Annotated in this window: 52 protein-coding genes, 1 tRNA gene and 1 pseudogene (1 of these 54 only partly in view); 34 read left to right on the top strand and 20 right to left on the bottom strand. The window is 62.6% G+C overall.

What is annotated here, in order from left to right:
* Positions 1–83 precede the first annotated feature (83 nt).
* Positions 84–860, bottom strand: a complete 777-nt coding sequence (locus tag OGV19_RS19650) for a TatD family hydrolase (protein WP_264310267.1) — start codon at positions 858–860, stop codon at positions 84–86.
* A gap of 2 nt (positions 861–862) precedes the next feature.
* Entirely contained in the window at positions 863–1858 is a 996-nt protein-coding gene (gene cra, locus OGV19_RS19645; protein ID WP_264310266.1) for a catabolite repressor/activator, read from the bottom strand.
* A 285-nt stretch (positions 1859–2143) separates the two neighbouring features.
* Here cra and ptsP point away from each other — a divergent pair, with 285 nt between their 5' ends.
* From ptsP to OGV19_RS19630, 3 genes are read left to right on the top strand one after another with little or no spacing between them, the layout of a single operon-like run.
* The gene (ptsP, locus tag OGV19_RS19640) at positions 2144–4996 is read left to right on the top strand and encodes a phosphoenolpyruvate--protein phosphotransferase (RefSeq protein WP_264310265.1); all 2853 of its coding nucleotides are present in this window, start codon (positions 2144–2146) and stop codon (positions 4994–4996) included.
* Positions 4996–5943, top strand: coding sequence for a 1-phosphofructokinase (pfkB, locus tag OGV19_RS19635; RefSeq protein WP_264310264.1), 948 nt, complete (start codon positions 4996–4998; stop codon positions 5941–5943). The genes ptsP and pfkB overlap by 1 nt, the downstream gene beginning before the upstream one ends.
* On the top strand, positions 5940–7679 hold the full coding sequence (locus OGV19_RS19630; protein WP_264310263.1) for a PTS fructose-like transporter subunit IIB: 1740 nt from the start codon (positions 5940–5942) through the stop codon (positions 7677–7679). The genes pfkB and OGV19_RS19630 overlap by 4 nt, the downstream gene beginning before the upstream one ends.
* 26 nt (positions 7680–7705) lie before the next feature.
* Here the strand turns inward: OGV19_RS19630 and OGV19_RS19625 are convergent, their stop codons facing one another.
* Positions 7706–7927: a DUF3820 family protein gene (locus tag OGV19_RS19625; protein WP_027595485.1), complete on the bottom strand. Its 222-nt coding sequence runs from the start codon at positions 7925–7927 to the stop codon at positions 7706–7708.
* Positions 7928–8126: 199 nt separating this feature from the next.
* Here OGV19_RS19625 and OGV19_RS19620 point away from each other — a divergent pair, with 199 nt between their 5' ends.
* Positions 8127–8603, top strand: coding sequence for a ferritin-like domain-containing protein (locus tag OGV19_RS19620; RefSeq protein ID WP_264310262.1), 477 nt, complete (start codon positions 8127–8129; stop codon positions 8601–8603).
* On the opposite strand, the gene OGV19_RS19615 is transcribed toward OGV19_RS19620, so the two are convergent.
* The 11 genes from OGV19_RS19615 to norR all read right to left on the bottom strand — a co-directional run bounded on the left by OGV19_RS19615 (position 8600) and on the right by norR (position 22807).
* Positions 8600–10096, bottom strand: coding sequence for a sensor domain-containing diguanylate cyclase (locus OGV19_RS19615; RefSeq protein ID WP_264310261.1), 1497 nt, complete (start codon positions 10094–10096; stop codon positions 8600–8602). The two genes, OGV19_RS19620 and OGV19_RS19615, sit on opposite strands and share 4 nt — an antisense overlap.
* A 253-nt stretch (positions 10097–10349) precedes the next feature.
* Positions 10350–11684 (bottom strand): OprD family porin, encoded by a 1335-nt coding sequence (locus tag OGV19_RS19610; protein WP_264310260.1) that lies wholly within the window; start codon positions 11682–11684, stop codon positions 10350–10352.
* Between the two features lie 204 nt (positions 11685–11888).
* Positions 11889–12113 (bottom strand): hypothetical protein, encoded by a 225-nt coding sequence (locus OGV19_RS19605; RefSeq protein ID WP_264310259.1) that lies wholly within the window; start codon positions 12111–12113, stop codon positions 11889–11891.
* 130 nt (positions 12114–12243) lie between these two features.
* Entirely contained in the window at positions 12244–13656 is a 1413-nt protein-coding gene (locus tag OGV19_RS19600) for a heavy metal sensor histidine kinase (protein WP_264310258.1), read from the bottom strand.
* A complete protein-coding gene (locus tag OGV19_RS19595) occupies positions 13631–14305 on the bottom strand; it encodes a heavy metal response regulator transcription factor (protein WP_264310257.1) in 675 nt (224 codons plus the stop codon). The genes OGV19_RS19600 and OGV19_RS19595 overlap by 26 nt, the downstream gene beginning before the upstream one ends.
* 9 nt (positions 14306–14314) lie before the next feature.
* On the bottom strand, positions 14315–17407 hold the full coding sequence (locus OGV19_RS19590) for a multidrug efflux RND transporter permease subunit (protein ID WP_264310256.1): 3093 nt from the start codon (positions 17405–17407) through the stop codon (positions 14315–14317).
* Positions 17404–18567, bottom strand: a complete 1164-nt coding sequence (locus OGV19_RS19585; RefSeq protein ID WP_264310255.1) for an efflux RND transporter periplasmic adaptor subunit — start codon at positions 18565–18567, stop codon at positions 17404–17406. Before OGV19_RS19585 ends, OGV19_RS19590 begins: the two co-directional genes overlap by 4 nt.
* A gap of 427 nt (positions 18568–18994) precedes the next feature.
* Positions 18995–19729 carry a YkgJ family cysteine cluster protein gene (locus OGV19_RS19580; protein ID WP_264310254.1) on the bottom strand — a complete coding sequence of 245 codons (735 nt, stop codon included), beginning with the start codon at positions 19727–19729 and terminating at the stop codon, positions 18995–18997.
* Complete coding sequence (locus tag OGV19_RS19575) at positions 19726–20037, bottom strand: hypothetical protein (protein ID WP_264310253.1); 312 nt, start codon at positions 20035–20037, stop codon at positions 19726–19728. The genes OGV19_RS19580 and OGV19_RS19575 overlap by 4 nt, the downstream gene beginning before the upstream one ends.
* A gap of 88 nt (positions 20038–20125) precedes the next feature.
* Complete coding sequence (locus OGV19_RS19570; RefSeq protein WP_264310252.1) at positions 20126–21025, bottom strand: chemotaxis protein; 900 nt, start codon at positions 21023–21025, stop codon at positions 20126–20128.
* Between the two features lie 231 nt (positions 21026–21256).
* Positions 21257–22807 carry a nitric oxide reductase transcriptional regulator NorR gene (norR, locus tag OGV19_RS19565; protein WP_264310251.1) on the bottom strand — a complete coding sequence of 517 codons (1551 nt, stop codon included), beginning with the start codon at positions 22805–22807 and terminating at the stop codon, positions 21257–21259.
* 154 nt (positions 22808–22961) lie between these two features.
* Between norR and hmpA the strand changes: the two genes are divergently transcribed.
* The 15 genes from hmpA (at position 22962) to OGV19_RS19490 (ending at position 36693) form a co-directional block, all read left to right on the top strand.
* The gene (gene hmpA, locus OGV19_RS19560; protein ID WP_264310250.1) at positions 22962–24140 is read left to right on the top strand and encodes an NO-inducible flavohemoprotein; all 1179 of its coding nucleotides are present in this window, start codon (positions 22962–22964) and stop codon (positions 24138–24140) included.
* Between the two features lie 354 nt (positions 24141–24494).
* A complete protein-coding gene (locus tag OGV19_RS19555) occupies positions 24495–25001 on the top strand; it encodes a disulfide bond formation protein B (RefSeq protein WP_264310249.1) in 507 nt (168 codons plus the stop codon).
* A gap of 558 nt (positions 25002–25559) precedes the next feature.
* On the top strand, positions 25560–26504 hold the full coding sequence (gene cyoA / locus OGV19_RS19550; protein WP_264310248.1) for a ubiquinol oxidase subunit II: 945 nt from the start codon (positions 25560–25562) through the stop codon (positions 26502–26504).
* Positions 26505–26507: 3 nt separating this feature from the next.
* The gene (cyoB, locus tag OGV19_RS19545; protein WP_264310247.1) at positions 26508–28529 is read left to right on the top strand and encodes a cytochrome o ubiquinol oxidase subunit I; all 2022 of its coding nucleotides are present in this window, start codon (positions 26508–26510) and stop codon (positions 28527–28529) included.
* Positions 28530–28532: 3 nt separating this feature from the next.
* Positions 28533–29156 carry a cytochrome o ubiquinol oxidase subunit III gene (gene cyoC, locus OGV19_RS19540; RefSeq protein ID WP_264310246.1) on the top strand — a complete coding sequence of 208 codons (624 nt, stop codon included), beginning with the start codon at positions 28533–28535 and terminating at the stop codon, positions 29154–29156.
* Positions 29156–29488, top strand: coding sequence for a cytochrome o ubiquinol oxidase subunit IV (gene cyoD / locus OGV19_RS19535; RefSeq protein ID WP_264310245.1), 333 nt, complete (start codon positions 29156–29158; stop codon positions 29486–29488). The genes cyoC and cyoD overlap by 1 nt, the downstream gene beginning before the upstream one ends.
* 11 nt (positions 29489–29499) lie before the next feature.
* On the top strand, positions 29500–30387 hold the full coding sequence (cyoE, locus tag OGV19_RS19530) for a heme o synthase (RefSeq protein ID WP_264310244.1): 888 nt from the start codon (positions 29500–29502) through the stop codon (positions 30385–30387).
* A 313-nt stretch (positions 30388–30700) separates the two neighbouring features.
* Positions 30701–31909 (top strand): alanine transaminase, encoded by a 1209-nt coding sequence (gene alaC, locus OGV19_RS19525; RefSeq protein WP_264310243.1) that lies wholly within the window; start codon positions 30701–30703, stop codon positions 31907–31909.
* A gap of 115 nt (positions 31910–32024) precedes the next feature.
* Positions 32025–33152, top strand: a complete 1128-nt coding sequence (locus OGV19_RS19520; RefSeq protein WP_264310242.1) for a hypothetical protein — start codon at positions 32025–32027, stop codon at positions 33150–33152.
* A 171-nt stretch (positions 33153–33323) separates the two neighbouring features.
* Positions 33324–33710, top strand: coding sequence for a YkgJ family cysteine cluster protein (locus OGV19_RS19515; protein WP_085272629.1), 387 nt, complete (start codon positions 33324–33326; stop codon positions 33708–33710).
* A gap of 437 nt (positions 33711–34147) precedes the next feature.
* Positions 34148–34396, top strand: a complete 249-nt coding sequence (locus tag OGV19_RS19510; RefSeq protein ID WP_264310241.1) for a phospholipase D-like domain-containing protein — start codon at positions 34148–34150, stop codon at positions 34394–34396.
* On the top strand, positions 34393–34644 hold the full coding sequence (locus OGV19_RS19505) for a DUF3077 domain-containing protein (RefSeq protein WP_238210492.1): 252 nt from the start codon (positions 34393–34395) through the stop codon (positions 34642–34644). The genes OGV19_RS19510 and OGV19_RS19505 overlap by 4 nt, the downstream gene beginning before the upstream one ends.
* Positions 34645–35090: 446 nt before the next feature.
* On the top strand, positions 35091–35654 hold the full coding sequence (locus OGV19_RS19500; protein ID WP_264310240.1) for a GNAT family N-acetyltransferase: 564 nt from the start codon (positions 35091–35093) through the stop codon (positions 35652–35654).
* Between the two features lie 92 nt (positions 35655–35746).
* Positions 35747–36286 carry a hypothetical protein gene (locus OGV19_RS19495; RefSeq protein WP_264310239.1) on the top strand — a complete coding sequence of 180 codons (540 nt, stop codon included), beginning with the start codon at positions 35747–35749 and terminating at the stop codon, positions 36284–36286.
* A 20-nt stretch (positions 36287–36306) separates the two neighbouring features.
* The gene (locus tag OGV19_RS19490; RefSeq protein ID WP_264310238.1) at positions 36307–36693 is read left to right on the top strand and encodes a lysozyme inhibitor LprI family protein; all 387 of its coding nucleotides are present in this window, start codon (positions 36307–36309) and stop codon (positions 36691–36693) included.
* Positions 36694–36744: 51 nt separating this feature from the next.
* On the opposite strand, the gene mnmH is transcribed toward OGV19_RS19490, so the two are convergent.
* Both mnmH and selD read right to left on the bottom strand, forming a co-directional pair.
* Entirely contained in the window at positions 36745–37854 is a 1110-nt protein-coding gene (gene mnmH / locus OGV19_RS19485) for a tRNA 2-selenouridine(34) synthase MnmH (protein WP_264310237.1), read from the bottom strand.
* On the bottom strand, positions 37854–38888 hold the full coding sequence (selD, locus tag OGV19_RS19480) for a selenide, water dikinase SelD (protein WP_264310236.1): 1035 nt from the start codon (positions 38886–38888) through the stop codon (positions 37854–37856). Before selD ends, mnmH begins: the two co-directional genes overlap by 1 nt.
* A 127-nt stretch (positions 38889–39015) precedes the next feature.
* Between selD and OGV19_RS19475 the strand changes: the two genes are divergently transcribed.
* Genes OGV19_RS19475 through phnE form a run of 4 tightly spaced genes read left to right on the top strand, consistent with a single transcriptional unit; the run spans position 39016 to position 42261 of the window.
* The gene (locus tag OGV19_RS19475; protein ID WP_264310235.1) at positions 39016–39870 is read left to right on the top strand and encodes a putative selenate ABC transporter substrate-binding protein; all 855 of its coding nucleotides are present in this window, start codon (positions 39016–39018) and stop codon (positions 39868–39870) included.
* Positions 39871–39881: 11 nt separating this feature from the next.
* Complete coding sequence (locus OGV19_RS19470; RefSeq protein WP_264313977.1) at positions 39882–40682, top strand: phosphonate ABC transporter ATP-binding protein; 801 nt, start codon at positions 39882–39884, stop codon at positions 40680–40682.
* The gene (locus OGV19_RS19465) at positions 40676–41497 is read left to right on the top strand and encodes a PhnE/PtxC family ABC transporter permease (protein WP_264310234.1); all 822 of its coding nucleotides are present in this window, start codon (positions 40676–40678) and stop codon (positions 41495–41497) included. The genes OGV19_RS19470 and OGV19_RS19465 overlap by 7 nt, the downstream gene beginning before the upstream one ends.
* The gene (gene phnE, locus OGV19_RS19460) at positions 41494–42261 is read left to right on the top strand and encodes a phosphonate ABC transporter, permease protein PhnE (protein ID WP_264310233.1); all 768 of its coding nucleotides are present in this window, start codon (positions 41494–41496) and stop codon (positions 42259–42261) included. The genes OGV19_RS19465 and phnE overlap by 4 nt, the downstream gene beginning before the upstream one ends.
* 29 nt (positions 42262–42290) lie before the next feature.
* Here phnE and OGV19_RS19455 read toward each other — a convergent pair whose 3' ends face one another.
* Positions 42291–43181: a bestrophin family protein gene (locus OGV19_RS19455; protein WP_264310232.1), complete on the bottom strand. Its 891-nt coding sequence runs from the start codon at positions 43179–43181 to the stop codon at positions 42291–42293.
* Positions 43182–43339: 158 nt separating this feature from the next.
* Between OGV19_RS19455 and OGV19_RS27880 the strand changes: the two are divergent.
* Positions 43340–43456 (top strand): annotated as a pseudogene (locus OGV19_RS27880) (DNA-binding protein); the annotation flags it as partial.
* Between the two features lie 185 nt (positions 43457–43641).
* On the opposite strand, the gene OGV19_RS19445 reads toward OGV19_RS27880, so the two are convergent.
* Positions 43642–44121: a GNAT family N-acetyltransferase gene (locus OGV19_RS19445; RefSeq protein ID WP_264310231.1), complete on the bottom strand. Its 480-nt coding sequence runs from the start codon at positions 44119–44121 to the stop codon at positions 43642–43644.
* 333 nt (positions 44122–44454) lie between these two features.
* On the opposite strand from OGV19_RS19445, the gene OGV19_RS19440 reads away from it, so the two are divergent.
* The 4 genes from OGV19_RS19440 (at position 44455) to OGV19_RS19425 (ending at position 48978) form a co-directional block, all read left to right on the top strand.
* Positions 44455–44877 (top strand): bleomycin resistance protein, encoded by a 423-nt coding sequence (locus OGV19_RS19440; protein ID WP_264310230.1) that lies wholly within the window; start codon positions 44455–44457, stop codon positions 44875–44877.
* An 89-nt stretch (positions 44878–44966) separates the two neighbouring features.
* Complete coding sequence (locus tag OGV19_RS19435) at positions 44967–45470, top strand: sigma-70 family RNA polymerase sigma factor (protein ID WP_264310229.1); 504 nt, start codon at positions 44967–44969, stop codon at positions 45468–45470.
* Positions 45470–46411 (top strand): FecR domain-containing protein, encoded by a 942-nt coding sequence (locus tag OGV19_RS19430; protein WP_264310228.1) that lies wholly within the window; start codon positions 45470–45472, stop codon positions 46409–46411. Before OGV19_RS19435 ends, OGV19_RS19430 begins: the two co-directional genes overlap by 1 nt.
* 116 nt (positions 46412–46527) lie before the next feature.
* The gene (locus OGV19_RS19425; protein ID WP_264310227.1) at positions 46528–48978 is read left to right on the top strand and encodes a TonB-dependent siderophore receptor; all 2451 of its coding nucleotides are present in this window, start codon (positions 46528–46530) and stop codon (positions 48976–48978) included.
* Between the two features lie 322 nt (positions 48979–49300).
* Here OGV19_RS19425 and OGV19_RS19420 read toward each other — a convergent pair.
* Positions 49301–49385 (bottom strand) — tRNA-Leu (locus tag OGV19_RS19420).
* A 106-nt stretch (positions 49386–49491) separates the two neighbouring features.
* Between OGV19_RS19420 and queA the strand changes: the two genes are divergently transcribed.
* The 6 genes from queA to OGV19_RS19390 all read left to right on the top strand — a co-directional run bounded on the left by queA (position 49492) and on the right by OGV19_RS19390 (position 55564).
* Positions 49492–50541 (top strand): tRNA preQ1(34) S-adenosylmethionine ribosyltransferase-isomerase QueA, encoded by a 1050-nt coding sequence (gene queA / locus OGV19_RS19415; RefSeq protein ID WP_264310226.1) that lies wholly within the window; start codon positions 49492–49494, stop codon positions 50539–50541.
* A 14-nt stretch (positions 50542–50555) separates the two neighbouring features.
* Positions 50556–51671, top strand: a complete 1116-nt coding sequence (gene tgt, locus OGV19_RS19410; protein WP_077068621.1) for a tRNA guanosine(34) transglycosylase Tgt — start codon at positions 50556–50558, stop codon at positions 51669–51671.
* A 42-nt stretch (positions 51672–51713) separates the two neighbouring features.
* Positions 51714–52049: a preprotein translocase subunit YajC gene (yajC, locus tag OGV19_RS19405; RefSeq protein WP_027595530.1), complete on the top strand. Its 336-nt coding sequence runs from the start codon at positions 51714–51716 to the stop codon at positions 52047–52049.
* 64 nt (positions 52050–52113) lie between these two features.
* A complete protein-coding gene (gene secD / locus OGV19_RS19400; protein WP_264310225.1) occupies positions 52114–53976 on the top strand; it encodes a protein translocase subunit SecD in 1863 nt (620 codons plus the stop codon).
* A gap of 10 nt (positions 53977–53986) precedes the next feature.
* Complete coding sequence (gene secF / locus OGV19_RS19395; RefSeq protein WP_264310224.1) at positions 53987–54895, top strand: protein translocase subunit SecF; 909 nt, start codon at positions 53987–53989, stop codon at positions 54893–54895.
* Positions 54896–55015: 120 nt separating this feature from the next.
* Positions 55016–55564 (top strand): glycine zipper 2TM domain-containing protein, encoded by a 549-nt coding sequence (locus tag OGV19_RS19390; RefSeq protein ID WP_264310223.1) that lies wholly within the window; start codon positions 55016–55018, stop codon positions 55562–55564.
* 37 nt (positions 55565–55601) lie between these two features.
* Here OGV19_RS19390 and OGV19_RS19385 read toward each other — a convergent pair whose 3' ends face one another.
* Positions 55602–56631, bottom strand: partial view of a class I adenylate-forming enzyme family protein gene (locus tag OGV19_RS19385; RefSeq protein WP_264310222.1) — the 3' portion only. 395 nt of this gene lie beyond the right edge of the window; 1030 of the gene's 1425 nt are visible here — the last part of the coding sequence; the start codon falls outside the window, past its right edge; its stop codon occupies positions 55602–55604.

Genomic DNA, 56631 nt, shown 5'->3' with positions numbered 1-56631 from the left:
GTGTTCGCGGGGCAAGCCCGCTCCCACAGCGTCGGTGCTAAATCAATGAGTCAAGTTTTGTTCCATGGGCGAAAGGGCCTGCACTACCAGCCAAATAACTCACAGGCATTCTTGCTGCTGGCGTTAGCCAACAGGTCCACCTCTATGCCAATCACCTCAGCCAACGCCACGGCAATCTCCGGCAGGTGCTCCGGGCTGTTGCGCTGCCCGGGGTACATCACCGGGGCCATGTCCGGCGCATCGGTCTCCAGCACGACACTGTCCAGCGGCAGCCGTGCCAGTGTCTTGCGCAACCGCAACGCCTGCGGCCAGGTAGCCGCCCCGCCAAGACCAAGGCGGAAACCGAGCTTGATGTATTCGCGCGCCTCTTCGTAGCTGCCCGCGAATGCATGGATGACCCCGGCCCGGGCCGGCTTGTAGCGCTTGAGCGTGGCGATCACCTGGGCATGGCTGCGGCGTACGTGCAGCAGCGCGGGCAGCTCGAAGTCGCAGGCGAGCTGCAACTGGGCCTCGAACAGGTCCTGTTGGCGGCCCTTGTCCAGCGTTTCCAGGTAGTAGTCCAGCCCGAACTCGCCCACGGCGCACAGGCGTGGGTCGCCGCGCAGGCGCTCCAGCCAGTCGCGCAGTTGGGCAAGGTGTTCCGGGCGATGCTGGTCAAGATAAACCGGATGCAGCCCAAGGGCTGCAAACACGTGCGTTTCGGCGCAGGCCAGGTCCCATACCCGCTGGAAATTCGCCTGATACACCCCCAGCACCACCATGCGTTCCACTCCTCGCGCCGCCGCGTTGGCCAGCAGGCGCGAGCGGTCGGCGTCGAAGTCGGGGAAGTCGAGGTGGGTGTGGGTGTCGATCAGGCGCATGCTCAGCCCGCTGTAATGCGTTGCTTGAAGGTTCGACCGATGGCGTGCACGCCGGGTTCGTAACGCTCCTCCTCGATGGCTGCCAGGGCCAGCTCCAGCGCCGTAGCAGCAATCAGCCCGTGCTGCTGGGCCATGGCGTTGACCGGAAGTGGCAGGAAGTCGAGCAACTGGTTGTCACCGAAGGTGCCCAGCTGCAGCTGGCGCGAGTCGGCGGGGCGCGCCTGCAGGGTGTCGAACACGCCTTGCAGCAGCACGTAGGAGGTGGTCACCAGGGCATCTGGCAAACCACCCTGTTCGTCGATCAGTTGCTGCATCAGGCGCTGACCGCATTCGCGGCTGAACGCCTCGCCCTGGTAGCGACGTACCTCACCGGCATAGCCTTGCAGGGCCTCGTCGAACCCGCCGGCACGGGCCTGGCTGACCGAAAGCTCCGGGCGCGCGCCGATCAGCGCGATGCTGCGCGGGGCCGCGCTCAGCAGGCTGGCGGCCAACTGGCGGCTGGCGTCGCGATCATCGCTGATGACCGAGCAGAAGTGCGCGGGGTCCAGGCGGCGGTCGATGGCGATCACCGGCAGGCCCTTGTCCTGCAGTTCACGGTAGCTGTCGTCTTCGGCTGGCAGGCAGCTGGCGACAAACAGTGCATCGCAACGACGGGCGCGGAACAACTGCTGCAATTGGCGCTCGCTGTCCGGTTGGTCATCGCTGCTGGCAATCAGCAACTGGTAGCCGCGGGCGCGGGCGCCTTGTTCGAGCTGTTTGGCAATGCGCGCGTAGCTGGGGTTCTCCAGATCCGGGAGAATGAAGCCCAACGTACGGGTATGCCGGCTGCGCAGGCCAGCGGCTTGCGGGTTGGGCGTAAAGCCATGGGCCTCGACCACTGCGCGCACGCGCTCGACAGTGCTGCTGCTGATGCGCTGCTGTTCGGCCTTGCCATTGATGACGTAGCTGGCAGTGGTCACGGACACACCGGCCAGACGGGCGATATCGCTGAGTTTCACCGAATTTTCCTTGTTATTACCGGGGCTGGCTGCGAGGCCAGACCGGATAGTTTGACCCGGAGCTGCGCTCACGCGCAGACGACCATTGTCGCAATTGTCCGACAGGATGGGGCTTTTTCCTCGGGAGATTATCGAGTAACGTGGCCGCCTGGTCAGATTAAACGATTCAGCTGCCAAATTTTCTGCCTCGGCGGCTATCTGTGCAAGGCGGTTGAACTGGCCGTTTTCGTGAATTTCACAACAATACCTCAGTACCCGACCTGGGCACTGCAAAAGGAGAAGGTCATGCTCGAGCTCGCCACAGGGCAAATAGCCATGGGCCAGAAGGCCGCGGACAAGGCCGAGGCATTGCGCCTGCTGGCGGATCAGCTGGTTGCCGACGGCCTGGTCGCCGAGGGCTACCTGCAAGGCCTGCAGGCCCGCGAGGCGCAAGGCTCGACGTTCCTCGGCCAGGGCATTGCCATCCCCCACGGCACACCGCAGACCCGGGACCTGGTCCACACCACTGGTGTGCGCCTGCTGCAGTTCCCCGAAGGCGTGGACTGGGGTGATGGCCAAAGGGTCTACCTGGCCATCGGCATTGCCGCCCGCTCCGATGAACACCTGCGCTTGCTGCAATTGCTGACCCGCGCCCTGGGCGAGACGGACCTTGCCGAAGCGCTGCGTCGGGCCAGCTCGGCCGAGGCCTTGCTCAAACTGTTGCAAGGCGCGCCGCAGGCGTTGGCGCTGGATGCGCAACTGGTCGGTCTGAACCTGCCAGCTGAAGATTTCGATGAGTTGGCCTGGCGCGGTGCGCGCCTGCTGCAGCGCGCCGGTTGCGTCGACAGTGGCTTTGCTGCCGTGCTGCAGCAGGCCGAGCCGTTGCCATTGGGCGAGGGCCTGTGGTGGCTGCACAGCGAACGCCAGGTGCGCCAGCCTGGCCTGGCGTTCATTACCCCGCAGCAACCCCTGCGCTATCGCGATCAGCCGCTTAACGGCCTGTTCTGCCTGGCCAGCCTTGGCGCCGCTCATCAGGCCTTGCTTGAGCGCTTGTGCGAGGTGCTGATCGAAGGGCGCGGGCAGATGCTCTACCAGGCCACCAACAGCCGTGCGGTCCTGCAGGTGCTGGGCGGCGAGGCGCCGGTGGATTGGCCGAGTGCGCGCATCGTGCTGGCCAACCCGCATGGTTTGCATGCCCGCCCGGCCAAGGTGCTGGCGCAGTTGGCCAAGGGCTTCGAGGGTGAAGTCCGGGTGCGGCTTACCGACAGCGCGCAGCCGGCGGTGTCGGTCAAAAGCCTGAGCAAGCTGCTCAGCCTCGGCGCCCGGCGTGGCCAGGAACTGGAGCTGATAGCCGAACCCGGCATCGCCGCTGATGCGTTGCCGGTGCTACTGGCGGCCATCGAAGCAGGCCTGGGCGAGGACGTCGAGCCGCTGCCGCAAAGCCCTGCACCGCTTGCCTGCACGCCGCTGGAAGTGCTTCAGGCACCTGCTGCGGGCAGCCGGATCCAGGGTGTTGGCGCGGCGCCGGGCATCGCCCATGGGCCGGCCCACGTCTGCGTCGAGCGCGCCATCGATTACCCCCTGCGCGGTGAATCCCTCGCCCAGGAACGGGTCAAGCTGCGCGATGCCTTGGCAACGGTGAACAGCGAGCTGCACACCTTGGTGCAGCGCAGCGACAAGGCCATTGGCGAGATCTTTGTCACTCACCAGGAAATGCTCGCCGACCCGGCGTTGGCCGACGATGTCGAGCAGCGCCTGGCCCAGGGCGAAAGCGCCCCGGCGGCGTGGATGGCAGTGATTGAGGCGGCCGCGAGGCAGCAGGAGTCGCTGCACGACGCTTTGCTCGCCGAACGTGCCGCCGACCTGCGCGACATCGGCCGCCGCGTGCTGGCCCAATTGTGCGGCGTGCAGGCGCACGTTGAACCTGAGCAGCCTTATGTGCTGGTGATGACCGAGGTCGGCCCTTCCGATGTGGCCCGGCTGGACCCGAGCCGGGTTGCCGGTATCGTCACCGCTCAGGGCGGCGCGACGGCCCATAGCGCCATCGTCGCCCGCGCCCTTGGCATCCCCGCTGTAGTCGGCGCCGGTGCGGCGATTTTGCTGCTCGATGCCGGCACGCCATTGCTGCTCGATGGGCAACGCGGCGTGGTCAGTGTTGCCCCAGCGGCCGCTGAACTGCAACGCGCCCTGGCCGAGCGCGACCAGCGCGAGCAGCGCCTGCAGGCGGCCTGGGCCGACCGGCATGAGCCGGCAGTCACCCGCGATGGCCATGCCGTCGAGGTGTTCGCCAACATCGGCGAGAGCAGCGGTATCGACAAGGTCGTGGAGCAGGGCGCCGAAGGCGTCGGCTTGCTGCGCACCGAACTGATTTTCATGGCCCACCCCCAGGCGCCGGACGTGGCCACCCAGGAAGCCGAATACCGCCGCGTGCTCGATGGCCTCGGTGGGCGGCCCCTGGTGGTGCGCACCCTGGATGTGGGCGGTGACAAACCGCTGCCTTACTGGCCGATCGCTGCCGAAGACAACCCCTTCCTCGGCGTGCGCGGTGTGCGCCTGACCTTGCAGCAACCGCAGATCATGGAAGACCAGTTGCGCGCACTGCTGCGCGCAGCCGACCAGCGCCCGCTGCGGATCATGTTCCCGATGGTCGGCCAGGTGCACGAATGGCGCGAAGCGCGGGCCATGGTCGAGCGCTTGCGTGAGGAAATCCCGGTGGCAGACCTGCAACTGGGCATCATGGTCGAAGTGCCCTCGGCAGCCTTGCTGGCGCCGCAGTTGGCCCGCGAAGTGGACTTCTTCAGCATCGGCACCAACGACCTGACCCAATACACCCTGGCCATCGACCGTGGCCACCCGAGCCTTTCGGCCCAGGCCGACGGCCTGCACCCGGCGGTGTTGAGCCTGATCGACATGACCGTGCGCGCTGCCCATGCCGAAGGCAAGTGGGTGGGCGTGTGCGGCGAGCTGGCCGCCGACCCGCAGGCGGTGGCCGTGTTGCTTGGCCTGGATGTGGACGAATTGAGCGTCGCCGCCCGCAGCATTGCCGAAGTCAAAGCCCTGGTCCGCCAGGCCGATCACCAGACGGCCCGCGCCCTGGCGCGCGAAGCCTTGCAACAGGACAGCGCCGCGGCGGTTCGCGCGCTGGTGGAGCGTTACTGATGGCCAAGATCCTCACCCTTACCCTGAACCCGGCGCTGGATATCACCATCGGCCTCGATACCTTGCGCCCCGGGCACGTCAACCGCAGCCAGGCCCAACACAGCCATGCGGCGGGCAAAGGGCTGAACGTTGCCCAGGTACTGGCCGACCTTGGCCACAGCGTCACTGTTGGTGGCTTTCTCGGGCAGGACAACCTGCAGCCGTTCGAGGCCTTGATCGACTGGCGTGGCTTTGCCGATTGTTTTGTCCGCGTACCGGGCGAGACGCGCAGCAACATCAAGCTGGTCGAAGCCGATGGCCGCGTGACCGATATCAATGGCGAGGGGCCAGAGGTCGATGAGGCCGCCCGCTCTGCGTTGTTGCGGCGCCTGGAACAGATCGCCCCAGGGCATGATGCAGTGGTGGTGGCGGGCAGCCTGCCCCGGGGTATCAGCCCCGAGTGGTTCCGCCAGTTGCTCGAACAACTGAAGGCGCAAGGCCTCAAGGTCGCCCTCGACAGCAGCGGCGAAGCCCTGCGTGCCGGCCTGCAAAGCGCGCCGTGGCTGGTCAAACCCAATACCGAGGAACTGGGCGAGGTGCTTGGCCTGGACGTGCAAAGCCCAGCGCAGCAACGCGCTGCGGCCGAGCGGCTGTTGGCCAGCGGTGTCGAGCATGTGGTGGTGTCCGCCGGCGAGCAGGGCGTCAGCTGGTTTGCCCGCGACCTCGCCCTGCAGGCCCAGCCACCTAAGGTGCAGGTTGCCAGCACCGTGGGGGCGGGGGACTCGCTGGTGGCGGGCATGGTCCATGGCCTGTTGCTGGGCGAGACGCCTGCCCAGACCTTGTGCCGGGCTACTGCCATCGCAGCCCAGGCCGTGACCCAGGTCGGCTTTGGCATTCGTGACCGCGAGCAACTGATACGCCTTGAAGCCGGTGTGCAACTGACAGAACAACAAGAGGGTTGCCGATGAACATTGCCATTGTCACCGCCTGCCCCAACGGCCAGGTGTCCAGTGTGTTGAGCGCGCGCTTGCTGGCCGCAGCTGCCCAGCGTCGCGGCTGGAGCACCAGCGTCGAGGTGCAGGATGCCGAGCACCCTGAGCGGCAGCTGACGCCGGCGCAGATCAGCGAAGCCGATTGGGTGTTGGTGGTCAGCACCGGGCCGGTGGACCTGGCCCGTTTCGTTGGCAAGCGCGTGTACCAGAGCACACCGTCCCAGGCGCTGGCCGACCGCGAGGGTTTCCTCGACGAGGCGGCGGCCAAGGCTCAGCTGTTGGTGGATGTGCCCAACAGCCCTGTAGCGGCAACGGCCGCTGGCGCACGGATCGTGGCGGTCACGGCCTGCCCGACCGGTGTCGCGCACACCTTCATGGCCGCGGAGGCCTTGCAGCAGGCCGCGCAGCAGAAGGGCTACCAACTCACCGTGGAAACTCAAGGTTCGGTGGGGGCACGCAACCCATTGTCCGCCCAAGCCATCGCCGAGGCCGACGTGGTGCTGCTGGCCGCCGACATCGAAGTCCCCACGGCGCGTTTTGCCGGCAAGCGCATCTACCGCTGCGGCACCGGCATTGCCCTCAAGCAGGCGCACGCCACCTTGGACAAGGCCCTGGCCGAAGCCAAGGTGGAAAACGCTGCTGATGCCGCTGCGGCTTCCAGCACAGGCAAGGGCGAGAAGACCGGCGTGTACAAGCACCTGCTCACCGGGGTGTCGTTCATGCTGCCGATGGTGGTGGCGGGCGGTCTGCTGATCGCCTTGTCGTTCGTGTTCGGTATCGAGGCCTACAAAGAGCCAGGCACCTTGCCGGCGGCGTTGATGCAAATTGGCGGCGAAGCGGCGTTCAAGCTGATGGTGCCGTTGTTGGCCGGCTATATCGCCTGGTCGATCGCCGACCGCCCGGGCCTGGCGCCCGGCATGATCGGCGGGCTGCTGGCCAGCACCCTGGGCGCGGGCTTCATCGGTGGCATCATCGCCGGGTTTCTGGCCGGCTACAGCGCTAAGGCCATTGCCCGTTGGGCACGGCTGCCGAGCAGCCTGGAAGCGCTCAAGCCGATCCTGATCATTCCACTGCTGGCCAGCCTGTTCACCGGCCTGGTGATGATCTACGTGGTCGGCCAGCCGGTGGCGGCCATGCTCGAAGGGCTGACGCACTTCCTCGACAGCATGGGCACCACCAACGCCATCCTGTTGGGGCTGGTGCTCGGCGGCATGATGTGCGTCGATCTGGGCGGCCCGATCAACAAGGCGGCCTATGCCTTCTCGGTGGGCCTGCTGGCTTCGTCGAGCTACGCGCCCATGGCGGCGACCATGGCCGCTGGCATGGTGCCGCCGATCGGCCTGGGCATTGCCAGCTTCCTTGCCCGGCGCAAGTTCGCCCAGAGTGAACGCGAGGCGGGCAAGGCCGCGCTGGCTCTCGGGCTGTGCTTTATCTCTGAAGGTGCGATCCCGTTTGCCGCCAAGGACCCGCTGCGGGTGATCCCGGCGAGCGTGGCCGGGGGGGCCTTGACCGGTGCACTGTCGATGTACTTCGGCTGCAAGCTGATGGCGCCGCACGGTGGCCTGTTCGTGCTGCTGATCCCTAATGCCATCAACCATGCGTTGCTGTACTTGCTGGCGATCGTGGCGGGGAGCCTGCTGACGGCTGTGGTGTATGCGGTGATCAAGAAGAGCGAGCAAGTGGAGCTGGCAGTGGCGCCGGTGAAGGGGTGAGGTAGAGGGGCGCCAAGCGCCCCTGGCTAGCGCCGATGCTTCTGGCGCAAAGGCTCCAGCAAGTCCATCAAGCCGTTGTGATCGACTTCATGCATCAGCGCCAGCAACCCGCCCAGCTCCCCGGCCGGGAAGCCCTTGCGCGCGAACCAGGCCAGGTAGTCACCTGGCAGGTCGGCAATGATCCGGCCTTGGTATTTGCCAAAGGGCATGGTCCGGGTGACCAGCAGTTCGAGGGTTTCCGGTTTCATCGGCGCACCTGGCTGTGGGAAAGCGCCGACCATACTGCAATCTGCACGAAGGCCAAAGCGCCAATCATGCAGAACGCCGCTTTGGTCGCTGTTAATAGAAAATTAACTAATTGATTTTAAAGGATTTATTTTTACTGAAAGGGTTGGCACGAACACTGCTCCATTACAGATGACTATCACCTGCCAAGGAGTTCGTGACATGAGCAACCCCAACAAAGACGTAATTGATGTGCTCAACGACCTGATCGAATACAGCAAGGATGGCGAAAAAGGTTTCAAGGCCTCGGCCGATGATGTGAAAAACCCAGAGCTCAAAGCCTTCTTCGTCCAGCGTGCTGGTGAGTGCGCCAATGCCGCCGGTGAGCTGCAAAGTGAAGTGCGCCGCCTGGGGGGGGACCCGGAGACCTCCACCAGCATCAGCGGCGACCTGCACCGTGGCTGGGTCAACCTCAAGGCAATGGTCACCGGCAAGGATGAGGAGGCCGTGCTCAATGAGGTTGAGCGAGGCGAGGACCATGCCCTGAAAGCCTACAAGGAAGCGCGCGAAAAACTGGTCAAGCTTGGCCGCACCGCCAGTGATCAGACCTACACCCTGGTAGAAAAACAACTGCAAGGTGTGCAGCGTAACCACGACCAGGTCAAGGCCCTGCGTAACGCAGCCCGCGCCCGCTCCTAAAGGGTAGGCCCCTCTACCCGGTTACGGCCATTGGCCTTGGCCCGGTAGAGCGCCTCGTCCGCAGCCCCCAGTACGCTCGCCAGATCGTGCTGAGGGCCTGCTTCGTACAGGCCGATGCCGATGCTTACCGTGACTGCACGGGTGTCATTGGCAAAGGGCGCCAGCGCCGCGACACTGGCCCGAATGCGCTCGGCCAGAAGCCGTGCGCCGGCCAGGTCGGTCTCCGGCAATATCACCTGAAACTCCTCGCCGCCATAGCGTGCCGCCAGGTCCGCCGGGCGCCTGATACACCCCTCGATGCACTTAGCCACTTCCCGTAAGGCATGGTCGCCACCCGCATGGCCATGGCGCTGGTTGAACGCCTTGAAATGGTCCACATCCACCATCAGCACCGCCAACGGTTTGTGGTTGCGTTGGGCGCGTGCCCACTCCTGGCGCAGCACCTGATCCAGCCGGCGGCGGTTGGCCAGGCCGGTCAGGCTGTCGGTGGCGGCCAGCGTGGCCAGGCCCTGTTCGGCCTCGTGGCGACGACGCAGTTCGCGGCCCAGCAGCAAGGACAGCCAAAGGATACCGATGCACAGCACACCGGTGGCAACGCCCACCAGAATCACGGTACGCCGCCATGACTGGAACACTTCATCGGCCGAATGCACCACCAACACGATCAGCGGCAGGTCAGCCACTCGGGCGAAGGTGTACATGCGTGGGGTGCCATGTGTGGCTGAGCGGGCGGTGAAGCTGCCACTGCGCTCGCCCAGGATGCGTTTGAAATTGGCGCGTTCGGCATAGTTGGTGCCAATCGGCGGGTCTTGCTGGCGGGTAGGCTGGCGGGCCAGCAGCTGGCCGTCGGTATTGAACAAGTTGATGCTGCTGTCATCGCCGATGTCCAGGCGCTTGAACAGTTCGCTGAAGTAAGAGAGGCGCAGGGCACCCACGGCCAGGCCGGCGAACTGGCCGTCGGGGCCGGCGATGCGCCGGCTGAAACTGATGCACCAGTCCAGGTCGCCCAGCCTGGCCTTGAAGGGCGGGCCTACCAGCAAACCGAGGTTGGCGTCGCGTACATGCGCCCTGAACACCCCGGTGTCGGCGAAGTTGGCCTTGCGTGGAATAGCGCTGGTGGAATCGCCCACCACGTTACCTTGCTTGTCGAGCCAGAGCACGTCACCGCGTTTACGGTCGACGAACGCTTCATTGAACAACAGGCGCTGGCGCAACGCGCCGGGCACTTCTGGCAACTCCTTGCGCCCGACCGCCCAAATCAGCCCTTGCAACGACTGATCGTAGAGTTCGGCGTTGCGCACGATGTCGCTTTCGATCAACTGGACGATGTTGTTGGAGGAGCGGATGGCGGACACCTCGACGCTGTCGCGCTCACGGGCCAGCAGGTAGCTGACGATGGCCACGATGGCGAGCACGGCGAGGCAACTGCCCAGGTTGAGGATCAGCTCGGGGTGCGACCTGTAGAGTGCAAAACGCGGTGATCGGGTGAGCATGCTCGCTACTGCTGAGGCAGGGCCATTCGCGGCGGCGACATTCTAGGGAAGTGGTGATTGTCGGACAAGATTTGTCCGACGGAATCACGCGGTGGTGCAGAGAACAGTGGTCGCAAGCCTGCCTTCAATCCGGTGGGAGCGGGCTTGCCCCGCGAATGGCCTCATGCGGTGCCTGGCACCGGCTGCGCCGGTGTTCGCGGGGCAAGCCCGCTCCCACTGGGTCTGCGTTAAGTCAATGAAATCTAGGAGCGGGTCAGAACACGTTCAACGGATAATCAACGATCACGCGCAGTTCATCGTTGTCACTGTTGCTGTCGATCGACGCATAACCCTGGCTGCCACGGTGTGCGGCATAACGCACCAGCACCGAAAGGTCCTTGAAGTCGCCTTCCTGGAACACGTATTTCACGTCCAGGTCACGTTCCCAGTGCTTGGCATTCTTGCCGTCGGCGCGGTAGTAGTCGTAGTGCGTGTTGCCCTGGTCAGCCTTGGTCAGGTCTGCCTCACCACGCGAATACGACAGTGTCGTGCTCAGGCCAGGGATGCCCAGGCCTGCGAAATCATAGCCGTACTGCAGCTTCCACGAGCGCTCATTGGGCGCGTTGAAGTCCGAGTACATGCGCGAGTTGTCCAGGTACACGCTGTCGCCCAGGTTGATGTAGTCGAACGGCGTATCGCCATTGACCCGCTGGTAGGCGGCCGTGACGCTGTGGAACCCGGCGTTGACGGTGAAGTGCACGCTGTAGGTGTTGTTGTCGATCTTGCCCAGCAGGGCCTGGCCGGTGTCCTGGGTGTGGTAGAAGTGCACGCCCGGGTTGAGGCTGACCAGGTCGTTGACCACATAGGTGTAGTCGAAGTCGGCGTAGTACTGGTTCCAGATGTCCTTCAGCTCGGCGGCGTAAAGGTTGGCGGTGATGTTCTCGGTACCGCTCCACGATGCGCCGGCCCAGTTCAGGTGCTTGCTCTTGTCGTGTTCGTCCAGCGAGCCGTAGTAGGTGTCGATGCGGCGGTGGCCGCTCTGGTTGTACGGCTTGGTGAAGCTGACCTGGCCGCCTTCGAGCAGCAGGCCGTCGATGCTGGTGTTGGTCAGGCTCACACCGCGGAAGGTCTGCGGCAGCATGCGGCTTTCGCCGCCCGCGATCACCGGGTTGGTGAGGAACAGGTCACCCGCCTTGAGCACGGTGTCAAAGGCCTTGAGCTTGACCGCCGCGCCAGCGGTAGAGAACGAATGCGGGGCCGCGCCCAACTCGCCATCGTCCTTGACATGCGCCGGCAGAATGCTGGTGCCGGCATGGCCGCCACCGCCGTCGAGCTTGAGGCCCAGCATGGCATGGGCGTCCACGCCAACGCCGATCACGCCAGGGGTATAGCCGGACTCGAAGCGCGCAACCGCGCCCTGGCCCCACTCGCGGGTGTCGCGCGCGCCGGCGTTGTGGTTGTCGCGGTTGAAATAGGCATTACGAAAATGCAGCTTGAAAGAAGAACCTTCGATGAAGCCATCAGCCTTGTCTTCATCTGCCTGAGCGGCGATAGGCATCATTGCAGTCAATGCAATGAACATCGGGGTAAAACGAAACGCGGAAGGCACCGGTACTAGCTCCTTTGGTCTGACGGTGGGGCAGTTTTTATTTTTGAATGTGCAACTTTTTTATTGGGGAAATTACAGCGGGGCTGAGAGTTAAAGCACATAAAAAAAGCCGCTGATCGGCAGCGGCTTTAAAAGGCTAACATATCGGCACCGGCGGTGCCCATGGCGTAGCCAAGGGAAATCGGGAGCAGGTACAGCGGCTGATCAGCTGTCAGCGTTAGCGTCGATGTTTACCTTGGAAGCTGTCTGCTTCGCATCTTTTACGGCGTCGGCCTGGTGTGCGGCTACAGCGTCGCGGGCCTCTTGATGGACGGCGGCGAGCTCTGCATTACGGGCGACGAAAGCCTGGGATTCTTCGGCCATGGCCAGGGGCGACAACAACAGGGAAGACAGAACGAAGACGCTGGCAATACCCATACTGTTGGACATTTGAAACTACCTTCTTGCGATGCAAGTGCTAATGAGGACAGGGCTAAAGTTAGTCCCTTGAAGGCACTTGAAACAGAGCGAAGTACGATAAGCACTATTGCGCAAAAGGTAACGATCGTGCGGCGATTGCTCAGGTTTTTGCTGGAAACCCGCGTAGTTGAGCGCTTGGCAGGCGAATGCCAAAGGTGTTGGCGCCGGCCTCACTGTGCACAAAAACCTCTCCGCCATGCATCAATGCAATCGCCTTGACGATCGCCAAGCCCAACCCATGGTTGCCACCGCCACTGTTGCTGCGCGCCGCATCCACCCGATAGAAGCGTTCGAACAGCAGTGGCAGGTGCGCATCATCGATCGCCGGCCCCGGGTTGCTCACGGCGATGCTGACCTGCTCCGGCCCGCTGTCGATCCGCACCTGGATCTGCTGGTTGGGCGCGGTGTGCTGCACCGCGTTGTTCAGTAGGTTGATCAGCGCGCGGCGCAGCTGGGCTTTCTCGATCGGCGCCTGGGCATCGCCACTGACCGTCACGCTGACGTGCGCGTCTTCGAGGATGTAGTCCAGGTAGTCCAGCGTGGTCGCCACTTCCTCGGCCAGCGAGGCCTGGGTCAGTGCGGTGGCCTTGCTGCCTTGGTCGGCGCTGGCCAGGAACAGCATGTCGTTGATGATGCTGCGCAAGCGCTCGAGCTCTTCGAGGTTCGATTGCAGCACTTCGAAGTAGTGCTCGGCGCTGCGGCCGCGGGTCAGTGCCACCTGGGTCTGGCCGATCAGGTTGGTCAGCGGCGAGCGCAGCTCGTGGGCGACGTCGGCGTTGAACGCCTCCAGCCGCGAGTAGGCCTGGCTGACCCGGTCGAGTGCGGCGTTGAAGGCCCCGGCGAACTGCGCCAGCTCCGGGGCCAGGTCGTGGGTCTGCAGGCGCCCGTTCAGGCGTGGCGGTGCCAGCGCCTGGGCTTCATTGGACAGCGCCAGTAACGGGCGCAGGCCGATGCGGGCTACCCAGTAACCGAGCACAGACGCCAGCAGCACACCGAGCACCGCCAGGCCGACAATGGCCACCAGCAGGCTGTGCTGCGCCTGCCAGAAGGTTTCGGTGTCGATACCGATCAGAAAGCGCAGCGGCGGGCGGTCGGCCAGGGCCGGCAGCTCGCTGACCAGCACCTTGTAGGGGTAGGGCTGGTCGGGCAGACGCAGGTCGCGCATGCCCTGCGGGCCTTCGGCAAACGCACGGACCCGCTCGCTGGGGTGGCCATACTCGTATGCCGGGTCGCTGCTGACCACCCAGAAGCGGATGCGTTTGTCCTCTTCGCTGAGCAGGTTGAGCTTGTTGCTGACCTTGGCCCAGTGATCGGCCGTGCCGAAGCGGTTGAGGGTGGATTCGAGCACACTGAAGCGCGCATCCAGCTCGGCGGCCGGCAGCAGGTCGAGGCTGTGGTCGACCTGGCGATACAACGCCGAGCCGATCAGCAGGAACACCCCCACCGCCACCAGGATGAACAGCGCCGACAGGCGCAGCGCGATGGAGTTAGCCCGCACGGCTTTCCAGGACATAGCCCATGCCTCGGATGGTGTGCAGCAGCTTGTTGTCGAAGGGCCCATCGAGCTTGGCCCGCAGGCGCTTGATGGCCACCTCGACGACATTGGCGTCACTGTCGAAGTTGATGTCCCAGACCAGCTCGGCAATCGCCGTCTTGGACAGGATTTCGCCTTGGCGGCGCGCCAGTACGCTGAGCAGCGAGAACTCCTTGGCGGTCAGGTCCAGGCGCTGGCCGGCCCGGCTGGCTTTGCGCGCCATCAGGTCGATCCACAGGTCGGCAACCTGGATCTGCAGCGGTTCGTGGCTGCTGCTGCGACGGGTCAGGGCCTGCAGGCGGGCGACCAGTTCGAGGAACGAAAAGGGCTTGCCCAGGTAGTCGTCGGCGCCCTCGCGCAGGCCATGGATGCGGTCTTCGACCCGCTCACGGGCGGTCAGCATGATCACTGGCGTCTGCTTGCGTGCGCGCAAGGCGCGCAGCACGCCATAGCCGTCCAGGCCCGGCAGCATCACATCGAGCACGATCACCGCGTAGTCACCTTCCAGGGCCAGGTGCAGGCCGTCGATACCGTCACGCGCCAGGTCCACGGTAAAGCCTTGCTCGCTCAGCCCACGGTGCAGGTAGTCGGCGGTTTTTTCTTCGTCTTCGATGATCAGCACACGCATGGTCTTGTCTCAACTGGCACTTGGCGCGGCCGCATTGGCGGCTCGGCGGCGGTGGAACAGGCGCTCCAGGGCCAAGTATATGACCGGGGTGGTAAACAGCGTCAGGGCCTGGCTCACCAACAGCCCGCCCACCACCGCAATGCCCAGCGGCTGGCGCAGCTCGGCACCGGTGCCAAAGCCGAACATCAGCGGCACCGCGCCGAGCAAGGCGGCCAGGGTGGTCATGATGATCGGCCGGAAGCGCGTCAGGCAGGCCTGGTGGATCGCCTGCTCGGGTGTCAGGCCGTGATGACGCTGGGCTTCAAGGGCGAAGTCGATCAGCAGGATGCCGTTTTTCTTGACGATGCCGATCAGCAGCACCACGCCGATCAGCCCCATGATGCTGAAGTCCTGGCCCATGGCCCAGAGCAGCATCAGCGCACCCAAGCCCGCCGAGGGCAGGGTGGAGATAATGGTCAGCGGGTGGACGAAGCTCTCGTAGAGCACACCCAGGATGATGTACACCGCCACCAGCGCGGCCAGGATCAGCCACGGCTGGCTCGACAGCGAGCTCTGGAAGGCCTGGGCCGCGCCCTGGAAGTTGCCGCTGATCGAGTCCGGCATGCCCAGCTCGCGCTGGGTGCGCTCAAGGATGCTCACCGCATCGCCCAAGGCCACGCCGGGGGCCAGGTTGAACGACAGGTTGGCGGCCGGGAACAGGCCATCGTGGCTGATCGACAAGGGCCCGGTGCTCGGCGGCGCCACATGGGCCACCGCCGACAACGGCACCATCTCGTTGCTCAAGGGCGAGCGCAGGTAGAAGTAGTTGAGGCTCTCGGCCTTGCCGCGTTGGCGGGCGTCCAGTTCGAGGATGACCTTGTACTGGTTGGTCTCGGTCTGGAACTCGCTGATCTGGCGCTGGCCGAAGGCGTCGTACAGCGCCTGATCGACGTCAGTGGTGGTCAGGCCGAAGCGCGCAGCGGCCTGGCGGTCGATGTCGATGCGGGTGACGCTGGCCCCCAGCTGCAGGTCGTTGGACAGGTCACGCAACGCCGGGTTTTCGCGCAGGCGGTCGGTCAGGCGCTGGGTCCACAGGTTCAGCGCCACGCCGTCGTTGCTCTTGAGCACGTACTGGTACTGGGTGCGTGATGGGCCTGAACTGAGGTTGATGTCCTGGCCGGCGCGCATGTACAGGACGATGCCCGGCACCTGAGCGAGCTTGGGCCGCAGCCGGTCGATCAGCTCGCTGGCCGACACATCCCGGTCGCCGCGAGGCTTGAGGGCAATCCAGAAGCGGCCATTGGCGATGGTCTGGTTGCTGCCGGTGACGCCGACGGAGTGGGAAAACGCCCGCACCGCCGGGTCGGCCTCGATGATCTTGGCCAAGGCCTGGTGCTTTTCGATCATGGCCGGGTACGACACGTCCGCTGCTGCTTCGCTGGTGCCGAGGATGAAGCCGGTGTCCTGCAACGGGAAGAAGCCCTTGGGGATGGCCACATAACCCACTACCGCCAGGGCCAGGGTCAGGCCGAACACGCCCAGGGTCAGGCGCTGGTGGGCAAGGGCGCGGTTCAGGCCTTTTTCGTACCACTTGACCAGGCGCTCGCCAAGGCCGCCGTGCTGCGCGCCGGTCGGGCGACGCATGAACAGCGCGCACAGGGTGGGCGCCAGGGTCAGCGAGACCACCACCGAAATCAGGATGGTGGCCGTGGCGGTCAGGGCGAACTCCTTGAACAGCCGCCCGACCACACCGCCCATGAACAACAGCGGGATAAAGGCGGCGATCAGCGAGAAACTGATCGAGACCACGGTGAAGCCGATTTCACCGGCGCCCTTGAGTGCAGCGGTGCGGCTGTCATCGCCCGCTTCCAGGTGGCGATGGATGTTCTCCACCACGACGATGGCATCGTCCACCACGAACCCCACCGAAATGACGATGGCCACCAGGGTCAGGTTGTTCAGGCTGAAGCCGAACACGTACATCAGCGCGCAGCTGGCAATCAGCGACACCCCGAGCACGCTCGACACCACCAGGGTCGCCGACCACTGGCGCAGGAACAACGCCATCACCCCGATCACCAGGGCCACGGCGATCATCAAGGTCAGCTCCACCTCGTGCAACGAGGCGCGGATGGTCTGGGTGCGGTCCTGCAGTACCGACACCTCGATCGACGCCGGGAGCATTTCCTGCAGCTTGGGCAACGCGGCCAGCACCCGGTCCACGGTGTCGACGATGTTGGCACCGGGCTGGCGGAAGATCACCAGGTTCAGCCCCGGCTGGTCACCGGACCAGGCCTTGACGTAGGCGTTCTCGGCGCCGTTGATGACCTTGGCCACGTCCTGCAGGTGTACGGGTGCACCGTCGCGGTACGAGACGATCAGCTGGGCATAGTCTTCGGGGTGGAACAGCTGGTCGTTGGCGGCGAGGGTCGACACGCTGTGCTCGCCGTACAGCGCGCCTTTGGCCAGGTTGAGGCTGGTCTGCTGGATGGCCAGGCGCAGGTCGGCGAGGGTCAGGCCGATGGCCGCCAGCTTTTCCGGTTGCGCCTGCACGCGGATGGCCGGGCGCAGTTGCCCGGTAATGTTGATCAGGCCAACCCCGTCGATCTGGCTCAGCTGACGAGCCAGCAGGGTTTCGGCATAGTCGCTCAGGTCATTGCCGGGCATTTGGTTCGAGCTGACGGTCATCACCAGCACCGGGCTGTCGGCCGGGTTGACCTTGCGCCAGGTCGGCGGGTTGGGCAGGTCTTGTGGTAGGCGCGCGGTGGCGGTGTTGATGGCGGCCTGCACTTCCTGGGCTGCGGTGTCGATGTTCTTGTCGAGGGTGAACTGCAGGATCAGGGTGGTCGAGCCCAGCGCGCTGCTGCTGGTCATCTGGGTCATCCCGGGGATGGCGCTGAACTGCACTTCAAGCGGCGTGGCGACCGACGAGGCCATGGTCTCCGGGCTGGCACCCGGCAATTGGGCAGTGACCTGGATGGTCGGGAAGTCGGCCTCTGGCAGCGGTGCCACCGGCAGGCGGGGGAAGGCGATGGCGCCCAGCAGCACCAGGGCGAACGTCAGCAGCAGGGTGGCGATGGGGTGGTCGATGCACCACGCCGAAACCCCGTTGCGCGTGTTCATGGCTGGCTCCGACGGTCGGCCATTTCCGAAGAGGCGGGCGCATCGGCGGTGACCTCTACCCGCGAGCCCGGCTTGAGCCGCGACTGGCCATCGAGCACCAGGCGATCACCCGCCTTGACCCCGGCGATGATGTTCAGCCCGCTGTCCTGGTACAGCACCTTGACCGGCACGCTGGTGACCTTGTCACCGTCCAGGCGGTAGACGAAATGGCCGTCGAGACCGCGCTGCACCACCGGCGGCGGTACCACCAGGGCGTTCTCTTGCATGGCGGTGCGCAAGCGAAGGGTGACCAGTTGGCCGGGCCACAGGCGCCCGTCCTTGTTGTCGAACTCGGCCTTGACCCGCACCGTGCCGGTGGTCGCGGAAATCTGGTTGTCGATCAACGCCAAGTGGCCCTCACCCAGCAGGCTGCGTTCACCGTCGGCGTCCATGTAGGCCTGCACCAGCGCCGGGGTGGGCGCTTTGAGCAGGCTTTGCAGGGTGGGCAGCATCTGTTGCGGCAGGGCGAACTCGACGGCGATGGGGTCGATCTGGGTCACACTGAACAGGCCCAGGGTGTCGCTGCTGCGCACCAGGTTGCCGGGGTCGACGTTGCGGATGCCGACCCGGCCGGTCACCGGTGAGCGGATCTGCGTATAGGACAGCTGCACTTCGGCATTGGCGATGGCCGCCTGGTTGCCCTTGACCGTGGCCTGCAACTGGTTGACCAGCGCCTGCTGCTGGTCGAGGGTCTGCTTTGACACCCCGTCATCGGTGCTCAGCAGGCGATAGCGCTTGAGGTCGACACCGGCTACCTGGATCTGCGCCTGGCTCTGCCCGAGTTGCGCGCGCGCCTGGTCGAGGCTGGCGCGGATGGCGCGGTCGTCGAGGGTCGCGAGCAGGTCGCCTTCCTTCACCCACTGGCCTTCCTTGACCAGCACCTGGGTCAACACCCCCTCTACCTGTGCGCGGATTTCGACGCTGTGCAGCGACAGCACCGAGCCGATGGCGCTGGCATAGCGTGGCACGTCCTGCTCGGCGACGCTGACCACGCGCACCGGAATAGCGGCCTGCGTACGGGGGGCGGGGGCCTCCTTACGCTGGCTGAGCCAAACGCCCAGCGCTACCAGGATGAGCAGCGCCAACGCGGCGAGGAAGACAGAACGGGACGGACGTCGCATCGGAGCGGGCACCTGGGCCAGAAGGGTGGGGACGGTTGTCTGTATTCAAGCTTATAGCCCCAGGACCGGGTCGGCAGCATGACGCCTGGCTGACAGGCCTGTCAGTTTCGGGTTTGCCGAAGGGTTTGCCGAAGGTTTTGCGGTGGTTTCGAGATCGAGCGCCGCCCGCGCGGCGCATCGCGACGCAAGGCCGCTCCCACATTTGTTTCGGGCCAGTCTCGCCTGTGATAGAGGCGCGCGACCGCCTTGCTTGTCCGACGCTACATTGAGTCAGGCGCCAAGGGGCCGCGCGCTCATGTCACAGGAGTAATTGGCCCGAAACAAATGTGGGAGCGGCCTTGCGTCGCGATGCGCCGCGCGGGCGGCGCTCGATTTCCGCTACACCACAAGGCTCAAACCATGCACCTGGGCCCACCCCGCAATCCCATCAAAAACCAATAAAAGCGTAATAAACCGGCGTTTCGCAGGTGGTATACAGGCCATGGCCCTGCAAACTGGCCGTTAGCTCTTCATCCTGCACATGCAGCGTCCACCGCGCACCGTTGTCCGCCGGCACCTGCGCCAGCGCGGCAGCAAAGGCTCCCATGTCCGGCAGATAAGCGGTAAACCCATTCCCTTTCAGCGCACTGGTGGTCATGCCCAGCGCCTGGCACACGGCAACCTTCGCCGCGATGTCATCACGGTCTGCCTGGCGCGACGCCTGCACCAGCGCCGCCAGCTGTGGGTCGGCCAGTTGCGTGCCGTGAATCAGCTCAGGCCCTTGTTGCCAGGCTTCGGGTGGGCAGTCTTTGCTCTCTGGCCGCAGTGGGATATGCGGGTTGATCTCCACCGGGTAGATACGGCACACCAGTGGGCGCTCGTCGTAGATGGTGCACAGGTCGTTATCGTCGAGGTTGCGACAGCGCCCCGGGTTGAATGCCGCGAAGGTTACCGAAACGCGGGCTTCAGTGTCGCCGCAGGCCACCGGGTGAGAGCGGCGCAGCACATGCTCGCGCTGCTCGACTGGCATGCCTGGGCCATCGGCCACGAAGGCCTCGTTCAAGACAATTACCTGGCCAGCGGAGGCCGCCCACTGGCGGGCTTCGTCGAGGGTCAGTGGCACATGGTGGCCGGTGCAGCACTTGCCGCAGCCGGTGCAGGCGAATTGCACGCTGTCGGTCACTTGGCTTCCGGGTTCCATTCGCTGACGAAAGCACGCTGGTGCTGGCGGTCGTACAGGCACAGTTCGGTGCCGGTGCGTTGCTGCATGTGTTTTTGCGGGTAGACGCCTTCGATCAGCAGGGCACTCATGCCGACCTGGTCATCGAACTCGGCGGGCTTGCCTCTCGCGTGGGCGTCCTTGAACTGGCTGGCGGCAAGGCACGCCTTGAGCATCTGCTGGCGCTGCTCGTTCCAGGCCTGGCTGCTGGAGGCCTGGGCAACACCGCTGAAGAGCGCGCAAACGACAAGGAGGGAGCTGAGAAACTTCATACGCGATTCCGGCAAAAATCTTCCGAGGGGAGCGAATTATGCCCGAGTCACCCCTGACGGCAAGCCGGGGAGTTTGTCGCTTAATATATCAACGCTCGGCAAACACCACCGCCCGCGCCGCCACCACCAGACAATCGGTCAGCTCCGGCGAGGAGAACTTGGTAAGGATGGCGTTGGCCCCTGCGAGTTTGGCTTTCTCACCGCTCATGGCGCTGTCCAGCGAGGTGTGCAGCAGTACATACAGGTGCTGAAAGTCTGGCGTTTCGCGCAGGGTACGGGTGAAGGCGTAGCCGTCCATCTCGGACATCTCGATATCCGAGACGATGATGTTGATCTCCTGCTCGGTGTCCTGCAATTCCAGCAACACGTTGATCGCATCCTTGGCGCTGCGCGCGGTGTGGCATTCGATGCCGAGGTTGCGCAGGGTGTGCACCGACTGCTGCAAGGCTACCAGGCTGTCGTCCACCACCAGGATGTTGGCGGCGGCCAGCAGGCTTGCGTCTTCTTCGGTCAGGGTGCCGTGCTGTGGCTCGGCTGCGGGTGGGGCAATGGCATGAATGACTTTCTCGATGTCCAGCACCTGCACCAGTGCGTTGTCGACCCGCGTCACGCCCGTGATGAACGAGCGGTTGCCCGAGCCGAAGGGCGGCGGTTTGATATCGGTGCTCAGGCAATGAACGATGCGGCTCACGGCCTGAACATGCAGGCCCTGGCGTGAGCGGCTGATTTCGGTGACGATCAGGCAGCCGCCCTGCGGGTCGGCCAGCGGGCGCTCGCCGATGGCGCGGGACAGGTCGATGACCGACAGCGAGTTGCCACGCAAGGTCGCCACGCCCTTCACGTGGGGGTGCGATTCAGGCAACTTGGTCAGTGCAGGGCAGGGGATGATCTCGCTGACCTTGAGCAGGTTGATTGCCATCAGCTTGCCGCTGCGCAGCGTGAACAGCAGCAGGGACAGCGAATCCGCGCGAGCTTTTTGCGTGGCCATGGTGACCTTCGTGGGGAATAGAGGGATAACGGGTTATCGGCGTGTTCGTGCTGCGCTTTAGTCCACAAGCAATGCCGCCTATCGAGAAGGCGCCGACATGGCACCGGCTTCGCCGGTGTTCGCGGGTAAACCCGCTCCCACAGGAGGATGTGACCGGGCCTTTTTCAGCGTTCGCGCAGGGCTTTCTTGGCCCGGTTCAACGTGCGGAGGGTGCCGTCTGGCAAGAAGGCCCTAGCGAAGCCCCAGCCGACGCGCCAGCCGACTGAGGTTGGCGCGGTCCAGGCCCAGTTCGCGCGCGGCGGCTGCCCAGTTTTCCGAGTGCCGTTGCAGGCAGCTTTCGATCACCTGGCGTTGGTAGCCGTCAATCGCTTCACGCAGCCCGCCTTCGGGCAGTGTCGCCTCCTGCAGAGGCGTGGGGGAGGGCAGAGGGTTCGCCGGGGTGACGGCACGCAGGTCCAGATCGATGGCTTCCAGGGTGAGGATGCGTGGTCGGTCGGGGTGCTGGCCCAGCGCCTTGAGTGCCGAGCGGCCGATCAGGTGTTCCAGTTCTCGCACATTGCCTGGCCAGTCGTAGGCCAGCAGCGCGGCCTGGGCTTCGCTGCTCAGGCGCAGGCTGTTAAGGCCCAGGCGCGAGCGGTTCTGTTCGAGGAAGTAGCCCGCCAATAGCAGCACATCGCGCCCGCGTTCACGCAGCGGCGGAACGTGCAGCGGGTACACGCTCAGGCGATGGTAGAAGTCGGCGCGGTAGTTGCCATTGCGTACTTCTGCTGCCAGGTCGCGGTTGGTTGCTGCGATCAGGCGGACGTCGACCCGGTGTTCACGGTCCGAACCCAGGCGTTGCAACTGGCCGCTCTGCAGTACGCGCAGCAGCTTGGCTTGTACGGTCAGTGGCAACTCGCCGACTTCGTCGAGGAACAGCGTGCCGCCGTTGGCCAGCTCGAACTTGCCAAGGCGTTCGCCATGGGCGCCGGTGAAGGCGCCGCGCACGTGGCCGAACAGCTCGCTTTCCACCAGGGTGTCGGGCAATGCCGCACAGTTAAGGCTGACCAGCGGTTTGTCGGCACGGTTGCTGGCCTGGTGCAGGGCCTGGGCCACCAGCTCTTTGCCGACGCCGGTCTCGCCGGTGATCAGCACGGTCAGTTCGCTGCCGCCGACCAGGCGTATCTCCTCCACCAGGCGCTTGTGCGCGGCGCTCTGGCCAATCAGCTCCTTGTCCTGGGTACTGGCCTGGCGGTAGATCTCGGCGCGGTGGTGTTCATCCTCTGCGCGCAGGGCCAGGTGCTCGATGCGCTCGGCCACGGTCACCGTGGCGGCGGCCAGGCTGGCGAAGGCCTGCAGGGCATCGAGTTCCAGGCTCTGGAACTGCCCAGGGCTGAGTGCATCCAGGGTCAGCAGGCCCCAGGGGCGCTCATCGACCATCAATGGGCAGCCCATGCAGTCGTGCACTTCAAGGTCGGCATCCGGGGCGTTGACCAGGCCGTCGTATGGGTCGGGCAGTTCCGAATCGCTGGCAAAGCGGGTGGGGTGCGGGCGGCTGAGCAGGATCTGGAAGCGCGGGTGCTCGCTGACCCGGAAGCGTCGGCCCAGGGTGTCGGGGCTCAACCCATCCACCGCCAGCGGCACCAGCCACTCTCCGTCCAGGCGCAGCAGCGCGGCGGCGTCGCACGGCAACAGCCCGCGCATGGCCTGAAGCAGGCGGCGGTAACGTTCCTGGTCGCTCAGGTCGCGGGACAGGTCGCTGACCAAAGGGAGGAGGGCGGTGAGCAGAGGTTTTGCAGTCATAGGGACTCCTGTTGGTCAATATGACTATACGCCGGGGTGGGTCTTTTTGACATGACCTGCGTCAACCCCCTGATTTTGCTGGCTGTAAAAGTTGGCACGAATGGTGAAGTAGCTAAAGCCATCATTTGAAGCCACAGGCTCAGGAGTTGTTGCAATGCTCAATGCCGAACAACGTGCAATCGTCAAAGCCACTGTCCCCCTGCTGGAAAGCGGCGGTGAAGCGCTGACTACTCACTTCTACCAGATGATGCTCAACGAGTACCCTGAGGTACGACCGCTGTTCAACCAGGCCCACCAGGCCAGCGGCGACCAGCCACGTGCGTTGGCTAACGGCGTGTTGATGTATGCCCGCCATATCGACCAGCTCGAACAACTCGGCGGCCTGGTCGGTCAGATCATCAACAAGCACGTCGCCCTGCAGATTCTGCCGGAGCACTACCCGATCGTGGGCAGCTGCCTGCTGCGTGCCATCGAAGAAGTGCTCGGCAAGGAAATCGCCACCCCTGAGGTGATCGCTGCCTGGGGCGCCGCGTATGGTCAGCTCGCCGACATCCTCATCGGCGCCGAAGAAAGCCTCTATAAAGAGAAAGAAGAAGCCGCCGGTGGCTGGCGTGGTACCCGCGAGTTTCGCCTGGTACGCCGCGAGCAGGAGAGCAGCGAGATCGTCTCGTTCTATTTTGCTCCGGTGGATGGCAAGCCGGTGCTCAAAGCCGAGCCTGGGCAGTACATTGGCCTGCAATTGTTCATCGACGGTGCCGAGCAACGTCGCAACTACTCCCTGTCGGCCCTGTGCGATGGCAAGGAATACCGCATCAGCGTCAAGCGCGAAGCCGGTGGCAAGGTCTCCAACTTCCTGCATGACGAACTGGTCGTGGGCCAGACCCTGCAGCTGTTCCCGCCCGCCGGCGATTTCACCTTGGCCGCCAGTGAAAAACCCTTGGTGCTGATCAGTGGCGGTGTGGGTATCACCCCGACCTTGGCGATGTTGCAAGCGGCGCTGCAGACTCAGCGTGAAGTGCATTTCATCCACTGTGCGCGTAACGGCGCCGTGCATGCCTTCCGTGATTGGATCGACGGCCTGGCCGCGCGTCATCCACAGCTCAAGCGCTTCTACTGCTATGCCGAGCCGCAAGGTGGTGCTGCGGCCGATGCCGTAGGCCTGTTGAGCGAAGACCTGCTGGCCGAGTGGCTGCCACGTGAACGTGACGTCGATGCCTACTTCCTTGGGCCCAAGGGCTTCATGGCAGCGGTCAAACGCCAGTTGAAGGGCCTGGGTGTGCCTGAGCAGCAGAGCCGCTACGAGTTCTTCGGGCCGGCGGCGGCGCTGGAGTAAACGCCTCTGGTTCGCGCAGGTTTCAGTGCAGGGGCAGCACAAGGCTGCTCCTGCCTGCTTATATAAAGGAAAGATGAAACAGGCGTCCAAGCTTTCATCTTTAATCCTCCTTTAATCACGGTATCCTTCACTCCCGGGTGTCGAGGGGCTTGCCCCTGCACGGCACCCGGGTAGCCGCTTTTTTGCCTCGCGACGTTGAACCGATGTCGCTACGGCCGGTCTCAGCCATCTCCGGATAGCCCCGCGCAGTGCTGTCACGTTGCCTCCTCGGCACGCTCAAAGGCCCTGCCCAGCGTGTAGAATTGCGCTCAGGCAGGCGGACCACGCGGCCACTATCCATCGAAGGAACCGGCAATGAACGAACAAACATCGCGCCTGAATCGGGAACGGCGCTTTCTGGTGCTGCTGGGGCTGATCTGCCTGTCGCTGATCGGTGGCGCCCTTTACATGCAAATCGTGCTTGGCGAGGCGCCTTGCCCGCTGTGCATCCTGCAGCGCTATGCCCTTCTGTTTATTGCCGTGTTCGCGTTCATCGCCGCCGCGATGCCTGGGCGCCGCAGCCTGACCTTCTTTGAAGGCCTGGTGGTGCTCAGTGCCATTGGCGGAATCGTTGCGGCCGGCAACCATGTGTATATACTCGCCAACCCCATGGTCAGTTGCGGCATCGATACCCTGCAGCCGATCGTCGACGACCTGCCCCTGGCCAAGCTGTGGCCACTGGCATTCCAGGTCGATGGCTTCTGCAGCACGCCGTACCCACCGATCCTCGGCCTGTCGCTGGCGCAATGGGCGCTTGTCGCGTTCGTGCTCACCGCTATCCTGGTGCCGCTGGGTATCTACCGCAATCGACGTCAGGCTTAGACAAAAGTCCCGAATTACATCGGGGCTTTTGCACCGCACCTGATGCGCCGAAAGTTGCTCCCCGCTTGATCCAGATCAATGACAAAGCCTTGTAGAATGCGGCTTTGAGGGCTACCCGGCGGGGTGCGACAAACTGTCGCGAAGTTGATCCATCGCGTCGCATTGTTGCAGATTCTGTAAAAGACTGTTGCTCAATAAGTCATAGTCAAGGGTTGGCGACCTATCTACAATCGCCCCCAATTTCCGTTCGGCACTGCTTGCGAGTCGCAGGATTGAAGGAAGCCTCAGCGCTCCCTTTTGCTGACTTCGTCAAGTTTCGCCCAGCGGCGATACCGAGCGGACACCCCTCCGCGTTTTCCCGCACCAAATGGACTTGGTCTGAAGTACAGGCCTGTTGCCTACGAAACCATAAGCACCGTTAAACCGCTTTAGCCAAGGTCCTGCAGTCGGACCCCTGGCAGGAGTGACTACGGGCGCGAAATGCCGCACTTGGCAGGACGAAGTGTTGGCTACCAAAACACAAATTGCATTGAAGCAAGCTGATCTAGAGGTCGTGAGATGAGTAAAAAGCGTTACCCCAGACTGTTTGGCATATTGCCCTTTTTAGGCATGCTTTTACTCAGTGGGTGCAACTGGACCCTGCTCGACCCGAAAGGTCAGGTCGGCATTGAGCAAAAGAACCTCATCCTCATCGCTACCGGCCTGATGCTGCTGGTGGTGGTGCCGGTCATCATCATGACCCTGGTGTTCGCCTGGAAGTACCGTGCTTCCAACAAGGCCGCCACCTACACGCCTGACTGGTCGCACTCGACCAAGATCGAGGCCGCGGTGTGGATCATCCCGATCCTGATCATCATTGCCCTGGGTTACTTCACTTACCACTCCACCCACAAGCTGGACCCTTACCGTCCGCTGGATTCCGACGTGAAGCCGATCCAGATCGACGTGGTCGCGCTGGACTGGAAATGGCTGTTCATCTACCCGGAACAGGGCATTGCCACGGTCAACAAGATCAACTTCCCGGCCAATACCCCGATCAACTTCCGCGTCACCTCTGACGCCGTGATGAACTCGTTCTTCATCCCGGGTCTGGGCGGCCAGATCTACGCCATGGCCGGCATGACCACCAAACTGCACCTGATCGCCAACGAGAACGGTGTGTTTGACGGTATCAGCGCCAACTACAGCGGTGCTGGTTTCACCGGCATGAAATTCAAGGCTACTGCCACTTCCCAGGCCGACTTCGATGCATGGGTCGCCGAGGTCAAGCAGTCGCCGCTGAAACTGGGCAAAGCCGAGTACGACGCTCTGGCCAAACCTAGCGAATACAACCCAGTCGCGCTGTACAGCGAGGCCCCGGCAGAGCTGTTCCAGTCCATCGTCGACAAGTACGAAGGCATGAACCGCGGCAAGCCGGTCCACGAAGAAGCAGGCAGCAAAGATCTGGCCACTACCAAGGGTGTGGAATCGAGTATGCAACCAGCTGCCGGTGCAGAGGAGTAAGAGATGTTCGGTAAACTAAGCCTGGAGGCGATACCCTATCACGAGCCGATAGTCATGGTGACGCTTGCCATGATCGCGCTCGGCGGTATCGCTGTCGTCGGTCTTATCACCTATTTCCGCAAGTGGACCTACTTGTGGAGCGAGTGGCTGACGACTGTCGACCACAAGAAAATCGGGGTGATGTACATCATCGTCGCGATGATCATGCTGCTGCGCGGCTTTGCCGACGCCATCATGATGCGTACCCAGCTGGCTGCCGCCACTGGTGGATCCGAAGGCTACCTGCCGCCTGAACACTATGACCAGATCTTCACCGCTCACGGTGTGATCATGATCATCTTCATGGCGATGCCGTTCTTCACCGGCCTGATGAACCTGGCCCTGCCTCTGCAGATCGGTGCACGTGACGTTGCCTTCCCGTTCCTGAACTCCCTGAGCTTCTACCTGCTGCTGGCAGGCGTGCTGCTGGTCAACATCTCCCTGGGCGTCGGCGAATTCGCCAAGACCGGTTGGGTTGCCTATCCGCCGCTCGCGGGCATTCAGTACAGCCCTGGCGTGGGTGTCGACTACTACATCTGGGCGCTACAGCTATCCGGATTGGGTACGACGCTTACCGGTGTGAACTTCCTCGTCACCGTGATGAAGATGCGCGCACCTGGCATGAAACTGATGGACATGCCGATCTTCACCTGGACCTGCACCTGGGCCAACGTGCTGATCGTTGCTTCCTTCCCGATTCTGACCGCTGCACTCGCTCTGCTGACTGTTGACCGTTATCTGGACTTCCACATTTTCACCAACGAGCTTGGTGGGAACCCGATGATGTACGTCAACCTGTTCTGGGCGTGGGGTCACCCTGAGGTTTACATCCTGATCCTGCCGGCCTTCGGCGTGTTCTCGGAAGTGACTTCGACCTTCGCAGGCAAGCGCCTGTTCGGTCACCACTCGATGATCTATGCATCGGGCGCGATCGCCATTCTTGGCTTTGCGGTATGGCTGCACCACTTCTTCACCATGGGTGCCGGCGCGAGCGTCAACACCTTCTTCGGTCTGGCGACGATGCTGATTTCGATCCCGACCGGTGTGAAGTTGTTCAACTGGCTGTTCACCATCTACCAGGGCCGCCTGCGCTTCACCGCGCCAGTACTCTGGACCCTGGGCTTCATGGTCACCTTCTCCATCGGTGGCATGACCGGCGTTCTGCTGGCCGTTCCAGGTGCTGACTTCGTTCTGCACAACAGCCTGTTCGTAATTGCTCACTTCCACAACGTGATCATCGGTGGCGCGGTATTCGGCTACATCGCCGGTTTCGCCTTCTGGTTCCCGAAAGCCTTCGGTTTCACCCTGAACGAGAAGTGGGGCAAAGCTGCCTTCTGGTTCTGGATCTCGGGCTTCTACGTTGCGTTCATGCCGCTGTACGCCCTGGGCTTCATGGGCATGACCCGTCGTCTGAACCACTCCGACAACCCACTGTGGGAACCCTACCTGTGGGTAGCTGTTGTCGGCGCCGTGCTGATCCTGTTCGGTATCGCTTGCCAGCTGATCCAGATCTTCGTTTCGGTCCGCGACCGCAACCAGAACCTGGACGTGACCGGCGACCCATGGGGCGGCCGTACCCTGGAATGGTCGACTTCTTCGCCACCTCCGTTCTACAACTTCGCTCACATGCCTGAGAAAGTTGGTCTGGACGCCTGGCACGAAGCCAAAGAAGCCGGTGTTGCCTACAAGGTGCCGGGCAAGTACGAAGCGATCCACATGCCGAGCAACACCTCTACCGGTTTGTTCATGGGCCTGCTGCTGACCGTCTTCGGCTTTGCCTTCATCTGGCACATCTGGTGGCTGGTAGGTGCGAGCCTGGTTGCAACCATCGCTGTCTTCGTTCGCCACGCTGCGCGTGACGACCAGGGCTACATGGTGCCTGCCGAGGAAGTGGCGCGTATCGAAGGCGAGCGCTTGAAAGCCCTGGCCAAGGCCGGTGCACTGCCTGCTGGCGGCGCACGTGTCGAATCGTTTGAACGGGTGTAATCAATGTCCAGTCAAGTAATCCACGGCGCTGCTCATGGTCACGACCATGGGCACGACGATCACCACCACGACTCGGGCCAGATGACCGTACTCGGTTTCTGGCTGTACCTGATGACCGACTGCATCTTGTTTGCGTCGCTCTTCGCCACCTACGCGGTGCTGTCCGGCAGTTTTGCCGGCGGCCCGTCGGGTCATGACATTTTCCAGCTCGACTTCGTAGCGGTCGAAACTGCCTTCCTGCTGCTGTCCTCGATCACCTTCGGCTTCGCCATGCTGAAGCTGTTCGATGGCAAGAAAGCAGGCGTACTGGGCTGGTTGGCTGTGACCTTCCTGTTCGGTGCTGCGTTCATCGCGATGGAAATCTATGAATTCCATCACCTGATCGCCGAAGGCTTCGGCCCGCAGCGCAGTGGCTTCCTGTCGGCGTTCTTCGCGCTGGTCGGTACCCACGGTCTGCACGTGACTGCAGGTCTGATCTGGATGGCAATCCTGATGTATCAGATCAGCACCAAGGGCATTACCCCGACTGCCAAGACCCGCATGAGCTGCCTGAGCCTGTTCTGGCACTTCCTGGACGTGGTCTGGATCTGCGTATTCACCGTCGTCTACCTGCTGGGGGTTCTGTAATGGCTAACGCACACGACACTCATCACGAAGGTAATCACGGCAGCGTGAAGTCCTACATGATCGGCTTTGTACTGTCGATCATCCTGACCGCGATCCCGTTCGGCCTGGTGATGTTCCCAAGCCTGCCGAAGAACCTGACCGTTCTGGTCGTGGTCGCGATGGCTGTGATTCAGGTAGTAGTGCACCTCGTGTACTTCCTGCACATGGACCGCTCGAAAGAGCAGCGTTCCAACGTGTCGACGTTCCTGTTTACCGCCATGGTAATTGCACTGCTGGTCGGCCTGTCGCTGTGGATCATGTTCAACATCCACATCGAAATGATGGCCAAGTGAGGTAAGACTGCATGTCCGTTAAGCACTTTATCCAAATCACCAAACCGGGGATCATTTTCGGTAACGTGCTTTCCGTGGCAGGCGGTTTCTTCCTTGCCGCGAAGGGCCATGTGGACTTCGCCCTGTTCCTGGCGGTGGTGGTAGGTACTTCTCTGGTGGTGGCGTCGGGTTGTGTGTTCAACAACTGCATCGACCGCGACATCGACATCAAGATGGAACGTACCAAGAACCGCGTCATGGTCCAGGGCGGCATGTCGCTGCCCCTCGCGCTGATCTACGCCACCCTGCTTGGGGTGGCGGGTTTCAGCCTGCTGTATGTCCAGGCCAACCCACTGTCGGCGTTCTGTGCGCTGATCGGCTTCATCGTCTACGTCGGTTTCTACAGCCTCTGGCTGAAGCGTAAATCGGTGCACGGCACCTTGGTCGGCAGCCTTTCGGGTGCCATGCCTCCGGTGATCGGCTACTGCGCCGTGAGCAATAGCTTCGACTTGGCTGCAGTGACCCTGCTGGTGATGTTCAGCCTGTGGCAGATGCCGCACAGCTTTGCGATCGCCATCTTCCGCTTCAAGGATTACAGCGCTGCCAACATCCCGGTCCTGCCGGTGGCGCGCGGTATTCTTGCAGCCAAGAAGCAGATCGTGCTGTACGTGCTGGCCTTCGTGCTCGCGACCCTGATGCTCACCCTCGGCGGTTACGCCGGCCTCGGTTACATGGCCGTGGCTGCTGCCATGGGCCTGTACTGGCTGTACATGGCATGGGGTGGCTACAAGGCCGAGGACGACAGCAAGTGGGCCCGCAAGGTGTTCGGCTTCTCGATCCTCACCGTCACTGCCCTGAGCGTGATGATGTCGGTAGACAGCCAGACCGCTGCGGACGTGCTGATGACCTACGCACGCTGATACCGCTGCCTGTTACACGAAAACCCCGGCCATGTGCCGGGGTTTTTTTATGGGTGTTCTCCTGTGCCGGCCTCTTCGCGGGGCAAGCCCGCTCCCACCGGTGCGATCCCTGTGGGAGCGGGCTTGCCCCGCGAAGAGGCCGCCCCTGAAAACATAATTCTCTAATTTTCAAAAAATACATCTGAAAAATTCTAACAAAACAGGATTTTGTCCTTTACACGAATCCTGTTTCGGCACTATCTTCTGATCCAGGCCGCCACATCGGCCAACGTCGCTCGGACGGTTCCGGGCGCTTACGTACTCAGAGGAAACCATGGCCAACCCAGGTTCGCCGCGCCGCTTTGCGCGCATTGATCGTCTCCCCCCTTATGTCTTCAACATCACCGCCGAGCTCAAGATGGCCGCCCGACGCCGTGGCGAAGACATCATCGACCTGAGCATGGGCAACCCCGATGGCGCGACCCCGCCGCACATCGTCGAGAAACTGGTGCAGGTCGCTCAGCGCGAAGACACTCACGGCTACTCCACCTCCCGCGGCATCCCACGCCTGCGCCGGGCCATCTCCAACTGGTACAAGGACCGCTACGAGGTCGACATCGACCCGGAAAGCGAAGCCATCGTCACCATTGGCTCCAAGGAAGGCCTGGCCCACCTGATGCTCGCCACCCTCGATCAGGGCGACACGGTGCTGGTGCCCAACCCCAGCTACCCGATCCACATCTACGGCGCCGTGATCGCCGGCGCCCAGGTGCGTTCGGTGCCACTGGTGCCGGGTGTGGACTTCTTCAATGAGCTTGAGCGGGCCATCCGCGAGTCCATCCCCAAGCCAAAGATGATGATCCTCGGCTTCCCGTCCAACCCTACCGCGCAGTGCGTGGAACTGGACTTCTTCGAGCGCGTGGTGGCACTGGCCAAGCAGTATGGTGTGCTGGTGATCCACGACCTGGCCTACGCCGATATCGTCTACGACGGCTGGAAAGCACCTTCGATCATGCAGGTGCCAGGCGCCAAGGACATTGCGGTGGAGTTCTTCACGCTGTCCAAAAGCTACAACATGGCCGGCTGGCGTATTGGCTTCATGGTGGGCAACCCAGAGCTGGTCAATGCCCTGGCGCGAATCAAGAGCTACCACGACTACGGTACCTTCACGCCCTTGCAGGTGGCAGCCATCGCGGCGCTTGAAGGCGACCAACAGTGCGTGCGCGATATCGCCGAGCAGTACCGCCAGCGCCGTAACCTGTTGGTGAAGGGTTTGCACGAACTGGGCTGGATGGTCGAGAACCCCAAGGCATCGATGTACGTGTGGGCGAAGATCCCGCCGGAGTATGCGCACCTTGGCTCGCTGGAGTTTTCCAAGAAGCTGTTGGCCGAGGCCAAGGTTTGCGTGTCGCCGGGTATCGGCTTTGGCGATTATGGCGACGACCACGTGCGTTTTGCGCTGATCGAGAACCAGGACCGTATTCGCCAGGCTATCCGGGGTATCCGCCAGATGTTCAGGGCCGATGGCCTGACCCAGAAGTAAGCAGCAAGGGGCCGCTCGGCGGCCCCAGTTCTGTCGATGGGGGTGGCCTTCCGACTGCCTGCCGATTATTCGAACGACTACCTTGAGCACTCATTTTTCCTTTGCGGATATCCAAATGAGTGTATTTACAGCCTATTTCTGCGGTACGGGTTCCCACCGCTTCGATGCTGCCAACCCCAGTTTCTGGAACGGTGAACTGGTCTCGACATTGGCCGGCAATGATCAGGGGCGCGAGTTCGCCCACTGGGTTGCGGTTGATGGGCCGGGCAGTGGCAACCTTCAGGACGATGATTTGTTCGTCGAGCCGGGTGGCTACTTCAACTGGAGTGGTCAGTTGTTCGGTCGTGGTTGGGAAGAGAATGTGGGCCATGTACTGCAGGTGATAAAGGGCGAATGCAGCTGGCAACGCACCAAACTCACCGAGCAAGATTACGCACGGCTCAAAGACGCAGGCGTACCGATCCCGGATGCATCCGCCACGGCGTCCTGGTTCTGGCGAACCTATGACTACGGCGATCGCCACCCAACCCCGCAGGCACTGCAAGAGCAGATCATCACGATGTTCCGCAAGCCGCGCCTGCCGACCCAGGTCAACCTGGTGGGCTGGAGCCGGGGCGGTGTCAGCTGCCATATGCTGGCCAATGCGATGGCCGAGGACCCGATGCTGCGGGATATCCCGATCAACATCTTTGCCATCGACCCAGTGCCGGGTGTAGGCAACATCCAGGCGCAACGGGTAACGCTGGCGGGCAATGTCAGGGAATACGTCGGTTTCTATTCGCGGGATGAACGCTCCAAAGGGTTTGCCTGCGTGATTCCTTCTGTCGAGAGTGGCACACGCATGTGCATTTACCCCATGCCCGGCCGCCATGCCACGCTGGTAGGTAATGCTTCAGCCGATGGCACAGGCGATGGAAAGGTGCTGATCGAGCCCGGGCTGATCGTGCGGCATTTCGCCGAAGTCTGCCTGAGCCGTTGGGGTGTCGAGCTGGACAAGCAGTTGGTGCTGGATGACAACCAGCTGATGCAGCATCACCTGGCCATGGCGGCCGCCGATGAGGACTACCAGGCCATGCGCAGCCAGTCGTATACCGTCATCACCGAAGGTGAAAGGGACGACCGACTGGTGCACTGCGGTGAAGCCCGTACGCGCTTCAGCCAGGTGAGCGGCGACAGCTATGACCCTAGCGAAGGCCTTGGCCTGCAGCACTGGGATGCCAACACCTACAAGGCCTTGCGTTAACCCAGTCGGGCGGGTGGCAGGTGTGCTGTCCGCCCGTTTTGCGGGCCTTGAGGCTTGCCGGATCAGCGGCAATTTTTTTTGCATTCCCCCTCTATCCAGCCAGCCCCGGTTGGAATGAAAATGGCGCCGCGGGCCCAGCCCCGATAACAACAACCTTCCCTCCGTGGTCTCATGTCCGAATATAACCCTTGCCTTGACTGCGGCGCCTGCTGCGGGTACTTCCGTGTGTCTTTCTTCTGGGGCGAATGCCAGTCTGCCGGGGGTGTTGTGCCTGACGACCTGGTGGTGCAGATCAACCCGACCCGGGTCGCGATGATCGGCACCGATGCCAAGCCTTGCCGCTGCGTCAGCCTTGCCGGCGAGATCGGCAAAGAGGTGGCGTGCACCATCTACGCTAACCGCTCGAGCCCTTGCCGGGAGTTCGAAGCGTCGTGGGAGGGTGGGGTGCATAACCCCAGCTGCGACGATGCGCGCGCGGCTTATGGGCTGCCGCCGTTGACCCCGCCTGGGGCCAACGAGCCGCATTGGCCGGATGATGATGGGGCTGAGGTGGCCTGACTGTTTTTGGGTCGTCTGTGCCGGCCCTTTCGCGGGCAAGCCCGCTCCCACAGGCTCTCCACTGCTCTTGATGGCACCGGAGATACTGGTGGGAGCGGGCTTGCCCGCGAAAGGGCCATCAGCTGTAAGAAGATTCTGAACTTGAAACCAAGTGCTTCAGATTGGTGGGTCTTGGGAATTATCCTACGATCTCTGTCGGATGCCGTCTGATAGGCGGGGAAGTACTACAGCGATAACTTCACGGTTCGCCTGAAAAGGCGAGCGGGTGTGAGAACTCGTTGTTGGTAGTCGGCCGTTTTTATGGCAGCTGTGCGCGTGCAGGCTTCGGTCTGACCGTGGTGACTCCAACACGGGCTTCTCACCTCGCGCGCGGCTGCCACCCAAATCTGTGAGAAGGACCAAGGTGGTTGCTCCTTGAAATGTCAGTGGAGTTCACCATGAAAAAACGTGTACCTGATCCACCCACTTTCCCAATCCCATACATCTCGATAACCGCCGACCTGTCTCAAAAAGACGCGAAGTGCCAAACAGTCAGGCTCATGGGCAGCCTTTCCCAAACCATCGAGCTGTACCTCAAAGCCGAAGACCGCGCTCAACGCTGCATCCTCCTCGAAAACATGTCGATCCATACCGAACTGCTGTATGCGCTGTTCGCCCACATGAAGGCGCAGGAGGCAGTGCTATGAGCAATCACCTGAAAACCCACACCACTGCTGGCGTGGAGACGTTTCTCGAACTGTTTCGTATCGAGCCGGGCATCCCTCTTGATCACGCGTTCGACGAATTGTCCGTGCTGCTTGGGTGCATACGCCACCTCAGCGAAGAGGCCGAGATGGAGGGCAACAAGGTTGCAGGCAGCGCCGCGCGGATTCTCAGTGCCATGGCCAAGGCGCTGATCAATGACATGGAAATGGGGTTGAACCGGGGCGGTTGAGCCATTTTTAAACGGCGAGTAACGGCTGATAGGCGCATGGCGAAAGTGCTGCAGCGTCCTTGAGATCGAGCGCCGCCCGCGCGGCGCATCGCGACGCAAGGCCGCTCCCACATTTGTTTCGGGCCAGTTATTCCTGTGGTATGGGCACGCGGCCCCTAAGCGCATGGCTGGATATAGAGTCGGACAAACAAGGCGGTCGCGCGCCAATATCACAGGCCTCACTGGCCCGAAACAAATGTGGGAGCGGCCTTGCGTCGCGATGCGCCGCGCGGGCGGCGCTCGATTTGCGCCCCAACGCAAAACCCCCGCCAGGCACCTACTGGCCATGACGCAGTCCCCGCACCGAGTCACCCACTCTCAAACACACGATAAAACCCAACGCATCCCCCAGCCGCCTCGCTTGACGTTAAACTGTCATCTCCCCAGCAATGGACAGGAGATCCGGCGTGACCCCACCCCGCAGTTTCCCCAGTGACCTCTGCCTCGACAGCCCCCGCCTGCAGTTGCGCCCGATGCGCCATGGCGATGCCGCGCAATGGCTGGCGATCATGGCCGACCCCGAGGTCATGCGTTATTGGCACCATGCCCCCTGGCACAACCTGGCCGAAGCCGAAAGCGCCCTGGCCGCCGACCGCGAAGCCTACGCCAATGGCGACCAGCTTAAGCTCGGCATGTACCGCCGTGACAACGGCGAATTGATCGGCATGGTCCAGCTGTTCAATATTGACGACGTCTCGCGCCGTGGCGAGATCGGCTATTGCCTGGCCAGCGCGGTACAGGGCAGGGGCTACATGGACGAGGCGCTGACCTGCTTCATCGACTACCTCGCCCACACCCTGCACATGCGCCGCCTGGAGGGCGAGATAGACCCCCGTAACCAAGGCTCGGCGCGCACGCTCGAACGCCAGGGCTTCGTGCTCGAAGGCACCCTGCGGGCGCGCTGGTGCGTGGCCGGTGAGCTGTCCGACTCGGGCCTTTATGGGCTGCTGCTGGAACCACCGGTTGCATAGTGTTGCGGCGAGCGGAGACTTCTGAAGCTCTGGAAGCGGGGCAGGGCCTGGGTTATGGTCGCAGCCTGTCCCGTGTTCTCCAGGTGCGCCCTTTGCCCGTTTTCTATCTCAGCGCCAGCTTGCTGCTGTTTCTATTCAGCCTCTGTTTCGATGGCGCCCTGATGGCTGCCGACCGCCATATGCCCGCCCTGCAGATGTTGCTGTACGGGCCATGGGGCATGCCCTTCGGGTTGTACCAGTGGTTTGCCAACCCGCTGCTGGCCGTGGCGATTCTTGCCCATCGTCGGTTCCGCCGGCTGGCGTTGGTCTGCGGGCTGGCGGCGCTGTACCTGGCCGCCAGCAGCTTCGGCATCGACCGCTTGCCAGACAGCCAGAGCTACGCGTTCCATGAGCGCACCGGCTTTGGCGCGGGCTTCTATCTGTGGCTGACAGCGATGCTGGTGTTCTGCGCAGGCCAGGCCTGGCACTGCTGGAAGGCCCGCAGTGCCGACGACATGCCCGGCTGGCGCTGGTTTGATGTGGCCTTGATAGCGGCATTGGGTGTCGCGTTGTATGCCGCGACCCAGATGCCGTCATTGCGTTTCGAACCGGGCAAGGTGCTGATGCCGCCGGAACAACCGCAGACGTTTTGACACCCACAGGGAGCATTTTGATGAACAGGTATTACCTGACTGGCTTGGCGTTGGCCTGTGTGCTGCCGCTGGCGATGGCCGAAGACTATTCGCCGGGCTACGGGCAGTGCATGGACCAGGCGTCCAGCACAGTGGCCATGAGCAACTGCATCCAGGCCGAAACCCAGTTGCAGGACCAGCGCTTGAACCGGGTGTACAAACAGTTGATGGGCAAGCTGGACGCTGGGCAGCAGAAACGCCTGCGCGAGGTGCAGCGTAAGTGGATCGCTTACCGCGATGACAACTGCACGTTCCACGTACAGGCCAGTGGCGGCACCATGGCGCAGCTGGAAGGCGGCGTGTGCGGGATGGACATGACCCGGGACCGGGCAGCCGAGCTTGAGCGGGTGCTCAGCCCGGGGCAGTGAGATGGCCGCTCCTACAGACGACATCGGTGCAAGGTGTTTGGCTAAGCGGCCTTAGTGTTTCTGCCTTTGCGCGCGGGCCTTGAGGTACTCCCGAACCTCAATGGCATCCCCCGCAAACTCGATACGTTCAGCCTTGGCCTCGCGCTGATAGGTATACATCGGGTCGTAATACTCCTTCAGCAACCCTTCGATCCAGCCCCGGTGCAGGTCCACCGCGCCGCTGCGCTGCTGTTCTTCCAGTGCTTGCTGCAAGATGGCGGACAAGCGCTGGCAGCGTTCGCCACCCAGGCGTTTGTGGATATTGGCCATGCTCGACAGCATGCGTTCGGCAAACAGTCGGCGGCCGGCTTCGCCCCCGTGCACATCGACGAACTCTGCGCTCAGGTTGACCACGTAATCGCGCAGGATGCGTTCAACACGGTTGTCGAAGCTGTCCTCCAGCCATACCAACGGGTACTGCTGCATGCCTTGGTACAACGCCAGCGGCACGGTGCAGCTGCCGACGATACGGCCTTCATCCTCAAGCACGAACTGCTCGATGCCACGCGCGCGCTTTTTCAGTACATCGATGGCCAGCTTGTTTTCGAAGCCGATTTGCGCCGGTTGCGCGGTGGCCCGTTTGCCGAAGCTGGAGCCGCGGTGGTTGGCGTGGCCTTCCAGATCCAGGCCGTTGCCCAGCTGATGCAATACATCGGTCTTGCCGGTGCCGGTGAGGCCGCCGATCAGGACGAAATCGCAGTGCTCCACGGCCTGCTGGGTGGTGTCCAACAGGAAGGTGCGCATCGCTTTGTAGCCGCCCTTGACCCGTGGGTAGTCGATGCCCGCTTCATCGCGCAACCACTGCTGAACGATCAGCGAGCGCAGGCCACCGCGAAAGCAATAAAGGTAGCCATCGGGATGCGCCTTGGCGAAGCTGGCCCAGGCATGCAGGCGTTCGCCCTTGATCGCGCCACTGACCAGTTGGTGGCCAAGCGTGATGGCGGCGGCCTGGCCTTGCTGTTTGAAACAGGTGCCGACCTTCTGCCGTTCCTGGTCGTTCATCAGCGGCAGGTTGACGACACCGGGGAAGGCGCCCTTGGCGAATTCGACCGGTGCGCGCATGTCCATCATCGGCACGTCGTTCAAAAATAGCTGGCGATAATCGCTACAGTCGGGGCGCATCAAAGCACCTCGACTGCGTGGCCCTGTCGCTCGACCAGTGTGCCGATGGGCGACAGTTGCAGGCCCAGTTCGGCCGCCACGGCAAGAAATTGCGCGTCACCCTCAGGGCTGACCGCCACCAGCAGGCCACCGCTGGTTTGCGGGTCGCACAGCAGGTGCTTCTGGTCCTCGCTCAGGGCGCCGATCTTGTGGCCGTAGCTTTCGTAATTGCGCAAGGTGCCGCCGGGGATGCAGCCCTCTGCCAGGTAATGCTCGACACTGGGCAGGCGAGGTACTGCGGCGTAGTCCAGGTGCGCGGTGAGGCCGCTGCCTTCGGCCAGCTCCACCAGGTGGCCCAACAGGCCGAAACCGGTGACGTCGGTCATCGCCATCACGCCTTCGAGTTTGCCAAAGCGGCTGCCGGGGGTGTTGAGGGTGCACATCCAGTCGCGCGCCAGGCCTTGGTCCTGCTCGCGCAGCTTGGCTTTTTTCTCGGCGGTGGTGAGGATGCCGATGCCCAGCGGCTTGGTCAGGTACAGGCGGCAATCGGCGGTGGCGGTGTCGTTGCGTTTGAGATGGCGCTTGCTGACCACGCCGGTGACGGCCAGGCCGAAGATCGGTTCCGGGGCGTCGATGGAATGGCCGCCGGCCAGCGGGATGCCCGCTTCGGCGCAGACCGCGCGCCCCCCACGGATCACTTCGCGGGCCACTTCTGGCGCCAGCACGTTGATCGGCCAGCCAAGGATGGCAATGGCCATCAATGGGTCGCCGCCCATGGCGTAAATGTCGCTGATGGCATTGGTGGCGGCGATACGGCCGAAGTCATACGGGTCATCGACGATCGGCATGAAGAAGTCGGTGGTCGAGACCACGCCGCGTTCCTCGTCCAGGGCATACACGGCGGCGTCGTCGCGCGAAGCGTTGCCGACCCAGAGTTTCGGGTCCAGGGCCTGGACGCCGCTTTCGGCAAGGATCACGTCCAGTACCTTGGGGGAGATCTTGCAGCCACAACCGGCGCCGTGGCTGTACTGGGTCAGGCGGATTGGCTCGCTCATACGTACCTCAGCAGATCAAATTGTTGCGCGATTGTAGCAAAGCTGGCCATTGCGCCATGGGCACATATACTTTTCACGGTCGGCGCGGCTGCCGACTCAATACCCGCCAATGACCCGGAGAATGCCCATGCTCAAACGCCCTCTGGCGCTCGCCGCCGGCCTCGTGCTGTCCTGCTGTGCCGTTGTCGCCCAGGCTGCAGAAACCCTTCGGGTCAGTGCCATCCCCGACGAAGCGCCAACCGAGCTGCAGCGTAAATTCAAGCCGTTGGGGGAGTATCTGTCCAAGCAACTGGGCATGGAGGTGAAATTCGTGCCGGTCGCCGACTACCCGGCGGTGGTCGAATCATTGGCCTCCGACCGCCTCGACCTGGCCTGGTTGGGCGGTTTCACCTTTGTCCAGGTGCACTTGAAAGACCCGACCGCCACGCCACTGGTGCAGCGTGAGCAGGACGCGCAGTTCACGTCCAAGTTCATCACCGCCAACCCCAATGTGAAGAGCCTGGCCGACCTCAAGGGCAAGTCGTTCGCCTTCGGCTCCATCTCGTCCACCTCGGGCAGCCTGATGCCGCGTTACTTCATGCTCAAAGAGGACAACATCAAGCCTGAGGACTACTTCAGCCGGGTGGCCTACTCCGGTGCCCATGACGCCACTGCGGCCTGGGTGCAAGCTGGCAAGGTCGATGCAGGGGTGCTCAATGCCAGCGTCTGGCAAAAGCTGGTGGATGCCGGCAAGGTCGATACCAGCAAGGTGAGGGTGTTTGCCACCACCCCGACCTATTACGACTACAACTGGACCGTGCGCGGCAACATGGCGCCGGCACTCAAGGCGAAGATCAAGCAGGCGTTCCTCGACCTGGACCCGGCCAACCCCGAGCACAAGGCGATCCTCGACCTGCAGGCCGCTAGCCGCTTCATCGAGACCAAGCCTGAGAACTACACGGGCACCGAACAAGCCGCGCGCGAGGCCGGCCTGCTCAAGTGACTGACCTTCGGGTGGCCATTCAGTTGCACGATGCCAGCCTGCACCACGGCCAGGTCCGCGCCCTGGACGCGCTCAACCTGCGTATCGAGCAGGGCGAGCGGGTCGCGATCATCGGCCCCTCTGGCGCGGGCAAGTCGAGCCTGCTGCACCTGATGGCCACGGCCATCAAGCCCAGTGCCGGGCGCCTGGAGCTGTTTGCTGAGCAACCCTGGCAGTTATCTGGTAGGGCGCGTCAGCGCTTGCGGGCGCGGGTCGGGTTGGTGCATCAGGCACCGCCTTTGCCGCCGCGCCAGCGGGTTGTGACGGCGGTGCTGGCGGGGCGGCTGGGGCAGTGGGGCATCTTGCGTGGCCTGCTCAACCTGCTGTACCCGACCGATGTGCCCGGCGTGCGTCAGGCATTGGCTGAGCTGGGGCTGGCAGACAAATTGTTCGTCCAGTGCGGGCAACTGTCCGGCGGCCAACTGCAGCGGGTGGGTATTGCACGGGTGTTGTATCAGCGCCCGCAATTGCTGCTGACCGACGAGCCTGTCTCGGCCATGGACCCGGTTCTAGCCGACCACAGCTTGGCATTGCTCAACCGCCACGCCCAGGCCAACGGTGTAACGCTGGTGGCCAGCCTGCATGCGGTCGAGCTGGCGCTGGCGCACTTTCCACGGGTGATTGGCATTCGTGAGGGGCAGGTGGTGTTCGACAGCCCGGCCGAGGCGGTCAGCCCGCAAATGCTCGATGCACTCTATGCCAACGAACACTTGGCTTCGCCCCCCTTGCAAGGGCCAGCAGCGGTGCTGACGGTGCAGATACCACGATGCTGAGGGCCCGCGACCCGGCGGCGCTGCCACGGTTGCTGCTGACCCTGCTGGCAGTGGCGGTGTTATGGCCGGGCCTGCAGTTGAGCGAGCTGAACCCAGGTGTGCTGTGGCAGGCAGAGAACCGCCAGCAGATCGCCAGTTTCACTCAGGCTTTCTGGCCGCCGGCGCATGATTCGGCATTTTTGCAACTGCTGTACGAGGCCACCTTGCAGACCCTCGCCGTGGCCACGGCCGGCATGACGCTGGCGCTGTTGTTGGCGGTGCCGGCGAGCCTGCTGGCCAGCCGTGCCTTGTCGCTGCGGGCGGCTTCACGAGGCGGGCGGGCAGGGTGGTGGTCGCGGGTGCTGCGGTTGCCGGTACGCGGGCTGCTGATCTTTCTGCGCAGCGTGCCGGAGATCGTCTGGGCCTTGCTGTTCGTGCGTGCCGTGGGGCTTGGGCCAACGGCAGGAGTGCTGGCCATCGCCATTACTTACAGCGGCATGCTCGGCAAGGTCTACGCCGAAATCTTCGAGTCGGTCGACCAACGCCCGGCCCATGCCCTATTGCAGGCGGGCAGTGGTCGGCTGATGGCCTTTTTCTACGGCATTTTGCCCAATGCCGTGTCAGAGGTGGTGTCGTACACCGTGTACCGCTGGGAGTGCGCAGTGCGTGCCTCGGTGGTGATGGGGTTTGTCGGCGCTGGCGGGCTGGGGCAGCAGATCGACCTGTCGATGCGTATGTTTGCCGGCGCGGAAGTGGCGAGCATGCTGCTGACGTTTCTGCTGCTGGTATCGCTGGCTGACCTACTCAGCCGCTTTCTGCGAGCAAGGCTGGCATGAACCGGGCGATCAACTTGCTGGTGCTCGGCGTGATCATCGCCGCAGTGGTGGCCTCGTTCGCCTATCTGGAGCTGGACCTGCACGCGCTGGTCGGCGATGGCGGCTTAGGGCAGATGGGCGAGTACGCGGGGCGATTCCTGCACCCGGACCTGTCCGTCGAGCATTTGCGCGCGGTGTGGCATGGCGCCTTGGAGACCCTGGCGATGTCGGGCTTGGGGACCTTGTTGGCGGTGATGCTGGGGATGCTGCTGGCGTTGCCGGCGGCGGGCCGCTTCGGCTGGCCGCTGCAGGCAGCGGCGCGTGTACTGCTCAATGCCTTGCGGGCCATCCCCGAGTTGGTCTGGGCGGCGCTCACCGTGCTGGCCGCAGGGCTTGGCCCGAATGCCGGGACCCTGGCCTTGGCGTTACACACAGCCGGCGTGTTGGGCCGCTTGTTTGCCGAGGCGTTGGAGAACGCGCCGGCAGAGCCTGCTGCAGCTATTCGCTTGCAGGGCGGCAGCCAGGTGGCGGCATTCTGCTTTGGCACCTTGCCTAACCTGTGGCCGCAGTTGCTGGCCTACAGCCTGTACCGCTGGGAGAACAACATCCGCATGGCCAGCGTGTTGGGGTTTGTCGGGGCGGGTGGGTTGGGGCAGATGCTCTACACCACCTTGAGCCTGTTCCAGGAGGCGCAAGCCAGCACGGTGATCATCGCCATGCTGGTGCTGGTGTTGCTGGTGGATGCCTTGAGTGATGTGCTGCGCCAGCGGTATGTGCGCGCCTGACTGGGGCTGCTGGGCAGCCCGCGCATGCATCAGGTGGTCAGTTCGCCATGCTGCGCTTCCCGTTGCATCGACTCCAGGTTGCGCTCGATCGTCTCGCAGATGGTGTCCATCTGGATCTGGTGCTCACTGAAACGGAAGGGGCTTTGCAGGTCGGTGCCGATCCGCTCGATGGCCAGCAACATGAACCCCACCACCGTCGATGCCAATGGCGTGAACCACCCCAACGACTCGACCAGGCCCACCGGCACGATCAGGCAGAACAGCGTGATGAACAGCCGTGGAAAGTACACATAAGGGTAGGGTAGTGGTGTATTGGCAATCCGTTCCATGCCGCCCTGGGCATTGGACAGGTCCACTAGCGTGGATTCCAGCCGCGCCAGGCGAATGCTGTCCAGGCGCCCGGCTTGGTATTCCCGCGCCAGCAGGGCTGCCGAGCCACTGAGGATGTCGTTGGCGAAGTTGTTCGAGCGGTTGCGCCGTTCGAACTCCGCTTGCGGGATGAACGCTATCAGTTCATCCGGGCAGTGGTTGCCCTTCAAGTGCGCGGCCAGGCAGTTCACATAGGCGATATGCCGGCGCAGCAAGGTCGCCTTGATCGGGTTCAGCCCGTCATCCGGGTCATCGATCAGCGTCAGCGTCTGCCGGGCAAAACTGCGCGAACTGTTGACCAATGCGCCCCATAACGTGCGCGCCTCCCACCAGCGGTTGTAGGCGCTGCTGTTGCGAAAGCTCACTAGCACCACCAGCGCCGAACCCAGCAAGGTCAAGGGAATCAACGGCAGGGTGAACTTGCTGTTGAAGAACAGCATGAAGTCGATGGTGACCAGCACATCCCAGATCAGCAGCCAGAACAGCGACCAGCCGATGTAACCGATGGTCTTCACCACCAGGCGGTACTTGCGGGCGATGATCTCTTTCACACGGGGTACCTCGAAACGCGGGGGATGCAGGATCGGACGTCGAGGGATGGGTATGGTTCGGCAGCTGATGTTGCAAGACATTTTTTTTGGGCGTGTTTGAAAGAAAAAACTGACTGAGGTATCGGACGCTACTGAATTCTCTTCGCAAAGGTGAGGCGGCAGGGTTAGGTCGAGAAAGCCTCTATAAAGCACTTAGCCCAGGCGCTAAGCGCCGCTTTGATACAGTGCTTAAAGTCATACGTGCCCTAGGCGTGGAGCTTTTTGTTCAGCCCCACACGTCGTCGGTCATCCATCGCTGTGGGAGCGGGCTTGCCCCGCGATCTGCCGCAACGCGGCAGCAAAGCCTGAGTTCGCGGCGTCTTTGACACTATTTGATATCAGGTACAGGAGCGCTTCGCACTCCATCGCGGGGCAAGCCCGCTCCCACAAAACTTCTCTTACAGAGCCTGGATTTCGCAGGCTAGGCCAGCACCTGCCTCATCTGCACCAACGCCACCCGCTTCCCATCTGGCGCCTGGCGTTCTTCGATGCCGAACGGCACAAAGCCCAGCTGTGGATAAAGCAGCAACCCCGCCGTGTTGTGATTGAAGCACGACACCCAAATCTCTCGCGCCGCAAACTGCTCGCGGGCCAGCTCGATCATGGCGGTTACCAGGTAGCTCGCCACCCCAAGGCCGCGGGCGGCTGGCGCCACTACCACGTTGCCCAGGGCGCACACGCCGCCGTGCTCGGCTTTGTAGAAGTTGGCGAAGCCCAGCACCGTGCCGTCGCCTTCTGCCACCGTAGAAGCGTTGCGCTGGGCGATGGCCTCGGTGAGTTGCGCAGGTGTGAGCGGGTAGGTTGCTTTGGGGAACATGTAGAACAGTTCGTCCGGGCCCTGGGGGAAGCAGCAGATGGCAGGGATGTCGCTGGGCTGAACAGGGCGGTGGTGCAGGTGCATGGCAGGTCCTTTTGCAGTGGTTTGGCTGGCCGTTTGCGGCCAAGCCCCGCTCACAGGCTAGCACTGCCTCAGTTGGAGATCACCGCCGACTGCTCAAGGTTCGGCAGCCACCGCCACAACCCCCCCATTCGAGGTGAGCTCAATTGAGCTGTATTGAGCTACATTGAGCTGCTTTCAAAGTGCCATGACCTCGCCAATCAAAATCCTGAGCGCAGTTCGAGCCGTTGTTGCAGGCTGAGCTGGATATGGGTCGAGGCTGGGCGGTGACATTGAGTGGGCATTGCCACACATTGCTCAAGCCTGTTTGCAGATCAAAATTGAAAGGAGTCAATAATGCTGAAGCTTAGTTCCCTTGTCCCCGAGCTCATCGTTTCCGACCTTACGCGAAGCCTTGCCTTCTACTGCGACATCCTTGGTTTCAAGATCGAGTATGAGCGCCCAGAAGACCATTTCGCCTTCCTGTCCTTCGGCGGCAGCCAGCTGATGCTGGAGCAGGACTGGCACAGTGAATCGCCCTGGCGGGTCGGCCCGCTTGAGCCGCCCTATGGGCGAGGGATCAACTTGTCTATCGCATGCCCGGACGCATCAGCGCTGGTTTCGGCACTGGAGGCGGCTGGGCATCCGCTTAGAAACCCGGTTGAAGAGCGTTGGTACCGCAGCGGTGAATCTCTGTTCGGGCAGCGCAATTTTCTGGTGCTCGACCCTGACGGTTACTTGCTGCGCTTTGCAGAAGATATTGGTAGCAAACCCTGCTGACTGTTCTTGGCGAAGGCAAAGCCCGCCTGGATTGATTTGATAATCGTTATCATCTAAGGTGCCATCCTCGCCTCGGAGGGATACCCGTGATGAACGATGATCTGAGTCAGGTCTACGCAGAGCACAACGGATGGCTCAAGCAGTGGCTTTACCGTCGGCTGGGTTGCTCTGCCCAGGCCGCTGACCTGGCACAGGACACTTTTCTGCGGATCCTTCAGGCGCAGCAAAAAGCGGGGGCAAGCCTAAGCCTGCAAAGGCCGCGTGCCTATCTCGCAACGGTAAGCCGACGCCTGGTATACGACCATTTTCGCCGCCAGTCGCTGGAGCGCGCCTACCTCGAAATGCTCGCGCAACTGCCAGAACTGTTTGCGCTATCTGCCGAGGAACAGTGGTCAATGCGCGAAACGCTGCAGCAGTTGGACGCATTGCTCGACACCTTCAAACCGGTCGTGCGCTCGGTGTTCCTGTTGGTGCAACTGGAGGGCCTGACCTATGTCGAGGTGGCGCGCCGCCTGGGCATCGGCGAGCGCACGGTCAAGCGGCACATGGCCAACGCCCTGGAAGCCTGCATCCTGTTCGACGACGACTTCTGATGCTCAGCCAGCAAAACCGAATCACCCCGGAAGTGGCACGGCAAGCGGCCCACTGGCACATGCTGATGCTCGACGAAGCGATCAGCGTGGCCCAGCGTGATGCCTGTGCCCGCTGGCGCGCGGCGGCGCCCGAGCACGAGCGGGCCTGGCAGAAGGCGCAGCGGGTGCGGGCACAGTTGGGGCTGCTGCCGCAGCAGTTGGCCATGGGTACCCTGAACCGTGAACGTCGACAAATGATCAAGCAACTGCTGGCGCTGGCTATCGTTGCCCCGCTTGGCTATGCAGGTTACCGCCAGCTTGTGCCTCAGCAGGCCTATGCCACCCGCGTTGGCCAACGCAAGCAACTGACACTGGCCGACGGTACGGTTCTGGACCTGAACACCGACACCGCAGTGGATGTAGATTTCGATGCGCATCAACGCCTGATAAGCCTGCGCCGTGGCGAAATTCTGGTGGACAGTGGGCCCGATACCCTCAGCGCTCATCACCGGCCATTGCGCGTAGCCAGCGAGCAAGGCCTGATGGAAGCCCTGGGTACTCGCTTCGTGGTCCGCCAGCGAGAGGGCGCTACTCAACTGTCCGTGCTTGAGGGGGCGGTGCGGGTAATACCGACTCATGGTCCAGAACCAACCCTCGATGCCGGTCAGCAGATTACCTTCGACGCCTGGGGCCAGGGCGCCCTGGCGGTTGCACGTGAACAAGACAGCCAGTGGACGCGTGGCCAATTGGTGGTCGACGAAATGCCGCTGCGCGAATTCCTCAGCGAGCTGGGCCGGTATCGACCGGGCTGGCTTCGCTGCCAGGCTGATGTAGGGCAGCTGCTGCTCAGCGGTGCGTTCCAGTTGGACAATACCGACGCCATCCTGGCCGCATTGCCCGCCACGTTGCCGGTTCAGGTCGATTACCGGACCCGGTACTGGGTGACCGTCACCGCGCGTTAATGAGAATTGGCCCGTTTTGCCAATTCGTCAGTCCTTACCTGTGGAACTGCCACATACATAGGGACAATTTCTCAATGATCCGCTCTAGTTCAACGCGTTTAACGACCGATCCGATCATGGGTAAACCGCGTGCATCCAGCTATCGACGCGTCCTCGCCCTCAGTGCCCTGGCCATTGCCCTGCAGGGCAGCGGTGCATCAGCATTGGCTGCGCCTGAAAAGGCGCAGCACGGCTACAGCATCGCCTCCGGGAGCCTGGCCCAGGTACTTGGCCGGTTTGCCAGTGAAGGGGGAATTACCCTGCAATACACCTCGGAACTGACGCGAGGGCTTACCAGCCCTGGTCTACAGGGGCAATACGGAATTGAAGAAGGGTTTCAAAGGCTGCTTGCCGGGACCGGCCTGCAGGCCATACCTCGCGGGGGCAACGTGTACGGCCTGCAGCCGTTGCCGCAGGACGGTACGGCCCTGGAGCTTGGGGCGACTAATGTAAACGCACAGGGCGAGTCAGCTTACGGCCCGGTGGACGGGTATGTCGCCAAGCGCACTGCCACAGCCACCAAGACCGATACGTCTATCCTGGAAACCCCGCAGACCATCAACGTCATCACCCAGGACGAAATGAAGGCGCGTGGCTCACTCTCGGTCAGCGAGGCCTTGCGCTATACACCCGGCATACAAGTCGATGGCTTCTCGGCACGGGTCAAGGCGTTTGACGAACCCACCTCGCGGGGGTTCAACGCTACGCCCATGTATCTGGACGGCTTGCACCTGCCCTACGGCGGCGGCAGTACCGGCGGCGCCCTGCAGATCGATCCCTACCTGCTCGAACGCGTCGAAGTACTCAAAGGGCCGGCTTCCGTGCTGTATGGCCAAAACCAGCCGGGGGGCATCGTCAACATGGTATCAAAGCGCCCCACAGCCGAAACCTTGCGCTCGGTCAAACTGGGGGCGGGTAGCCATGATCGCAAGTATGGTGCCTTCGACCTTGGCGGTCCGCTCGACGAACAGGGTACTTTTCTGTATCGCCTTACCGGGGTGGTCAGCGACGTGAATTCGGAAGTCGACTATGCCGACCAGAAACGCATGACCCTTGCTCCAAGTTTCACCTGGAACGTCAACGACCGCACCACCCTGACGTTCTACGGCCATTTTCAGAAGGATAACGACACACCCGAGCCGCAGGGTCTCCCTGTGTGGGGCACGGTATTGGCCAACCCCAACGGCACTATCGACCGCGACCGCTTCATTGGTGAGCCCAACTATGCGTCCTACGACCGAGATCAGTACACCCTCGGCTATGAGGTTGCCCACGAGCTGAACGAGGTCTGGACGCTCAAGCAGAACGCGCGCTATGCCTATGTCGACGACCGCTTTGTATCCTTGCTGCACGGCTACGAGTTCATCCCCAACCAGGTCAGTGGTGCAAACGACCTGAGCTCGATTGGCCGCTACGCCATCGACTGGGCGCAGACCAACAAGGTCTATGGCATCGACAACACCGCCCAGGCCGTATTCAAAACGGGCGAGGTCGACCACACGCTGCTGTTGGGGGCCGACTACTACCACTTCAATTCCAGGTTCCTCGGCCGCTACCAGAACAACCCGCCCGGTATTGATCTGTACAACCCGGTTTATGGTCAGCCAGTCGATTTCAGCCTGGTTGCCGAGAACACCTGGGATAACACCATCCGCCAGACCGGGTTGTACCTGCAGGACCAGATCAAGTGGGAACGCTGGTTCCTGACCATCGGTGGCCGTTATGACTGGGCTGTAACTGAAAACAAGCAACCTCTGTACAAAGTCGACAACAGCATCAAGGATGAGAAGTTCTCTGGTCGTGTCGGCTTCGGTTACCTGTTCGACAACGGTATCACCCCATACTTCAGCTATTCCGAATCATTCCAGCCCAATACCGGCACTGACTTTCACCACAACACCTTCGATGCATCGACTGGCAAGCAATACGAAGTGGGTATCAAGTATCAGCCGCCAGGTTCCAACAGTTTCGTGCAGGTGTCGGCTTATCAGATTGACCGCAGGAATGTCCTGACGGCGGACCCGGACCATCTGGGCTATAGCAACCAGTCGGGTGAATTGCGCTCGACTGGGCTGGAGCTCGAAGGCAAAGCTGAGCTCACCCGCAACCTCAACTTGGTGGCCTCGGTCTCGCGTGTCGATACCGAGTACACCAAGGACAACGACGGTATGAAGGGTCGCCATCCGGTAGGTATATCGCCACTGACTGCTGCTACATGGCTGGATTACAAGATGCCAGAGAGCAGCAGCCTGCGCGGCCTGGGTTTTGGGGTTGGCGTCCGTTACGTGCGTAGCAGCCCAGGGACGAGCATGGCCTACCGTGAATTCGATGTCCCGTCGTACTCGGTCTATGACGGCATGATCGCTTACGACCTGGAGAAATCACCTTTGGCGATCAAGGGCGTGCGTATTCAGGCCAATGTCGAGAACATCGATGACAAACGTTACGTAAGCCGGTGCTCCGGTGTGTGGGAGTGCACCTATGGGCAGGGAAGAACGGTCACCGCAAACCTGACCTATGACTGGTGAAACGAGATCGGCCCTTGGTAAACATGGCGACCAGAGCACAAAGCCAGGTCATAGCGAGTGACTGGCTGTTTCGTCGTTGGCAGCCTGAGTTGTGGGCCTGAGAAGTGCTTGCCGCGGCTCTAGTAGTGCATTTTAGATCGAGCGCCGCGCGGGCGGCGCTCGTTCTTGAGAACGCTGCAGATCTGAAGGCATGCGCCTGTTAGCCATAATGCAATGCCATGGCGCGTACCTGATGCCGACCCGGAACAAAATCAAACACCGCGCAGCCAGCCAAAATTCAGGCGAAAAAAAACCGACCATAAGGTCGGTTTTTTCCGGATTTTGGTGCCCCGAGGGAGACTCGAACTCCCACTCCTTTCGAAAACGGATTTTGAATCCGCCGCGTCTACCAATTCCGCCATCAGGGCAGTGGCGCGCAGTATAGAGAGGTGCCTTCGGTCGGTCAATCGGGTTTCATGGTCAATTTTCACACATTGGGCTAAACTTCCCGGCCCTGCCGAACCGAACATCATCATGCGCGTCGCCGATTTTTCCTTCGAACTCCCCGATTCCCTGATCGCCCGCCACCCTTTGGCCGAGCGCCATGGCAGCCGTCTGCTGGTCCTCGATGGGCCGAGCGGCGCGTTGGTACATCAGCAATTCACCGATTTGCTCGACTACCTGCGCCCCGGCGACCTGATGGTCTTCAACAACACCCGGGTGATCCCGGCGCGGTTGTTTGGCCAGAAAGCCTCCGGCGGCAAGCTGGAAGTGCTGGTCGAGCGCGTGCTCGACAGCCACCGGGTGCTGGCGCATGTGCGCTCCAGCAAGGCACCCAAGGTCGGTGCGCAGATTCTCATCGATGGCGGTGGCGAGGCCGAAATGGTCGCGCGCCACGACACGCTGTTCGAGCTGCGCTTCACCGAAGAGGTGCTGCCACTGCTCGAACGCGTCGGGCACATGCCGCTGCCACCTTACATCGACCGCCCCGACGAAGGCGCCGACCGTGAGCGTTACCAGACCGTCTACGCCGAGCGTGCCGGTGCTGTAGCTGCACCAACGGCCGGCCTGCACTTCGACGAAGCGCTGCTGGAAAAGATCGCCGCCAAGGGCGTGGAGCGGGCCTTCGTGACCCTGCACGTCGGCGCGGGCACCTTCCAGCCGGTGCGGGTCGACAAGATCGAAGACCATCACATGCATAAAGAGTGGCTCGAAGTGAGCCAGGATGTGGTGGATGCCGTCGAGGCCTGCCGTGCCCGTGGCGGGCGCGTGGTTGCCGTGGGCACCACCAGCGTGCGTTCGCTGGAAAGCGCGGCGCGCGATGGCGTGCTCAAGGCGTTCAGTGGCGATACCGATATTTTCATCTTCCCGGGCCGGCCGTTCCATGTGGTCGATGCCCTGGTCACCAATTTCCACCTGCCGGAGTCCACGCTACTGATGCTGGTCTCGGCCTTCGCCGGCTACCCCGAGACCATGGCCGCCTACGCGGCGGCGGTCGAGCAGGGGTACCGCTTCTTCAGTTACGGTGATGCCATGTTCATCACCCGCAATCCGGCGCCACGCGGGCCCGAGGATCAAGCATGAGTCGCACCTGTCGAATGTCCTTCGAACTGCTGGCCACCGACGGCAAGGCCCGTCGTGGTCGCATCACCTTCCCTCGTGGCACCGTGGAAACCCCGGCGTTCATGCCGGTCGGCACCTATGGCACGGTCAAGGGCATGCTGCCGCGCGACATTGAGGCCATCGGCGCCGAGATGATCCTGGGCAACACCTTCCACCTGTGGCTGCGCCCGGGTACCGAGGTGATCAAGAAGCACAACGGCCTGCACGACTTCATGCAGTGGAAAGGCCCGATCCTCACCGACTCCGGTGGCTTCCAGGTATTCAGCCTGGGCGCCATGCGCAAGATCAAAGAGGAAGGCGTGACCTTCGCCTCGCCCGTCGACGGCTCCAAGGTGTTCATGGGCCCAGAAGAGTCCATGCAGGTCCAGCGTGACCTGGGCTCGGACGTGGTGATGATTTTCGACGAGTGCACCCCTTACCCGGCCGAGCACGACGTGGCGCGCACCTCCATGGAGCTGTCGCTGCGTTGGGCCCAGCGCTCGAAAAACGCCCATGCCGACAACACCGCGGCGCTGTTCGGCATCGTCCAGGGCGGCATGTACCAGGACCTGCGCATGCGCTCGCTGGAAGGCCTGGAAAACATCGGCTTCGACGGCCTGGCCATCGGCGGCCTGTCGGTGGGTGAGCCCAAGCACGAGATGATCAAGGTGCTGGACTACCTGCCGGATCAGATGCCCGCTGACAAACCTCGTTACCTTATGGGGGTAGGCAAACCGGAAGATCTCGTTGAGGGTGTGCGCCGCGGCGTCGACATGTTCGATTGCGTGATGCCGACGCGTAACGCGCGCAACGGCCATCTGTTCGTCGATACAGGGGTAATCAAGATCCGCAACGCGTTCCATCGCCACGATGAATCGCCGCTGGATCCGACCTGTGATTGCTACACCTGCACCAACTTCTCCCGCGCGTATCTCCATCACCTGGACAAATGCGGCGAAATGTTGAGCAGCATGCTGAATACCATCCACAACTTGCGCCATTACCAGCGCTTGATGGCCGGTTTACGCGAGGCTATTCAACAGGGTAAATTGGCCGCCTTTGTCGACGCCTTCTACGCCAAGCGCGGGCTGCCTGTGCCGCCCTTGGGCTGACTGTCAGCACTTAAATATTAAAATTCAGTAATGGAGTGCCTCATGAGCTTTCTGATTCCCGCCGCTTACGCGGACGCAGCTGCACCCGCCGCCGGCCCAGCCGGTACCGGTTTCGAGTGGATCTTCCTGGTCGGCTTCCTGGTCATCTTCTACCTGATGATCTGGCGCCCTCAGGCCAAGCGCGCCAAAGAGCAGAAGAACCTGCTGGGCAACTTGCAAAAAGGTGACGAAGTTGTCACCAACGGCGGCATCGCCGGCAAGATCGTCAAAGTTACCGATGACTTCGTGGTGCTGGAAGTTTCCGACACCGTCGAGCTGAAGTTCCAGAAGGGCGCCATCGCCGCGACCCTGCCAAAAGGTACGCTCAAGGCTATCTGAGTTACCGGTTTTATTTTTCCAGTCGGGGCGCGCAACGCGCCCCGCGTCTTGAACGGGCGGCGTGATGCTGAACAAATACCCTCTGTGGAAATACGCACTGATCTTGCTGGTACTGGCGATCGGTTTTATTTATTCCGCTCCCAACCTCTACCCAGATGATCCGGCGGTGCAAGTCAGTGGTGCCAGTTCGGCGCTGCAGGTAAGCCAGGCCGACCTCGATCGCGTTACCAAGGCGCTGACCGATGCGGGTATCACCGTCAAGGGCGGTAGCCTGGGTGAGAAGGGCAGTGCGCTGATTCGCCTGACCAACCAGGAAGACCAGCTTCCGGCCAAGGATGTAGTGCGCAAGGCACTGGGCGATGATTACGTCGTGGCCCTGAACCTGGCTCAGACCACTCCGCAATGGCTGCGCAACCTGGGTGCAAGCCCGATGAAACTGGGCCTGGACCTGTCCGGTGGTGTGCACTTCCTGCTGGAAGTGGACATGGACAAGGCCATGACCGCCCGCATGAAAGTCTATGAAGGCGAGGTCAAAACCCTCCTGCGCAAAGAGCGCATCCGCTACCGCAGCCTGCCTCAGCAGGATGGCGGCATCATGCTGGGCTTCTCTGACGATGCAACCCGCGAACAGGCACGCGCCCTGATCCGCAAGAATTTCAATGATTTCGACCTGACCGCCACCGAGCGCAATGACCTTGCCGTGCTGCGTCTGGCGCTGACTCAGGCGAAAGTCGCCGAGATCCGCGAATACTCGATCAAGCAGAACCTGACCACCGTCCGTAACCGTGTCAACGAGCTGGGCGTGGCCGAGCCGCTGGTTCAACGCCAGGGCGCCAACCGTATCGTGGTCGAGCTGCCAGGCGTGCAGGACACTGCCGAAGCCAAGCGTATCCTCGGCAAGACTGCCAACCTGGAGTTCCGCTTCGGCGCCGAACCGGGTGCGTCCAAGGCGACCACCGAGGTCTTCGAGTTCCGTGAGGGCGGCCGTTCCGCCCCGGTCGAGCGTGGCCTGATCATCACCGGTGACCAGGTCACCGACGCCCAGGCCAGCTTCGACGAGCATGGCCGCCCGCAGGTGAACATCCGCCTGGATGGCCACGGCGGCGAGCTGATGAGCCGCGCCACGCGCAGCAACGTCGGCCGCAGCATGGCGGTGATCTTCATCGAGCAGAAGCCGGTTACCCGCTACGTCAAGCAGACCGTCGACGGCGTCGAGAAGGAAGTGGCGGTACAGAGCTTCCAGGAAGAGAAGAAGATCATCAGCCTGGCGACCATCCAGTCGCCACTGGGCAGCCAGTTCCGCATCACCGGCCTGAACGGCCAGGGCGAATCGTCCGAACTGGCGCTGCTGCTGCGTGCCGGTGGTCTGGCCGCACCGATGTACTTCGCTGAAGAACGTACCATTGGCCCAAGCCTGGGTGCGGACAACATCACCAAGGGTATTGATGCGTCGCTGTGGGGCATGCTGTTCGTCTCGCTGTTCATCATCGCCATTTACCGCGGCTTCGGCGTGATCGCCACCATCGCCCTGGCGGGCAACATGGTCTTGCTGCTGGCATTGATGTCGCTGCTGGGTGCGACCCTGACCCTGCCGGGTATCGCCGGTATCGTGTTGACCATGGGTATGGCGGTGGACGCCAACGTGCTGATCTTCTCGCGGATTCGTGAGGAGCTCAAAGCCGGCATGTCGGTGCAGCGCGCCATCCATGAAGGTTTCAACCGCGCCTATACCGCGATCATCGACGCCAACCTGACCAGCCTGCTGGTCGGCGGCATCCTGTTCGCCATGGGTACCGGCCCGGTCAAGGGCTTTGCGGTCACCATGTCCCTCGGGATTTTCACCTCGATGTTCACCGCCGTCATGGTGACCCGTGCAATGGTCAACCTGACCTGCGGCGGGCGTGACATCAAGAAGCTGTGGGTTTGAGGGAGCTGCGATGAAAACCATCAACTTCATGGGCGTGCGCAATGTCGCGTTCGCCATCACTGTGCTCCTCACCGTCCTGGCGTTGTTCAGCTGGTGGCAGAAGGGCCTGAACTTCGGTTTGGACTTCACCGGCGGTACGCTCATCGAGCTGACCTACGAGCGCCCGGCCGACCTCAAGGCGGTCCGTGCCGAGCTGGTTGACTCCGGTTTCCACGAAGCCGTGGTGCAGAGCTTTGGCGCTACCACCGACCTGCTGGTGCGGATGCCGGGCGATGACCCGCAGCTGGGCAGCAAGGTAGCCGCGGCACTGCAAAAAGCCGGCGGCGACAACCCGGCCACACTCAAGCGCGTCGAGTTCGTTGGCCCGCAGGTGGGTGAAGAGCTGCGTGACCAGGGTGGCATGGGCATGCTCCTGGCCTTGGGCGGTATCCTTATCTACCTGGCCTTCCGCTTCCAGTGGAAGTTCGCCGTCGGCGCGATCATCTCGCTGATCCACGACGTGGTGGTGACCCTGGGCATTCTGTCGTTCTTCCAGATCACCTTCGACCTGACGGTGCTGGCGGCGGTGCTGGCGATCATCGGTTACTCGCTCAACGACACCATCGTCGTGTTCGACCGGGTGCGTGAGAACTTCCGCGTGATGCGCAAGGCCTCGCTGATCGAGAACATCAACGTCTCCACCACCCAGACCCTGCTGCGTACCATCGCCACCTCGGTTTCGACCCTGTTGGCCATTGCTGCGCTGCTGTTCTTCGGCGGTGACAACCTGTTCGGCTTCTCGCTGGCACTGTTCATTGGTGTCATGGCCGGTACCTACTCGTCGATCTACATCGCCAACGTGGTACTGATCTGGCTGAACCTGAACAGCGAAGACCTGATTCCGCCAGCCAAGGCTGAGGGTGTGGACGAGCGTCCGTAAGGGCTTTTCCTACGCCGTTTGGCGAATCAAGAGGCGCGAGTATTGAACTCGCGCCTTTTTTTTTGCTCCAAGGCAGGGAGAAGGCGGGCCAAGCCCCGCGGGTATGATCAGGAGGTTCACGTGAATAAATCAATGCTGGTGGGTGCGGTGCTGGGTGCTGTCGGTGTGACTGCCGGAGGTGCTGTGGCGACCTACAGCTTGGTGAACAAAGGGCCGGAGTACGCCCAGGTCACCGACGTGCAGCCAATCAAGCAGCAGGTCAAGACGCCGCGTGAGGTCTGCAAGGATGTCACTGTGACGCGTCAGGCGCCGGTCAAGGACCAGCACCAGATCGCAGGTACCGTAGTGGGCGCTCTGGCCGGTGGCCTGCTGGGTAACCAGATTGGTGGCGGCACCGGCAAGAAGATCGCCACCGTGGCCGGTGCGGTCGGTGGTGGTTATGCCGGTAACAAGGTGCAGGAAGGCATGCAGGAGCGTGACACCTACACCACGACGCAAACCCGCTGCAACACGGTCAATGACATCAGTGACAAAGTCGTTGGCTACAACGTGAAGTACACCATCGGCGACCAGGTGGGGCAGGTGAAGATGGACCACGAGCCAGGCTCGACCATCCCCCTGGACAAGAATGGCAAGCTGATCCTCAGTGAGAATCAGGCGGGGCAGTGATCGCGCTCTGGTGAAACGCGATCCTACGGTCGATCGCCTACAGCACTGCTTGAGCGGCTAACAGCTTGCGAAGCCGCACACGGTCCGGCTTACCGGTGGGCGTCAACGGAATCCGCTCAAGCACTGCGATACCGGCACAGATGCCGAGTCGCTCCAGCCCCCCGGTCAGATCGGCCAACCGCTCATGGGCGTCAGCCGTACTGGCCTGCACCACCACCTGGGCGCGACGACGATCCTGCTCGTCCACCAGTATCACCACCCCTTCGAACTTCATGGCCTGTGCAATCTGCGCTTCGAGGGCAGGTGCGAACTGGGTACCTTGTTTCGTCAGCAGCGCATCGCTTGCGCGGCCCATGGGCATCAAGCTGCCGTCGGCCAGGCGCCGGGCGATATCGCCGGTGGCATAGGCGTGGTCTTCGCAGGGAATGGGCGCTGGCGGGAAGTACCCAGAGCCACGGTGCGAGGAGCGAGCGATCACTTCACCCACCTCCGGTTGTGCAGGGTCCAGAGGCTCCAGCGTCACCTCGACATCGCCCACCGGGCGCATGCCGCAGCCGACCTGCAGTTTTGGCGCGAAGTTGGCCAAGATCATGCCGAACTCCGTTGAGCCATAGATCCGCCTGAGGTGCACGCCCAGGTGGCGCTCGCATTCAAGCACCACATGATCATCCAGGTAGGTGCCGCCGCAGAAGGGTTTGCTCAGCGCCGGCAGGCGGATGCCACGGCTCTGCGCGGTACGGGCCAGTTCCAGGTATTGCGACGGCAGTGCACTCATCACACTGATGCGCTGTTCGTGCAGAGTGCGCAGGGTGTTCTCCACCTGCGCCGCATCGCCCAGATACAGCGTGGCGCCCGTCAGCAAGGCCGGGAATACATGCAGGTCCACTGCGTGCCCGCCATCCAGGGTATGAATGTTCAGGTAGCGCGCGCCGGCGTCGAGGCCGGCGCTCTCGACCCAGTGCATGATTTCTCGGTACAGCCGGTCCTGGCGCCACAGCGCAAGCTTTGGGGTGCCGGTGCTACCTGAGGTTTCCTGCATGCGCATCAGCCCGGCGCAGTCCCGCCAG

The sequence above is a fragment of the Pseudomonas putida genome, from assembly GCF_025905425.1.
GTDB classification, from domain to species: domain Bacteria; phylum Pseudomonadota; class Gammaproteobacteria; order Pseudomonadales; family Pseudomonadaceae; genus Aquipseudomonas; species Aquipseudomonas putida_AF.
The sequence above is the reverse complement of the archived record's forward strand: the minus strand, read 5'-3'. Positions and strand labels throughout refer to the sequence as shown.

Excerpts from the sequence above, each read along its gene's own strand:
- OGV19_RS19650 (WP_264310267.1), bottom strand. The coding sequence starts at position 860 with ATGCGCCTGATCGACACCCACACCCACCTCGACTTCCCCGACTTCGAC.
- ptsP (WP_264310265.1), top strand. The coding sequence starts at position 2,144 with ATGCTCGAGCTCGCCACAGGGCAAATAGCCATGGGCCAGAAGGCCGCG.
- pfkB (WP_264310264.1), top strand. The coding sequence starts at position 4,996 with ATGGCCAAGATCCTCACCCTTACCCTGAACCCGGCGCTGGATATCACC.
- OGV19_RS19630 (WP_264310263.1), top strand. The coding sequence starts at position 5,940 with ATGAACATTGCCATTGTCACCGCCTGCCCCAACGGCCAGGTGTCCAGT.
- OGV19_RS19625 (WP_027595485.1), bottom strand. The coding sequence starts at position 7,927 with ATGAAACCGGAAACCCTCGAACTGCTGGTCACCCGGACCATGCCCTTT.
- OGV19_RS19620 (WP_264310262.1), top strand. The coding sequence starts at position 8,127 with ATGAGCAACCCCAACAAAGACGTAATTGATGTGCTCAACGACCTGATC.
- OGV19_RS19615 (WP_264310261.1), bottom strand. The coding sequence starts at position 10,096 with ATGCTCACCCGATCACCGCGTTTTGCACTCTACAGGTCGCACCCCGAG.
- OGV19_RS19605 (WP_264310259.1), bottom strand. The coding sequence starts at position 12,113 with ATGTCCAACAGTATGGGTATTGCCAGCGTCTTCGTTCTGTCTTCCCTG.
- OGV19_RS19600 (WP_264310258.1), bottom strand. The coding sequence starts at position 13,656 with ATGTCCTGGAAAGCCGTGCGGGCTAACTCCATCGCGCTGCGCCTGTCG.
- OGV19_RS19595 (WP_264310257.1), bottom strand. The coding sequence starts at position 14,305 with ATGCGTGTGCTGATCATCGAAGACGAAGAAAAAACCGCCGACTACCTG.
- OGV19_RS19590 (WP_264310256.1), bottom strand. The coding sequence starts at position 17,407 with ATGAACACGCGCAACGGGGTTTCGGCGTGGTGCATCGACCACCCCATC.
- OGV19_RS19585 (WP_264310255.1), bottom strand. The coding sequence starts at position 18,567 with ATGCGACGTCCGTCCCGTTCTGTCTTCCTCGCCGCGTTGGCGCTGCTC.
- OGV19_RS19575 (WP_264310253.1), bottom strand. The coding sequence starts at position 20,037 with ATGAAGTTTCTCAGCTCCCTCCTTGTCGTTTGCGCGCTCTTCAGCGGT.
- OGV19_RS19570 (WP_264310252.1), bottom strand. The coding sequence starts at position 21,025 with ATGGCCACGCAAAAAGCTCGCGCGGATTCGCTGTCCCTGCTGCTGTTC.
- norR (WP_264310251.1), bottom strand. The coding sequence starts at position 22,807 with ATGACTGCAAAACCTCTGCTCACCGCCCTCCTCCCTTTGGTCAGCGAC.
- hmpA (WP_264310250.1), top strand. The coding sequence starts at position 22,962 with ATGCTCAATGCCGAACAACGTGCAATCGTCAAAGCCACTGTCCCCCTG.
- OGV19_RS19555 (WP_264310249.1), top strand. The coding sequence starts at position 24,495 with ATGAACGAACAAACATCGCGCCTGAATCGGGAACGGCGCTTTCTGGTG.
- cyoA (WP_264310248.1), top strand. The coding sequence starts at position 25,560 with ATGAGTAAAAAGCGTTACCCCAGACTGTTTGGCATATTGCCCTTTTTA.
- cyoB (WP_264310247.1), top strand. The coding sequence starts at position 26,508 with ATGTTCGGTAAACTAAGCCTGGAGGCGATACCCTATCACGAGCCGATA.
- cyoC (WP_264310246.1), top strand. The coding sequence starts at position 28,533 with ATGTCCAGTCAAGTAATCCACGGCGCTGCTCATGGTCACGACCATGGG.
- cyoD (WP_264310245.1), top strand. The coding sequence starts at position 29,156 with ATGGCTAACGCACACGACACTCATCACGAAGGTAATCACGGCAGCGTG.
- cyoE (WP_264310244.1), top strand. The coding sequence starts at position 29,500 with ATGTCCGTTAAGCACTTTATCCAAATCACCAAACCGGGGATCATTTTC.
- alaC (WP_264310243.1), top strand. The coding sequence starts at position 30,701 with ATGGCCAACCCAGGTTCGCCGCGCCGCTTTGCGCGCATTGATCGTCTC.
- OGV19_RS19520 (WP_264310242.1), top strand. The coding sequence starts at position 32,025 with ATGAGTGTATTTACAGCCTATTTCTGCGGTACGGGTTCCCACCGCTTC.
- OGV19_RS19515 (WP_085272629.1), top strand. The coding sequence starts at position 33,324 with ATGTCCGAATATAACCCTTGCCTTGACTGCGGCGCCTGCTGCGGGTAC.
- OGV19_RS19510 (WP_264310241.1), top strand. The coding sequence starts at position 34,148 with ATGAAAAAACGTGTACCTGATCCACCCACTTTCCCAATCCCATACATC.
- OGV19_RS19505 (WP_238210492.1), top strand. The coding sequence starts at position 34,393 with ATGAGCAATCACCTGAAAACCCACACCACTGCTGGCGTGGAGACGTTT.
- OGV19_RS19490 (WP_264310238.1), top strand. The coding sequence starts at position 36,307 with ATGAACAGGTATTACCTGACTGGCTTGGCGTTGGCCTGTGTGCTGCCG.
- mnmH (WP_264310237.1), bottom strand. The coding sequence starts at position 37,854 with ATGCGCCCCGACTGTAGCGATTATCGCCAGCTATTTTTGAACGACGTG.
- selD (WP_264310236.1), bottom strand. The coding sequence starts at position 38,888 with ATGAGCGAGCCAATCCGCCTGACCCAGTACAGCCACGGCGCCGGTTGT.
- OGV19_RS19475 (WP_264310235.1), top strand. The coding sequence starts at position 39,016 with ATGCTCAAACGCCCTCTGGCGCTCGCCGCCGGCCTCGTGCTGTCCTGC.
- OGV19_RS19465 (WP_264310234.1), top strand. The coding sequence starts at position 40,676 with ATGCTGAGGGCCCGCGACCCGGCGGCGCTGCCACGGTTGCTGCTGACC.
- phnE (WP_264310233.1), top strand. The coding sequence starts at position 41,494 with ATGAACCGGGCGATCAACTTGCTGGTGCTCGGCGTGATCATCGCCGCA.
- OGV19_RS19445 (WP_264310231.1), bottom strand. The coding sequence starts at position 44,121 with ATGCACCTGCACCACCGCCCTGTTCAGCCCAGCGACATCCCTGCCATC.
- OGV19_RS19440 (WP_264310230.1), top strand. The coding sequence starts at position 44,455 with ATGCTGAAGCTTAGTTCCCTTGTCCCCGAGCTCATCGTTTCCGACCTT.
- OGV19_RS19435 (WP_264310229.1), top strand. The coding sequence starts at position 44,967 with ATGAACGATGATCTGAGTCAGGTCTACGCAGAGCACAACGGATGGCTC.
- OGV19_RS19430 (WP_264310228.1), top strand. The coding sequence starts at position 45,470 with ATGCTCAGCCAGCAAAACCGAATCACCCCGGAAGTGGCACGGCAAGCG.
- OGV19_RS19425 (WP_264310227.1), top strand. The coding sequence starts at position 46,528 with ATGGGTAAACCGCGTGCATCCAGCTATCGACGCGTCCTCGCCCTCAGT.
- queA (WP_264310226.1), top strand. The coding sequence starts at position 49,492 with ATGCGCGTCGCCGATTTTTCCTTCGAACTCCCCGATTCCCTGATCGCC.
- tgt (WP_077068621.1), top strand. The coding sequence starts at position 50,556 with ATGTCCTTCGAACTGCTGGCCACCGACGGCAAGGCCCGTCGTGGTCGC.
- yajC (WP_027595530.1), top strand. The coding sequence starts at position 51,714 with ATGAGCTTTCTGATTCCCGCCGCTTACGCGGACGCAGCTGCACCCGCC.
- secD (WP_264310225.1), top strand. The coding sequence starts at position 52,114 with ATGCTGAACAAATACCCTCTGTGGAAATACGCACTGATCTTGCTGGTA.
- secF (WP_264310224.1), top strand. The coding sequence starts at position 53,987 with ATGAAAACCATCAACTTCATGGGCGTGCGCAATGTCGCGTTCGCCATC.